The sequence below is a fragment of the Nocardia sp. NPDC001965 genome (assembly GCF_053594175.1).
This window is the reverse complement of sequence record NZ_JBSFDZ010000040.1, coordinates 1-41,068: the sequence shown is the minus strand read 5'-3', so window position 1 is coordinate 41,068 and position 41,068 is coordinate 1. Positions and strand designations below refer to the sequence as shown.

General features: G+C 66.9%; 34 protein-coding genes. 20 read left to right on the top strand and 14 right to left on the bottom strand.

Annotation, left to right across the window (positions count from 1 at the left end):
• Positions 1–176: 176 nt before the first annotated feature.
• Positions 177–821 carry a dihydrofolate reductase family protein gene (locus tag ACWCPQ_RS30640; protein ID WP_449905356.1) on the bottom strand — a complete coding sequence of 215 codons (645 nt, stop codon included), beginning with the start codon at positions 819–821 and terminating at the stop codon, positions 177–179.
• A 118-nt stretch (positions 822–939) separates the two neighbouring features.
• Complete coding sequence (locus tag ACWCPQ_RS30635) at positions 940–1,665, bottom strand: SDR family NAD(P)-dependent oxidoreductase (protein WP_449905354.1); 726 nt, start codon at positions 1,663–1,665, stop codon at positions 940–942.
• Positions 1,666–1,683: 18 nt separating this feature from the next.
• On the opposite strand from ACWCPQ_RS30635, the gene ACWCPQ_RS30630 reads away from it, so the two are divergent.
• The 4 genes from ACWCPQ_RS30630 to ACWCPQ_RS30615 all read left to right on the top strand — a co-directional run bounded on the left by ACWCPQ_RS30630 (position 1,684) and on the right by ACWCPQ_RS30615 (position 6,361).
• Positions 1,684–2,610: a LysR family transcriptional regulator gene (locus ACWCPQ_RS30630; RefSeq protein WP_449905352.1), complete on the top strand. Its 927-nt coding sequence runs from the start codon at positions 1,684–1,686 to the stop codon at positions 2,608–2,610.
• 572 nt (positions 2,611–3,182) lie between these two features.
• A complete protein-coding gene (locus tag ACWCPQ_RS30625; protein WP_449905350.1) occupies positions 3,183–3,998 on the top strand; it encodes an alpha/beta fold hydrolase in 816 nt (271 codons plus the stop codon).
• A 3-nt stretch (positions 3,999–4,001) separates the two neighbouring features.
• Positions 4,002–5,525, top strand: coding sequence for an MFS transporter (locus ACWCPQ_RS30620; RefSeq protein ID WP_449905348.1), 1,524 nt, complete (start codon positions 4,002–4,004; stop codon positions 5,523–5,525).
• 47 nt (positions 5,526–5,572) lie between these two features.
• Positions 5,573–6,361, top strand: a complete 789-nt coding sequence (locus tag ACWCPQ_RS30615; RefSeq protein WP_449905346.1) for a CPBP family intramembrane glutamic endopeptidase — start codon at positions 5,573–5,575, stop codon at positions 6,359–6,361.
• An 847-nt stretch (positions 6,362–7,208) separates the two neighbouring features.
• Here ACWCPQ_RS30615 and ACWCPQ_RS30610 read toward each other — a convergent pair.
• Complete coding sequence (locus ACWCPQ_RS30610) at positions 7,209–7,571, bottom strand: nucleotide pyrophosphohydrolase (protein ID WP_449905344.1); 363 nt, start codon at positions 7,569–7,571, stop codon at positions 7,209–7,211.
• 219 nt (positions 7,572–7,790) lie between these two features.
• Between ACWCPQ_RS30610 and ACWCPQ_RS30605 the strand changes: the two genes are divergently transcribed.
• A complete protein-coding gene (locus ACWCPQ_RS30605; RefSeq protein WP_449905342.1) occupies positions 7,791–9,659 on the top strand; it encodes a DNA/RNA helicase domain-containing protein in 1,869 nt (622 codons plus the stop codon).
• Between the two features lie 8 nt (positions 9,660–9,667).
• Here ACWCPQ_RS30605 and ACWCPQ_RS30600 read toward each other — a convergent pair whose 3' ends face one another.
• The 5 genes from ACWCPQ_RS30600 to ACWCPQ_RS30580 form a co-directional block, all read right to left on the bottom strand.
• Entirely contained in the window at positions 9,668–10,936 is a 1,269-nt protein-coding gene (locus ACWCPQ_RS30600) for a helix-turn-helix domain-containing protein (protein ID WP_449905340.1), read from the bottom strand.
• Positions 10,929–11,756, bottom strand: a complete 828-nt coding sequence (locus ACWCPQ_RS30595) for a hypothetical protein (protein ID WP_449905338.1) — start codon at positions 11,754–11,756, stop codon at positions 10,929–10,931. Before ACWCPQ_RS30595 ends, ACWCPQ_RS30600 begins: the two co-directional genes overlap by 8 nt.
• A 342-nt stretch (positions 11,757–12,098) precedes the next feature.
• Positions 12,099–13,325, bottom strand: coding sequence for a GTP pyrophosphokinase (locus ACWCPQ_RS30590; RefSeq protein WP_449905336.1), 1,227 nt, complete (start codon positions 13,323–13,325; stop codon positions 12,099–12,101).
• A 311-nt stretch (positions 13,326–13,636) separates the two neighbouring features.
• Positions 13,637–14,731, bottom strand: a complete 1,095-nt coding sequence (gene ychF / locus ACWCPQ_RS30585; protein ID WP_449905334.1) for a redox-regulated ATPase YchF — start codon at positions 14,729–14,731, stop codon at positions 13,637–13,639.
• A 12-nt stretch (positions 14,732–14,743) separates the two neighbouring features.
• Positions 14,744–15,502, bottom strand: coding sequence for an oxygenase MpaB family protein (locus tag ACWCPQ_RS30580; protein WP_449905332.1), 759 nt, complete (start codon positions 15,500–15,502; stop codon positions 14,744–14,746).
• A 251-nt stretch (positions 15,503–15,753) separates the two neighbouring features.
• Between ACWCPQ_RS30580 and ACWCPQ_RS30575 the strand changes: the two genes are divergently transcribed.
• The 4 genes from ACWCPQ_RS30575 (at position 15,754) to ACWCPQ_RS30560 (ending at position 18,891) form a co-directional block, all read left to right on the top strand.
• A complete protein-coding gene (locus ACWCPQ_RS30575; RefSeq protein ID WP_449905330.1) occupies positions 15,754–16,596 on the top strand; it encodes a helix-turn-helix domain-containing protein in 843 nt (280 codons plus the stop codon).
• Between the two features lie 4 nt (positions 16,597–16,600).
• Complete coding sequence (locus tag ACWCPQ_RS30570) at positions 16,601–17,029, top strand: VOC family protein (RefSeq protein ID WP_449905328.1); 429 nt, start codon at positions 16,601–16,603, stop codon at positions 17,027–17,029.
• Between the two features lie 264 nt (positions 17,030–17,293).
• On the top strand, positions 17,294–18,382 hold the full coding sequence (locus tag ACWCPQ_RS30565; RefSeq protein WP_449905326.1) for a DNA polymerase III subunit beta family protein: 1,089 nt from the start codon (positions 17,294–17,296) through the stop codon (positions 18,380–18,382).
• Complete coding sequence (locus ACWCPQ_RS30560) at positions 18,379–18,891, top strand: hypothetical protein (protein WP_449905324.1); 513 nt, start codon at positions 18,379–18,381, stop codon at positions 18,889–18,891. The genes ACWCPQ_RS30565 and ACWCPQ_RS30560 overlap by 4 nt, the downstream gene beginning before the upstream one ends.
• 60 nt (positions 18,892–18,951) lie before the next feature.
• Here ACWCPQ_RS30560 and ACWCPQ_RS30555 read toward each other — a convergent pair whose 3' ends face one another.
• Positions 18,952–19,473 carry a pyridoxamine 5'-phosphate oxidase family protein gene (locus ACWCPQ_RS30555; protein WP_449905322.1) on the bottom strand — a complete coding sequence of 174 codons (522 nt, stop codon included), beginning with the start codon at positions 19,471–19,473 and terminating at the stop codon, positions 18,952–18,954.
• A 257-nt stretch (positions 19,474–19,730) separates the two neighbouring features.
• On the opposite strand from ACWCPQ_RS30555, the gene ACWCPQ_RS30550 reads away from it, so the two are divergent.
• The 4 genes from ACWCPQ_RS30550 (at position 19,731) to ACWCPQ_RS30535 (ending at position 24,518) form a co-directional block, all read left to right on the top strand.
• The gene (locus ACWCPQ_RS30550; RefSeq protein WP_449905320.1) at positions 19,731–21,992 is read left to right on the top strand and encodes a carbon starvation CstA family protein; all 2,262 of its coding nucleotides are present in this window, start codon (positions 19,731–19,733) and stop codon (positions 21,990–21,992) included.
• Between the two features lie 104 nt (positions 21,993–22,096).
• Positions 22,097–22,258, top strand: a complete 162-nt coding sequence (locus ACWCPQ_RS30545; RefSeq protein ID WP_449905358.1) for a YbdD/YjiX family protein — start codon at positions 22,097–22,099, stop codon at positions 22,256–22,258.
• Between the two features lie 200 nt (positions 22,259–22,458).
• Positions 22,459–23,982, top strand: coding sequence for a DNA-3-methyladenine glycosylase 2 family protein (locus ACWCPQ_RS30540; protein WP_449905318.1), 1,524 nt, complete (start codon positions 22,459–22,461; stop codon positions 23,980–23,982).
• On the top strand, positions 23,982–24,518 hold the full coding sequence (locus ACWCPQ_RS30535; RefSeq protein ID WP_449905316.1) for a methylated-DNA--[protein]-cysteine S-methyltransferase: 537 nt from the start codon (positions 23,982–23,984) through the stop codon (positions 24,516–24,518). Before ACWCPQ_RS30540 ends, ACWCPQ_RS30535 begins: the two co-directional genes overlap by 1 nt.
• A gap of 7 nt (positions 24,519–24,525) precedes the next feature.
• Here the strand turns inward: ACWCPQ_RS30535 and ACWCPQ_RS30530 are convergent, their stop codons facing one another.
• Both ACWCPQ_RS30530 and ACWCPQ_RS30525 read right to left on the bottom strand, forming a co-directional pair.
• Positions 24,526–27,816, bottom strand: coding sequence for an AAA family ATPase (locus ACWCPQ_RS30530; RefSeq protein ID WP_449905314.1), 3,291 nt, complete (start codon positions 27,814–27,816; stop codon positions 24,526–24,528).
• Positions 27,813–29,009, bottom strand: a complete 1,197-nt coding sequence (locus ACWCPQ_RS30525) for an exonuclease SbcCD subunit D (protein WP_449905312.1) — start codon at positions 29,007–29,009, stop codon at positions 27,813–27,815. Before ACWCPQ_RS30525 ends, ACWCPQ_RS30530 begins: the two co-directional genes overlap by 4 nt.
• Positions 29,010–29,282: 273 nt before the next feature.
• Between ACWCPQ_RS30525 and ACWCPQ_RS30520 the strand changes: the two genes are divergently transcribed.
• The gene (locus ACWCPQ_RS30520) at positions 29,283–30,248 is read left to right on the top strand and encodes a DUF6542 domain-containing protein (protein WP_449905310.1); all 966 of its coding nucleotides are present in this window, start codon (positions 29,283–29,285) and stop codon (positions 30,246–30,248) included.
• 10 nt (positions 30,249–30,258) lie between these two features.
• Here the strand turns inward: ACWCPQ_RS30520 and ACWCPQ_RS30515 are convergent, their stop codons facing one another.
• Positions 30,259–31,266, bottom strand: a complete 1,008-nt coding sequence (locus ACWCPQ_RS30515) for a 4-hydroxy-3-methylbut-2-enyl diphosphate reductase (RefSeq protein ID WP_449905308.1) — start codon at positions 31,264–31,266, stop codon at positions 30,259–30,261.
• 866 nt (positions 31,267–32,132) lie between these two features.
• On the opposite strand from ACWCPQ_RS30515, the gene fdxA reads away from it, so the two are divergent.
• The 4 genes from fdxA (at position 32,133) to ACWCPQ_RS30495 (ending at position 36,360) form a co-directional block, all read left to right on the top strand.
• Entirely contained in the window at positions 32,133–32,456 is a 324-nt protein-coding gene (gene fdxA, locus ACWCPQ_RS30510) for a ferredoxin (protein ID WP_039826451.1), read from the top strand.
• 12 nt (positions 32,457–32,468) lie between these two features.
• The gene (dapC, locus tag ACWCPQ_RS30505; protein WP_449905305.1) at positions 32,469–33,587 is read left to right on the top strand and encodes a succinyldiaminopimelate transaminase; all 1,119 of its coding nucleotides are present in this window, start codon (positions 32,469–32,471) and stop codon (positions 33,585–33,587) included.
• Between the two features lie 123 nt (positions 33,588–33,710).
• Positions 33,711–35,348, top strand: a complete 1,638-nt coding sequence (pruA, locus tag ACWCPQ_RS30500; RefSeq protein ID WP_449905303.1) for an L-glutamate gamma-semialdehyde dehydrogenase — start codon at positions 33,711–33,713, stop codon at positions 35,346–35,348.
• Positions 35,349–35,409: 61 nt separating this feature from the next.
• Positions 35,410–36,360: a proline dehydrogenase family protein gene (locus tag ACWCPQ_RS30495; protein WP_449905301.1), complete on the top strand. Its 951-nt coding sequence runs from the start codon at positions 35,410–35,412 to the stop codon at positions 36,358–36,360.
• A gap of 311 nt (positions 36,361–36,671) precedes the next feature.
• On the opposite strand, the gene ACWCPQ_RS30490 is transcribed toward ACWCPQ_RS30495, so the two are convergent.
• On the bottom strand, positions 36,672–37,538 hold the full coding sequence (locus tag ACWCPQ_RS30490; protein WP_449905299.1) for an oxygenase MpaB family protein: 867 nt from the start codon (positions 37,536–37,538) through the stop codon (positions 36,672–36,674).
• 128 nt (positions 37,539–37,666) lie between these two features.
• Here ACWCPQ_RS30490 and ACWCPQ_RS30485 point away from each other — a divergent pair, with 128 nt between their 5' ends.
• The gene (locus ACWCPQ_RS30485) at positions 37,667–38,311 is read left to right on the top strand and encodes a TetR/AcrR family transcriptional regulator (RefSeq protein ID WP_449905297.1); all 645 of its coding nucleotides are present in this window, start codon (positions 37,667–37,669) and stop codon (positions 38,309–38,311) included.
• A gap of 38 nt (positions 38,312–38,349) precedes the next feature.
• Here ACWCPQ_RS30485 and ACWCPQ_RS30480 read toward each other — a convergent pair whose 3' ends face one another.
• The gene (locus tag ACWCPQ_RS30480; RefSeq protein ID WP_449905295.1) at positions 38,350–39,237 is read right to left on the bottom strand and encodes an oxygenase MpaB family protein; all 888 of its coding nucleotides are present in this window, start codon (positions 39,235–39,237) and stop codon (positions 38,350–38,352) included.
• A 264-nt stretch (positions 39,238–39,501) separates the two neighbouring features.
• Here ACWCPQ_RS30480 and ACWCPQ_RS30475 point away from each other — a divergent pair, with 264 nt between their 5' ends.
• Positions 39,502–40,917 (top strand): acyl-CoA synthetase, encoded by a 1,416-nt coding sequence (locus tag ACWCPQ_RS30475; protein ID WP_449905293.1) that lies wholly within the window; start codon positions 39,502–39,504, stop codon positions 40,915–40,917.
• Positions 40,918–41,068: the final 151 nt, after the last annotated feature.

Sequence of the window (41,068 nt, the reverse complement as noted above, 5' to 3'; positions counted from 1 at the left end):
GCGATCGCCACCCGTTACGACAAGACCGCCACGTCCTACCGCGGGATGCTCGACCTGGCCACCCTGCTCATCTGGCTTTGAGGACACTCTCTAGGACCGCCCGGCCGACAATGTCGAGGAATTCCACGGCCGAGACCGGGGTGAGGTGTGGGCGGGGCCGGCCACCCCACGCACTCTCACTCGCCGCGGTTCCTGTTCCACAGCTGATGCGTCAGACCGCTGGATGTGCTGATGGACTCGACACTGAATCGCTCTTCCAGGCCGGTGAGGTGATCCCAGATCCGAACACCGGCTCCGAGCACGATCGGGATGATCGACACGTGCAGGAAATCGATGAGATCGGCCTGGAGGAACTCGCTTACGGTGGACGGGCCGCCGCCGATCCGGACGTCCAACCCGCCGGCCGCGTCTTGCGCCAAGCGAAGCGCCTCCTGCGGCGAGGCATCCACGAAGTGAAAACTGGTGCCGTTGCCGAACTCGAGCGTTTCGCGCGGGTAATGGGTGAGCACGAAGACCGGTGTGAGGAACGGCGGCGCATCTCCCCACCAGCCCTGCCAACCGTCGTCGGGCCATTCGCCCGCCTGCGGGCCGAACTTGCGGCGGCCCATGATCTCCGCCCCGATGCCCTGGCCCCACATGCTGAACATGGCGCGGTCCACGGTCACCGGTTCGTCGATTCCGTGAATGCCGTGGATGACGCGTCCGTCGAACTTGCCGAAGAGCGCCCCGGCTCCGCCTATCGGCGCTTCCAGCGTCACGTGATCACCGGCGGCGTACCCGTCCGAGGAGACGAAGAGGTTGTGGACTCGCGTGCGGGACATAACGGCTCCAATGCATGTGATTGCAAAATGAAATCACTCACACCCTAGCGAAGGTGATCTTTATCTGCAATCACTTCGGCGATCAATCCGGTCAGCACTCCGGCCACCGGTGCGGCCGTCACCAGGGCACCGCTCCGGCATCGTCGAAGAATCCGCCGGTCGGACCGTCGTCGCGCAGGGTCGCGAGGCGAATCGCGATGGCCGCCCCCTGGTGTGGTGTACGCACGCCGCGAAAACCGTTGAGATCGGTGGCGGTGAAACCGGGACAGCCGGAGTTGATCAAGATGTCGGTATCACCCAGTTCCTTCACATACTGGACGGTGAGGGCGTTGAGGAAGGTCTTCGAGGCCGCGTAGACGGCGGGAACCGGGCCCATATCGATGCCGGGCGTGGTTTGCAGGGCGAGCGAGCCGACGCTGCTGGACATGTTGACGATTCGCGGTGCGGCCGAGGCGCGCAGCATCGGCAGCATCGCGTTCGTGACCCGGACGACCCCGATCACATTGGTTTCCACGACGATTCGCACGGTCGCGGGATCCACCGTGGTGGGTCTCTGCGGCAGACCGCCGGTGATCGCGGCATTGTTGACCAGAACATCGAGCCCGCCGACGCGGTCGGCGATCAATTCGGCGGCCGCGGCCACACTTGCGTCGTCGGCTACGTCGAGCGGCACACCGAACGCATCGATCCCGGCCGCGCGCAGTTTCTCCACCGCGGTGTCGCGGCGTTGCCGATCACGCGCGCCCACACCGATTCGCCAGCCGAGCGCGCCCAGGCCGGCGGCGATCTCGAATCCGATTCCCTTGTTCGCGCCGGTCACCAGCGCAATCGTCTGTTCACTCATATTGCCGATCCTGCTGCGGTGCCGGGCGCGGCGTCCAAGACCGATCGAGTGGTCGGCGATACCGCACGGGTATCGGCCGTGGTCATCGCTGGATACCATCACCTGGTGGAGACGCGGGAGATGCGATACTTCGTCGCCGTCGCCGAGGAGTTGCACTTCGGGCGGGCGGCACAACGGCTCGCGATCGCCCAACCACCACTGTCGCGAGCCATCCAGCAGCTCGAACGGCGACTCGGAGTCGTGTTGTTGCACCGCACCGCTCGCGCTATCACGTTGACCGAAGCCGGTTCGGTACTGCTGCGCGAGGCCCGGACCGCGCTCGACGCGGTGGAAGCCGCGGAGCGGCGAACCCGCCGTGCCGCAGCCGACCAGCCCCGGGTGGTGCTGGCCACCAAGGCCGGGGCGTCCAGTGAACTGTTGTCGAAGCTGCTGCACGCCTACGCCGCCGAACCGGGCGCCGTGGCAGTCGAGGTGATGCTGTGCGGGCCGGGCCGGGCGGAAAATCTGCTGCGCAACGGGCATGCCGACGTCGCTCTGCTCCACCGGCCCTACGACACGACGGCCGGATTCGACACCGAGGACCTGCACACCGAACAGCAGGTCGTGGTCCTGCCCGCAGGTCATCCGCTCGCCGGCCGGACGCATCTGACGTCGGCCGAGATCGACACCCTGACGAAGCTGCCCCGGCCGCGCTGGCCCGGACGGGACGGCAGCTATCCGGACGGCCCCGGCCCGCGGGTGCGCGACCACACCCAACTGTTCCAACTGATCGCCCTCGGACTGGCCTGCGCGGTCGTCCCCGAATCGCTGCGAACCCAGCTACGCGACGATCATGCCGTCGTGCCCGTGCCGGACGCCCCGGCCGTCACGACCGTCATCGCCTGGCCACCACACAGCAGATCCAAAGCCGTCGCCGACCTCGTCCACACCGCGACCCGCCTCTGACCGACACCACTGATCGCCGACCGTACCGAGCACCGGCCGAGGAACACCGCACCGATCGCAGACTCGGACTCGACTGCGTCGGCCCGACTCCGGGACCATCGCAATACATCCACGATGCGATCCCGGCGAACTGCCGCCGTGGCGGCGTTACCTCGCCATCACGAAAGTAGGCCCGTCCAGGCCCGGTGTCCGCGCCGAAACACACGCCCGCGCCGCGGAGCACACTGACCGAACCGGCCGGTATGCGCGGCGTCGGCAATACGAACGATCGGCCCCGTCCGAATTCCGGACAGTGCCGGTCGAGTCTCCACAGCCCCAGCCCGGAGCACCCGCGGCCACCGGCGACACGGCGGCACCGTCGGGCGGAGGGCATCCGATACGGACTACACCGGATCCTCATCCGGCCCAGCCACAGCACCGGTGAGTCCCGATCGAACCACGCCCCAGCCGTATCAGCGGCCATGTCAGGGCGGTGTCAGGGCCGTGACAGCCGACCCGGCGAAAGTAAACCGCACAACAGCACAGGCCGGGAAGACACCAACCTCCCCCGGCGCATCACCGAAAGGAACACAATGTCGGGCAACTTCACTCCGCACTCGGCCGACTCGACCTGGACCGGCATGGTGCCCATCGAGGACACCGCGCTGGCCGTGAGCGACACCGGCGGCTCCGGCCGCCCGATCGTCTACCTCAACGGCTCCTATGCCGGCCAGCGGCACTGGCAGCGGGTGATCGACGACCTCGGTCCCGGCTACCGGCACATCACCTTCGACGAACGCGCCCGCGGAAAGTCGAAGCGATCCGAGGACTATTCCTTCGAGGCGTGCCTGCGCGATATCGACGCGGTCCTCACGGCGCGGGGAGTGGATCAGCCGCTGCTGGTGGGCTGGTCCTACGGCGCGCTGCTAGGGGTGCACTGGGCCGACCGCCACCCGGACCGGGCCCTCGGTGTGGTCGGGGTGGACGGCCCGTACCCGTCCGGCTGGACCGACGAGGCCGGCCGGGAACGGCTCCGCAAGACGTTTCGCCGCATGCGGTTGCTGCTGCCGCTGGTCGCCCCGATGGGCCTTGCCGCGCGGATGAGCGCCGACCAGCATGCCGAGATCCAGATCGAGTCCCATGCGCTGCACGCCGCCCTCGGTCCCATCCTCGACACCATGAGCCGCCCGGTCCGCTATGTGGCCGCCTCGGCCGACACGGTCTACGACAAGGGCGGTGAGCTGGAGCAGATGCGCCGCACCCTCGACCCGTATCTGGAGCGGAACCCGAACCTGAAGGTCAGCGCGAGAGTCGCCAGTGACCACGGCAAGATCCTGCGTAAGGATTCCCCCGCTGTCGCCGACGCGGTCCGTGAGATCGTCGCCCTCCTCGAGCAGCAGGAGAGCTGAGCTGTGACGAATCCCGCCGGCACGCAACGGCATCCCCGGCGCCGACTGATCCTGGCAGTGCTGTGCCTGTGCACGATGGTGCTGGTGATCGACAACGGGGTGCTGGCGGTAGCGATCCCGTCGCTCACCACCGATCTCGGCGCGACCGCCCAGGACATCCAGTGGATCACCGCGTCCTACATCCTGGTCTTCGCGGGACTGCTGCTGACGGCCGGCAGCCTGTCGGACCGATACGGTCGCCGCCGCATCATGATCATCGGCTTGGTGGTCTTCGGAACGGCCTCGGGCCTGACCGCTTTCGCGGCGACTCCGTGGCTGCTCATCGTGGGCCGAATCCTGATGGGCATCGGCGGTGCGCTGGTGATGCCCAGCACACTGTCGATCCTGATCACCGTCTTCGACGACGACGAGGAGCGACGCCGGGCCACCGCAACCTGGAGCTCGGCGCTCATGATCGGCCTGATCGGCGGCCCGATCCTGGGCGGCGCGCTGATCACCCGGTTCTGGTGGGGTTCGGTATTTTTGATCAACATCCCGATCACCGTTATCGCGATCTACGCCGCCGCCCGCTGGATGCCCGAGTCCCGCGCCCCCTGGCGGCGGTCCGACCCGCTCGGTGTGGTCCTGTCCACGATCGGCATGGCCGCCCTGGTCTGGGCGATCATCGAACTGCCGCGCTACGGCGCGACCGATCCCGTGGTCCTGGCCGCCCTCGCTGTGGGCCTGAGTGCTCTGGCCGGTTTCGTCGTCTGGGAACTGCGCACGCCGTTCCCGATGGTACCGATGGGCCTGTTCCGCGATCGCAACTTCACCGGAGGCAGCCTGGCCCTGCTGCTGGTGCGGATCGGCTCGGCGGGGCTGCTGCTGGCGATCCCGCAGTTCCTGCAGTTCGTGCTGGACTACTCGCCGACCGCGGCCGGCATGGCCATCGCCCCGATGGCCGTCGCCGCCATCGTCGGCAACAGCATCGGCGGCGCACTCGGCGCCGAGATGGGCAACCGCACCCTGGTGTCCGTCGGAATTGCCGTCGTCGCGGCGGGATTCGGACTCCTGGCCACAATCTCACCCGGCGACGGCTACCCCACCCTGGCGACCGCGCTGGTCGCCCTGGGCCTCGGGGCGGGACTGGCGCAGCCCGCCGCCGTCGCCGCCCTGATGGGCACGGTCCCCCACGAACACGCAGGGGTCGGCTCGGCACTCAACGACACCGTCCAACAGACCGGCGCCGCACTCGGAATCGCCATCCTGGGCAGTGTGCTGGCCGGAGCATTCACCGGTGCTATGCCCGCGACGGTGTCCGAACAAGCCCGCAGTTCCGTCGCGGACGCCCTCGCGGAGGCCGCCCGCACCGCCGACGAAGGGCTGGCGGAGTCCGCACGCACCGCGTTCACGCACGCCATGTCCCTCACCTCCTTCGCTGGACTCGGCGTCTCACTGGTAGGAGCCGCGCTGGCCCTACTGCTCATCCGTGGCCGCACCGCCGACTCGGTCGCGAGCCGCAGCGCCGATATGGAGGTCACCACATGAACACCGTCTCACCCGGCCACTCACCAACCAGTACAGGGAGTCCGGCCGTGCCCACCTCGGTAGGCACGCGATCGAACCGAACAGCCGAACGGCTGCTGAACGACAGCCACCCCCTGCCGCTTTCGGTCCTGTTGCACCTCGTCCCCGGCGCGCTGATCGTCGCCGCCTATCTGCTCATCGGCGAACCACTCGCGAATGCCGTCGGATATCCGGCTTTCCTGGGCTGGGCAATCGCCCTCTGCCTGATCCTGATACCGACCCTGGCGGGACTGCTGTGGCTCGGGCACGCCCGTAACGGCCGGGTCTCGCTGCGCGGCGTACTGCATTACACCGATAAACCACTCCCGCGCGGGAAACTCGTGGCCATGATCATCCCACTGATCGTGTGGATGACACTGCTGAGCTTCGCGCTGGCACCGGTGAACACCTTTTTCAAGACCTTCTTCACCTGGCTCCCGTACGCGGGTACCAGCGATAACGGCAACAACTCGTACCTCGACGGATATCCACACTCGATCATGCTCACCACGATGCTGATCTGCCTGCCGCTCACCGGAATCGCCCTCCCGCTCATCGAGGAGCTGTACTTCCGCGGCTTCCTGCTGCCCCGCATCACCCACCTCGGCCGATGGGCGCCGGTGGTCAACACGGTCCTGTTCTCGCTGTATCACTTCTGGTCGCCCTGGGCGTTCCTGTCGAGGGTGGTCTTCACCTTCCCGGGGTACTGGTCCGCGTGGCGGCACAAGGACATCCGGCTGTCCATCGGAATGCACGTCGGTGTGACCTCGATCCTGGCGATATTCGGCACCCTCGGCCTCGCACTGAGCATCCTCTGATCGGTGGTCGTAACAATGAATCCACGGCGCCCCGCCGACCGATCGAGTCGAGTGGGCCACGCAACCCACTTCTTCGCACGCGCTGCACGTCGAAGCGGTACTCGCCCCCGTGACATCCACTATCTGCACTTCGAACGACCTGATCACGGCTCGGCTCCCATCCCGAAGCCGAATAGCCTCAGCGCACGACCTGCCCCTGACCGAACCGGCAGGGATGGGCACAGCCGACAGCGACCGACTGTGCACTGCGCCCCAGTACATCCCTTCCGCCGCGTTCAAGGGGCGAGTGCGGGAGTTCCTCACCGGCGCAGGGCGGTTGCCACCAGTCGGCGGCTACCCGGTCGCCCCGGAGACGCTGGGCCGGCAATTCGGGCTGCCGGACCGATCGCGTGGCCGAGCGGCTGGTTTCGGCAACGTCAAAGGCGGTGCGTGACATCGTCACCGGCCTGATCATCCCGGCCCTGTCATCGGCCGCCGACGCCGCGCCTTCGTCGTCGCCCAGTGACAATCGCTCTCGTTCCGGCCGGTGCCATGCTCACCATCCTGCTCCGCCGCGGATCCACCGTCACCGCAATCGGTGTCCACGGCCTGACCGCCGCTCCGGTTTCCGCCACCGGCGTGCTGCTGCTCCGTGAGGAACGCCCGTGCGACCGATCCTCACCAGGGTGGGATCCGGCTCGTAACCTACTTCTTTCCAGACGCTGAACCGCGGGAACTCGACTTACACGTTGAAGCGGAACTCGACCCTGTCGTCAGGCCAGGAGCAACGTCTTCAGACAACGTCGACCTGGCCCGATGGAGAGGTTACCTAGCATCGAGACACTTTCGCATACCGTAGCGGACCAACCTAGCCGTCGTGGTCAAGTTCCGAGTACTTGACCGCACGGCCGTAGGCCTGCTGGATCGGATAGCGCTCGGCGTTCGTCAACAGCTTCGCCTCGACCGCGGCAGCGAGGTCGATTTGTAGCACATCCGCAAGTCGTAACAGGTAGATGAGGACATCGGCGACCTCCTCCTCGACTCGAACGCGACGAGACGCATCGCCCATGAGCGCTCGGCTCTGGTCGTCGGTCAACCACTGGAAGAGTTCGGCCAGCTCTCCGATCTCACCGGTCAGCGCCATGATGAGGTTCTTGGGGGTATGAAAAACACCCCATCCTCTTTCCGACACGAAGTCGGCAACCATCCGCTGCAGTCTCTCGATCGCCATTCGCTGGTTGTAGCAGGTGGCGATCGTCGTCCACCGCGGAGGCCACATACGGACGAATTCCGCGAGGAGCGACGGTGGGACACCGATCTGGACAGAGCGCTGCTCAGCTCTTGCCGAGCCCCGATCGCGGCGCGCTAGCATCTTGATGATCTCAGCGCACGGCGGAGCTCGGGTCATGGGTGTCGCCGGCTTGCAGAAGGTTTGGGAAGTGGGGGCATTGTGAAGCTCAGATCGTTCCGGTCGACCGCGCGCGAAGTGCTGGCTCTGTCTCGGAAGGGGGAGCTCGCCGCAACAATCACCGAGAAAGCAGGGAAGAAGGGCAGCCCGCCGGAACGCCGGTCTTGGGAGGCCAGCCTTCCGGCCCTCGCCAAACTCCTTGTCCGAGCGGGACTGAACGAGATCGACATGCTCATCGAGTGCTCGCTCCCGGGCTCGAGCCAGCGTATCGATGTACTGCTCGCCGGCGTTCATCCCACGACCGGAGCCGACAGCTATGTCGTGGTGGAGCTGAAACAGTGGACCCACGCCGAACTAGGGTGGAGCAGTGACCGGGTCGTATGGACGCTACACACACGCGGGGACCAGCTCCATCCCATCGAGCAGGTACGCGGCTACTGCAAATATCTTCGCCGTGACGTCGTTGTTCTGCACGATCGCCCTGCAGCCCTGCACGGGGTGGCGTATCTGCACAACGCCGAGAAGCGATTCGTCGAACCGCTGTTCCAGCTCGATCCCGATCAGCTCGGAAGCTTGTACACAGGCGACCAACACGACGAGTTTGTGGACTACCTCCGTGCGCGGCTCGCGACAACCCCGGACAGCTCTCCCGGCGACCGGCTGCTCGACAGCGAGATCCGCACCAGAACAACACTCCTCAACTCGAAGACCGCAGACCTGCGCATTGCCGATGAGCAGCTGGTCAACAACCAGCGCCTGGCCTTCGAGGCCGTAATGAACCGGATAGCGCACTCACGCAAGGGAAAGCAGAAGAGCATCGTGCTCGTCACCGGCGGGCCCGGCAGTGGCAAAAGTCTGATAGGCATGGCGCTGTTGCAGCGACTCCGGGCAGACGGCCGGCGGGTTCGGTATGCCACAGGATCGGAAGCCATCACGAGGACGATGCGACGAATCTACGGCAAACAAGAGCCTGAACTAAAGAAACTGATCACCTACTACAGGAACCTGACAACAGAGCAGGACGAGTGGTTGGACGTGGTCATCTGCGATGAAGCGCACCGGATCCGGCGAGTATCCACTGACCGCTACACCCGTAGTGCACTGAGGACCAAGCGGCCCCAGGTAGATGAACTCATTGAAGCCGCACGGGTGCCGGTTTTCCTGTTGGACGAGAACCAAGTTGTCCGCCCGGACGAGGTCGGGACTATCGACCACATCCGAGATCACGCTGCCCGAGCTGGACTGCCAGTCTTTCAAATCAATCTCGACGGTCAATTCCGCTGTGGCGGTAGTGCGGCATACGACGAGTGGGTGCTGAACCTGCTGGGTCTGCGGGCATTCGGTCCGATGCCGTGGAAGGATGAAGAAGACTTCACAGTCCGCGTGGCAGACTCGCCGCAGCAAATGGAGGACTTCCTACGTTCGAAGATCACCTCGTCGGTCACGGCGAGGATCACCGCCGGCTACTGCTGGGATTGGACCCCCGAGCCGGAGAACGACGGATCGCTCGCACATGACATCAAGATCGACGGCTGGTCCAAGCCATGGAACTACGCAAGTGAGAATGTCGGTGGGCCGAACGATCCGCCTCCAAGTTGGTTATGGGCGCACGACCCCCGCGGATTCGAGCAGGTCGGGTGCATCTACACGGCTCAGGGCTTCGAGTTCGATTGGGCAGGTGTAATACTCGGGCCCGAAATCGGAGTAGAAGACCAAAACCTCGTAGTCCGCCGGGGCGCCAACAAGGACAAGAAGCTCCGGAGCAAACAGCTCTTCGACGAGGACTTCGACATCCTCATCCGCAATACGTACAAGGTCCTCCTGACCCGCGGTATGAGGGGGGTCGTTCTCTACGCTGTCGACCCTGCCACCCAAGAGTTCATCTCCGGCCTGGTCGAGTCTTTGCCATGAGCCGAGGACTACGCATTTGATTCCGCTGGCTTGCGCTTCGTCGCACCCAGTTCAGGTGAAGGCGGGGTCACCAGACGGAGGACAGGGCGCTGCTGTTGCATCCCGAGCATCTGTCTCACCGTAGCCATGTCCCACGCGAGCTCCCGTGCCAGCTCGGCGACGCTCAATCCGTGCTCGCTGGCCATTGAAAACGCTTTGGCGAGCAGGGCTGGTTGTTCGCCCGGGAAGCCCGACAATGATTCGGGCAGGCCAAATCCAGGAGTATCTGCGAGTTCGCGCAAGCGGATATAGGCCCGACTGGCCGAGGAGTCCGAGAGCAGTCCAAGCTCCCGGCACCGATACACCAAGGAATGCACCGATACGCCCCATACCTCTCTCAATGCCGACAACTTCTGGAGGTCGGCCCGGCTGGGTAGCTCAGCTGCGATCGAGTCCCGAGGAGTGAGGAATTCTGCGGCAAAAACATCTGCCTCGCGCTCCTCGGCTGTGTTGCCGGGCGTGGAGTCACCATGCAAAACCAAGTGTCCCAGTTCGTGGGCGGCAGTAAAACGATGACGGTAGACGTCGTCAGTCCGGTTTGGCGTCAGCACGATCACCGGGCGCGGCAGCCGCGAGGTCGAGAAGGCGTCAACCGCCCGGAGATCCTCGTCGCGAGACGGGGTAACTACGACGATCCCACGGACTTCCAGTTGCCGCACCAGATGGGTTACGGGCCCCGTTCCCAAACCCCATGCAATGCGGAGGGCTCTAGCTGCCGCCACGGGCTCGCGCGGCAGCGCATTTCCCGATTCTACTTCCCCGCCTGCGAAGCCGGGCAACTCGACCGCGGGAAGCTGGACGCGTTTCTCTAGCGCATATACCAGTTCCCACACCTGCTCAGTCAATGCCACCGCTTTGGCCCGTTGGTACGAGCGGGTACTGCGCAAGCTGCGAAAATGCGCTGCAGACGGATCCAAGCGACTGTGGGGGCGACCGGCCAGGAAGAAGTCGAGCGGAACATCAAGCGCCTCAGCCAGGCGTCGAAGCGCCTCGGGGCGAGGTTTGCTGGCACCTATCTCGTACTGGCTGACGGCGGCGGGAGTCACCCCTAACTCCTCGGCCAGCCGCTTCTTCGTTCGGCCGGCCAGGTGACGTGCCTGGGTTAGACGCAACGGGTCAAACGCCTGATTCACAGTAGCCGGAGTCGGTCGGATAGCCGCACCACCGGGGCGGCTGTCCTTTCCGTCACGACCTGCTGAAGTGGGAGAAGGCAGATACTCGTTCTCCTCGTTATTCATCGTCTTTAGCAACTACCTCGGGAGTATTGGGCTCTACCTCGGACGAGGGGGTTTCGTCCACGCGAGGCTTCGGGGTGATGTCGAGGTCGGGCTCCGGCCCGTGGGCAAAGCCCGGCACATCGTGTGTTGTACCCGCAATGCGCAGGCCCGCGGTCGTGGCCCCATCGCTGATGTCCTCGTTGTCAATACTCAGGTCCAGCGACTCAGGAAACCACACCATGGTGCCATCGTCTTCGAGCGAGACCGGAGTGCCCCACCAGGCAGCCTGGACATCCTCACTGTCGGCGTTAGCGACGTAACCAATGTAGACCACATGCAGGTCCAGGGCTCTTGCCTCCGCAGCCACCTCACGCACTGTCGGCGAACGGTCTCCTTCTTCGGCAACGATCGGCTGATCATCGAGCAGGTCGAAAAGCGTACGTTCAGGGAGCACGCCACTCTCGCGGGCCATCCGGCGCGGGATCAAACTACCGAGCTTAGCTTGGCGGATCGGCTTGGTCATAGACGTGGCGTGGCGAAAAGGAATCAGCACACGACCATTCACCACAGCAAGCCGATAGGAAGCACCTTTGGGCTTGATAACCTCATAGCCAGGCAATTCTGCTAGCCCGAACTCATCCACGACCTGTTGATAACGGGCGTTCCACATGCTTCCGTAGGCGTAGTTGTCGGTAGCCCCCTCTGCACGAGCTGCAGCCTGCACAGCCCGGGCACTCCGCTGGCCGTTCTTCAAACCCCGGACGACACACCTAGCGACTTCCGGCGCGGCCGAGCCGAACTGCTCAACTGCCCATCCCGACGGCTCGCCGTTGCTGAACATAGCCCCTCCACCCCGCAAACTTTTGTTGCCCCGGTTAAACTACCACACCAGCTTAATATTTCGTCCCACTTTGCCCACCTGAGCCGAGGCCGGAGCCCGCATCCACATCCGAATCCTGCCTGCGGCCACCGGCATCCCACTGCACCACAGGCGGACACGCGTGTTCGAGGCGCTCCAGTCGACGCAGATACATGCAGTAGACAGCCCTATGAACACCAGCAACGGCAAACCCCTCGCCGGTGATGCCCACAGCCTGAGCAACTATCGGCTATTCGACACCAAGCATCGTTTGCCAGCTTTCGAACAGACGCCATCTCTCTGGATCCTTCGCGGGGCGCTCCCCTATGCCAGCTGCGAGATAGTCAATGACACTTTCCCCAACCGATCTAGTTGGGTCGCCAATACCTGGGGATCAGGATCAGATGAAGCGTGCACTATGCTGTTTCTCATATTCCTGAGATGTCGTATCTCAGCAGCCAGCTCTGGACTTATCTTTCCGCTAGAGTCAAGTGCTTTAATCGCATAAGTTGGGTTTCTTGATCCTGGCGCAATATCGAGGAGCAATTGCTCTAGCTTGGTCCATTCCCTGACGAACTTGCCCAAGAGGTGGAGCCGTTCGCTGCCATTCTGACTCCGAAGTAGCGCATCTGCCTTCCTGAGCGGTTCTATCCGATTTTCCGGATCCTCATTCAAAATTTTACTGATAACCTGCGCAGCCAGGGGACCCTCATCGAAACGCTCGTGAACTTTCGCCAGATAAGGCTTGAGATCGTTAGGTGTAGCAATCCCCAAGATCTTGACGAATCGGAACAAGATATCAACGGGACCGAGTTCTGTCTCGCTAACCTCTCCCTTCCCGAGGTCTCGCGCATGATCGAGTAGGAAGCTAGCGAGTTCATAATGTATTGCGAACTCTCTCGCCCCCTCCTCAATCCGCTTACGCTCGGCCTTCTGCAACTGCTCCAAGGCAATCTCTCCCGCATGCACTAGCCCATTAAGCTGGTCCAAGAGAGCAATTTCCTCGTCCGATAGATCGCCATTGAGGGGTTTGTACACAAGATCGTGTTCCACCTCCGACCATCCGTGCATCAGAACCGATGCGACCTGAATTTCGACGCGAGCCAGCGCCAGCCTAATATCATCTCCATCCAGATCATCAGGTCTTATATTTACGCGATAATGCAGCGCCGAATAACCTGAGAAACGGTTACCCCGCTGAATCTTTGACTCTTCCGGAAACTCCTTACGGTCGCCAATTTGATTGAAAAGTCTGGCAATGATCCTGTCTACCTCGTCTCTTTCGCCTGGAAAGTACAAGGCAACTCGAACACCTGCCAGGTCAGCTATATCGGCCCGCAGAACATCGACGGAGGAATAGTCACGCTTCTTGCTTCTCTGCAGGCATTTATCTCTCAGGCGGTCGATGCTTTTTGCTCGGCTTGTCACAATGCATCTGATACCAGCGGAATGCAGTGCGTTCTTAAGGCGCCCTTCGACTATCTTCGCCACCTCAGCATAGTAGTCAAATTCCCTCGCGTACTGGTTGATAAACTGGTCGATTACATCCATACCATTAATTCCGATTCAATGGAGCGACTGGGCGCGTGACAGGCCAGACCTGATAGACATGGGCATCACCCTGCATCGGTGCAGATTACACCTTTGACATCACCCATACACCGCCGACGAATGGCGGAAACTAGTTCACCACACGGTCTTCGGGCAGCCAAAGCCCCCGCCATGCTGTACACGGCCGCGCCGGGTGTACACATGCACGCGCCTTACGTCGACGGCATCCTCGACCGCGATGTCGATACAACACTGAGCCCCACCTGATGCCCCAATAAGGGCTCGGTACCAGCAGCGATAGCTGCGCTGCTCTACTTCTTCGCAGACGCTAATCCGCTGCGGAACTCGACCACGTCGCCGTCTGCCATGACGTAGTCCTTGCCCTCCATCCGGACCTTGCCCGCCGCTTTCGCCGCGGCCATCGATCCCGCTTCGACCAGGTCGTCGAATGCCACCACTTCGGCCTTGATGAACCCGCGTTCGAAGTCGGTGTGGATGACACCGGCAGCCTTGGGTGCGGTGTCGCCCTGGTGGATCGTCCACGCCCGGGACTCTTTCGGGCCGGCGGTGAGGTAGGTCTGTAGGCCGAGCGTGTGGAAGCCCGCCCGGGCAAGCGCGTGCAGGCCGGGTTCGGTCTGGCCGATGGATTCCAGCAGTTCCGTCGCCGATTCCTCATCGAGTTCGAGGAGTTCGGATTCGACCTTGGCGTCCAGGAACACCGAATCGGCCGGGGCCACGGAAGCTTTCAGTTCGGCAACCTTGGCTTCGTCGCTGAGCACCGATTCGTCGGCGTTGAAAACGTAGAGGAACGGCTTCGTGGTGAGCAGCGAGAGTTCCTTCAGGAGTTCCCCGTCGATCTCTTTCGCGGCATGGAACAGAGTCCGGCCGCCGTTGAGGATCTCCTGGGCCTGTTTGGCGGCATCGGCGTAGGGCTTGCGCTCCTTCTTGACCTTGGCTTCCTTCTCCAGGCGGACGACCGCCTTCTCGAGGGTCTGCAGGTCGGCGAGGATCAGTTCGGTTTCGATGACCTCGATATCGGAGGCCGGGTTCACCTGGCCGTCCACGTGCACCACGTCGTCGTCGGCGAAGACGCGGACCACCTGGCAGATGGCGTCGGCTTCGCGGATGTTGGCGAGGAACTTGTTGCCCAGACCGGCACCCTCGGAGGCGCCCTTCACGATGCCGGCGATATCCACGAAGGAGACCGTGGCGGGGACGGTGCGGGCGGATTCGAAGATCTCGGCGAGCTTGTCCAGCCGCGGGTCGGGCAGCGGAACCACGCCGACGTTGGGCTCGATGGTCGCGAACGGGTAGTTCGCGGCGAGCACGTCGTTGCGGGTCAGCGCGTTGAACAGCGTCGATTTTCCGACGTTGGGCAGGCCGACGATTCCGAGGGTGAGACTCACGAGGACAGCAGTCTACGCGGGTGGCCGGGTGGGCCGGCGGTCGGCCGTACTGTGCGTGCGGGCGGTTGCGCGCAGGCTCGCGGCGAAGACAGTGAACTTCAGGCGGTCGCCCGGCCGCTCGGCGATCTCGAACAGTTCGGTGGCGCGTTCGTGCTGGACGGCGCGCACAGCGAAACCGGGCACGAAACCGAGGGCCCACCACGGCGGGTTCAGCGATTGGCCGGCGAGACGGTCGGCGGCTTCGGTGCGGTGGAGTTCGGTGGCGAGGGTGCGGGTGAAGTATTCGCTGAACTCGGGCCAGCTGCCGGGCAGCTGCCGGGTGGAGATGCCGTAGCTGCGGTACCAGTCGCAGCATTCCTGGTAGAGACATTCGCGGGTGCCGGGGGTGAGGGGGCGGACGTAGGTGTCGACGGCGGTGACGAGGGTGTCGACATAGGTGGCGTGCTGGAAGTGGAAAAGCTCCGGGGTCAGGGCGTGGTAGCGGTGGCCCGCATGGTCGCGGCCCTTGACGTGTTCGTGGGCGTAGCGGATGACGCGGGCGGGGTCGGGGTGGTCACGACAGGCCAGCCCGATCATGCGGTCGACGGTGCGCTGTTTGTGCGCCCACAGGCCGGTGTGCACATGGTCGGTGAACGAGGCGGCGATGGCGGGATGCAGGATCTGGAGGGTGACCGCCCGGGGCAGGGTGAGCAGGAAGCGGCGGTCGGGGAGGTATCTGCGCAGGAGCGATACATGCGTCGGCCGGTGTGCGGCCTGCGTCGGATTGTTCATTCCGTGGTCCCCTCGACGAAGTCCCGGCACCGGAACTCGTGAGAGTAATAGAGCATTTTTCTCTCATCATGTCAATGTCGGCCTGCTCTGATGTCGGCCCGGTCTATGGAGGTTCTGTGGAAAGGCCGGGACGGTCGCCGACTTCCGGTGCCGCCACCGGCCTCACATTCCGAGGTCGGCGCACGGATTCCCCGATGCATTGCCGCCCCGCTCGGAGCCCCGGACGGACAGTCCGGCGTAGCGTGGCACGAATGGAGCCGACCTCACAGGTGGTGACGGCCCACCCGGCGCCCGCACTGGCCGCCTTCATCGACCGGTACATCGGCTATCGCATGACCGGGTACGAGGCAGGTCTGCATCGCGGGCTGCCCTCACGGCATATGACGTTCATCGTCGCCATCGGGCCCGTCATCGATGTGATCAGCCAGACCGACGCCCGCCAATCGCCGGACGACTACCGCTGCGTACTCAGCGGTCTCCAGGACAGCCCGGCGATGATCGCGCACAACGGCACCCAGGAAGGGGTGGCCATAAAGCTCACCCCGCTCGGCAGCCGGGCCCTGTTCGGGCTGCCCGCGGCGGAGTTGTGGAGTACCTCGATCGAGTTCGCCGACCTCATCGGCGCGCCGGGACGGCAACTGTGGGAGGAACTCCAGGAGCAGCCGGACTGGCCGCAACGATTCGCGGCGTGCGACCGGGTGCTCACCCGGTTGCTGGTACCCGAACGGTCGGTGGGACCGGAACTGAGCTGGGCGTGGCGGGCGGTGGCGGGATCACACGGGACGCTGGGCGTCGAACCGCTCGCCGAACGTATCGGATGGAGCCGCCAGTACCTCACCAAACGTTTCACCGCGGAATTCGGGCTGAGCCCGAAGGTCGCGGGGCGGGTGGCACGGTTCGAGCGGGCCAAGCAGATGCTGCTGCACACCCCCTCGTTCGTCTCGATCGCCCAGGTAGCCGCCGCCTGCGGCTACTACGACCAACCGCATCTCAACCGAGAGTTCGTCCGGCTGGCGGGATGCAGCCCCACCCAGTGGCTGGCCGAGGAGATTCCATCCGTCCAAGACCCGGAGATGGCCGGCGGGCCAGGCTGAAACCATGACCGCAACAGAGAACACCACCACGACCACCACCCCCGCGCCGGCCGTCTGGCCGTGCCTGGCCTTCACCGACGCTCGCGGCACCGCGGAATTCCTGGTCCGGGCATTCGGCTTCGAACTGACGGCGCTGTACGCCCGCGAAAGCGACCCGTCGATCGTCGAACACGCCGAAATGCGCTGGCCGGAAGGCGGCGGGATCATGTTCGGCACCGCGAACAAGGGGGGTGGGCTGCCGGAGCGGCGCACACCGGGCACCGAATCGATCTATGTCGTATGCGCCGACCCGGACGCGCTGTACGCGCGAGCCACCGCGGCCGGTGCGGAAACAATCGCCGGGCTGAAAGACGAGGACTACGGGTCGCGCGGGTTCACCGTGGCCGACCCGGAGGGCAACTACTGGAGCTTCGGCACCTATCAGGGGCAGTGAACCGCGTCGCTACGGAGAATCAGGGTCTGCCCATGGTTCGCTGGTCCCGGTCGCCGCGGCGGTGTCGAGCCCTGCCGCGGCGCCTCACCGAACCACTCCGCCGGCCGGGACGGATCTGTTCCGCGTCGCGAACGACCGGCTCGCCGAATATCGGGCGCACAGTGCCGACCTCGGCCTGTGGGTCAGCTCGACGCGCTGGGCCGATGGCCGCGAAACAATGCGTGGCCTTGACCTTCAGGTCGCTCGAAGCCCGATGATGGGCCCGTGCCCGAATCCGACCTGATCACCATCGGCGCGTTCGCCCGTTCATGCGGTATCACGGCCAGCGCGCTGCGCTTCTACGACGACTCCGGTCTGCTGTCACCGGCCGGAGTGGACGCGGCCACCGGCTACCGCTACTACGCTCCCGCCCAGCTCGAACGCGCGGTGACGATCCGCCGCCTGCGCGCCGTCGATATGCCGCTCGACGATATCGCCCGTGTCCTCGCGACCGATCCGCATACCGCGGCCGGGATCATCGACGCCCATGTGGCGGGCCTGCTCCAGCGGACCCGGGAAGCACGGCGGACCGCCGAAGTGGTCAAGGCCGCTCTCGGCGAACCTGCCGGCTGGCGGGTGGCGACCGTCCGCGGCCCGGTGCTGGCGGCGGCGGTCGAGCAGATACTCGCCGCCACCGGCACCGACCCCGAACTGCCGGTGCTGGCCGGAGTGCGGGTCGAGGCGACACCCGAATCGCTCACGCTCACTGCCACCGACCGCTACCGGCTGTCCACCCGCACGCTGGTTCCCGAACAGCTCGGACCTTCCGGGTGGGCGGCCACGGTCGACGGGGCCGACCTGAGCGCGGCGCTGCCGGAGATCCGGAGCGCCCATTCGATCGATATCGAAGCCGGCGAACACAGCATCCGGTTCCGGACCGCCGACGGTGTCGTACGCACCTGCCGGACGCTGGCCGAACCGTTCCCCGACCACCGCGGGCTGCTGGCCGCGCTACCCGCGGCGCCCACGCACGCCGTGGTCGCCAAACACGACCTGATACGCGCACTGGAGCAGCAGCGGGACCGGTATCTGCGCGTCACGGTCGAGGCGGGCGCCCTTACGGTCGCGGGCACCGGAGGTGAACCGCCGACCACACTGTCCGCGCAGGTGACCGGCCCCGACAGCGCGCTCGTCTTCGGGTTCACCATCCTGCACCCGGCCGTCGCCACCGCCATCGGACCCGACGTCCGCCTGGATATCGGCGGGCGGGCCGACCCCGTGGTCGTCCGGTCCGCGGACAACGGCGACCTCACCACCCTGGCCATGCCGGCCGACCCCGCAGTAGTCGACGACGAGAACGGATCCCGCAGATGACCGCTGCCGAACAGCGCTCCTCCGACACCACCATGAACGCGATCACCGCGGCCGTCACACTCGGCCGGTCCGGGGATATCGTCGCCGCCCGCGAACGCCTCCTCGAGATCTGGCGCGGGATCGGCGTCATCGGCGACCCGCTGCACCGCTGCACTCTCGCGCACTACCTGGCCGATCTCTACGACGATCCCGCCCAGGCGCTGGCCTGGGATATCCGCGCGCTCGACGCGGCCGATGCCCTCACCGACGATCGCGCGCAGCGGCATCACGCGAACCTTCAGGTGGCGGGGTTCTACCCGTCGCTGCACCTGAACCTGGCAGACAACTATCGGCGCCTGGGGTCGTGGGACGCCGCCACGGAACGGCTCGCCGCCGCACGGGAACGGCTGGACGCTCTCCCCGACGACACCTACGGCGCGATGATCCGCACCGCGCTCGACGAAGTGGCCGAGGCGGTCGCTGCGCGGTCCACCGCACGGCGGCCGAGCGCACCGGGCCCGCAGACCTGACACCGGCACCCGGGCGGCTACCGCATCACCCGGCCGGCACCGATCGGCCGGGGCCCGCGATCACTGTGCGGTGAGCTCGGCGAAATCGGGAGCGTAGACGGTCGTCCAGTGCGGGCGCAGGCGGAAGAACACCACATCGTTGTCCCAGTCGAACGCGTCGTCGCCGTAGAAATCCCGGAAGTACGCGAGCAGTTCCGGCCACTCGGCATCCGGGTCACCGATCACCGGGTTCAAGGTCTCGGCGGTGCCGTGCGTGAACACACCCAATCCCTCACCGCGCATATGCGCGACACTCGCGGCCGGGCGGGCGGCCAGATGGCGGGCCTTGGCGGCGCTGCGCGCGGTACCGAAGTACCACCTGCCGTGGAGGAAATGCCCGTCGACACCGCTCACCCGCGGCTCGCCCTTGGCGGTCACGGTGGACAGAGTGAGCAGGCACATACCGGTGAGCACCGAGGTGAGCTGCTCGGCGGTCAAGGTGCGGTCGGTGGCGATGATCGAGCGCAGATGACCCGTGGCACCCGCGAGCGAGGTGTCGAGCAGGGTCTGCAGTGCGGCCATTTCTTCAGGGGTTTCGCGCATTACTTCACCGTAAGTGCGCCGGACCGGGATCCGGTTGACCGGAATTGCTCTGTATCCGGTGCTGCGAGCAGCCGCCGTCGAGCGCGGTAGGACTACTCGAGGTCGTCGGGCAACAGCCGGAACCAGGTGGTCGCAGCCGGACCGAAATCCCGTTCGGCGCGCCGGATCGACCGTTCATCGCAATCATCGCGGCGCCGAGTGGCCATCGGTTACGTTCATGTGACCGGCATGTCCGCTCGCTGTACAGGAGTTGCCCGATGGGGACTATCGAATACCTCAAGACCGACCCAGGCCTACCACCAGTGGGTGTGGTCGACCGGTCCCCGATCACGCCCGTGAAGAAAGCGATCTTCGCGGCCATCGGCGTGCTCGGCGCCGTGGCCTGGACGATTCTCGCGATCGCGCGTGGTGAATCGGTGAACGCCGTCTGGATCGTGATCGCGGCGGTGTGTACCTACATCATCGCGTACCGGTTCTACGCGCGACTCATCGAATACAAGGTCGTGAAACCCCGCGACGACCTGGCGACTCCGGCCGAGATCCTGGACAACGGCAAAGACTTCATGCCGATGGACCGGCGGGTGCTGTTCGGGCACCATTTCGCGGCCATCGCGGGTGCGGGCCCGCTGGTCGGGCCGGTGCTGGCCGCCCAGATGGGGTACCTGCCGGGCACGATCTGGATCATCGTCGGTGTCGTGTTCGCCGGCGCGGTCCAGGACTACCTGGTGCTGTGGGTGTCGATGAAACGGCGCGGGCGCAGCCTCGGGCAGATGGCCCGCGACGAACTCGGTGTGATCGGCGGCGTGGCCGCGATCGTCGGCGTGCTGGTGATCATGATGATCCTGCTCGCGGTCCTCGCGCTGGTCGTGGTGAATGCGCTGGCGCACAGCCCCTGGGGTGTCTTCTCCATCGCGATGACCATCCCGATCGCCCTCTTCATGGGCGTGTACCTGCGGTATCTGCGTCCGGGCGCGGTCGGCGAGATCTCGGCCATCGGTTTCGTACTGCTGATCCTGGCGATCATCGCGGGCGGCTGGGTGTCGCACAACGACACCTGGGCCGGATGGTTCACCTTCCATCCGGTCACCATCTCCTGGATGCTGATCGGCTACGGCTTCGTGGCCTCGGTGCTACCGGTCTGGCTGCTTCTGGCGCCGCGCGACTATCTGTCGACATTCATGAAGATCGGCACCATCGGCCTGCTCGCGGTCGGCATCCTGGTGACCCTGCCGGTGCTGAAGGCGCCCGCGGTCTCGGAGTTCGCGACCTCCGGTACCGGCCCGGCCTTCGCCGGCAGTCTGTTCCCGTTCCTGTTCATCACCATCGCCTGCGGTGCGCTGTCCGGTTTCCACGCGCTGGTGTCGTCGGGTACGACACCGAAACTGCTGGAGAAGGAATCGCATGCCAAGATGATCGGCTACGGCGGCATGCTGATGGAGTCGTTCGTCGCGGTGATGGCGATCATCACGGCCTCCATCATCGATCAGCACCTGTACTTCGCCATGAACGCCCCAGCGGGCGCGACCGGCGGCACCGCGGAAACCGCCGCCGCCTATACGAACAGCCTGGGGCTCTCCGGTCCCCCGGCGACCGGTGCGCAACTGAGCCAGGCCGCGGCCGATGTCGGTGAGGAATCGGTGATCTCACGCACCGGTGGCGCTCCGACGCTGGCCATCGGGATATCCGAAGTGTTCTCCGGGTTCCTGGGCGGCGCCGGGATGAAGTCGTTCTGGTATCACTTCGCGATCATGTTCGAGGCGCTGTTCATCCTCACCACCATCGACGCGGGCACCCGCGTGGCGCGGTTCATGCTCTCCGATTCCCTGGGCAACCTGCGGGGTCCGGCGCGGAAGTTCGCCGATCCGTCGTGGCGGGTGGGCGCCTGGCTGTGCTCGGCGGTCGTGGTGGCGGCCTGGGGATCGATCCTGCTGATGGGCGTGACGGATCCGCTGGGTGGTATCAACGCGCTGTTCCCGCTGTTCGGTATCGCCAACCAGCTGCTGGCCGCGATCGCACTGGTGGTCGTGCTGACCATCCTGGTGAAGAAGGGCCTGACGAAATGGGCCTGGATCCCCGGAATCGCGCTGGCCTGGGACCTCATCGTCACCATGACCGCCTCCTGGCAGAAGATCTTCTCCGCCGATCCGAAGGTGGGGTACTGGAAGCAGAACAGCATCTGCCGGGCCGCCCGGGACGCGGGCCAACTGTGCCTGACGGCGAAAACGCCCGATGACGTGGACGCGGTGATCCGCAATACGTTCATCCAGGGTGTGCTGTCGATCGTCTTCGCGGTGCTGGTGCTCATCGTGGTGCTGGCGGCGGCATGGGTCTGCTACCGGACCTGGAAGTCCGGTGACACCTCGACCACCGAATCGCCGGAGGAACCGTCGAAGATCTTCGCGCCCAGCGGTTTCGTGACCACCACGGCGGAGAAGGACGTGCAGCGGCAGTGGGACGAGCGGATCGCGACGGGTGAGGTTACGGTGCCCGGGGCCGCCCACGCGGAGGTGCGGAGTTGACCGGGCGGATCGCGGTCGATCCGGTGGCGGCCGCAAGTGCGGTGGCCACCGGCCGACCGGGTCTGCGCAGAGCTCGCACCGCGCTGACGCGCGGGGTACGGGCGGTGTTGTGGTACCTGGATTCCGTCGTGGGCGGACAGGACTACCAGCGCTACGTCGCCCATATGCGCCGGGCGCATCCCGGCCGCCCGGTCGCCGGCAAGAGTGAGTACTGGCGCGAGCGGTACGCCGACGCCGAACGCAACCCGGGCGCACGCTGCTGCTGAAACCCGGTGCGTGAAGACGGCGGGGCCGGTCGAACCGGCCCCGCCGTCGCGTTTTCGCGGCCGTCCGGCCCGTAAACCCCGGGCTGTGTCGCGACGATCGGACGTACACGCCGCTCGATGCCGCGGCGCGTAGGCGACGTTCGGCGGTGATGTCTGTTTTCCGCTAGCTCAAGGCTTCGTGAGCTGACATCGTGTGTGGGGTGAGCATCACGGCCCTGGATTTCGAACGCTGCTATCGCGCGGTCTCGGCCCGCGACCCCCGTTTCGACGGACAGTTCTACACCGCCGTGCGCACCACCGGAATCTATTGCCGGCCGTCCTGCCCGGCGATCACTCCGAAGCGCACCAATGTGACCTTCCTGCCGACCGCGGCGGCGGCCCAGCAGGCCGGTTACCGCGCCTGCCGCCGCTGCCTACCCGATGCCGCACCGGGGTCCCCCCTGTGGAACACCCGCGCGGACCTCGCCGCCCGCGCCATGCGGCTGATCGGTGACGGTGTGGTGGAACGCGGCGGTGTACCCGCGCTGGCGTCCGCGCTGGGCTATTCACAGCGCCAGCTCACCCGGGTGCTGACCACCGAACTGGGCGCCGGACCATTGGCCCTGGCCCGCGCCCACCGGGCACACACCGCGCGACTGCTGATCCAGACCACGGCCATGCCGATGTCGGATATCGCCTTCGCCGCGGGTTTCGCGAGTATCCGGCAGTTCAACGACACCGTCCGTGAGGTGTTCGCGGTCAGCCCCAGCACCATGCGCACCGAAGCGCAGCGCACCGGCGACCGCGCCGCCGCGACCAACGGCACCCTGACCCTGCGCCTGCCCTACCGGGCGCCGCTGGACCGTGACTGGCTGGACTGGTTCCTGTCCGCCCATGTGGCGCCCGGCCTCGAACTCTGGCAGACCGCGTCCGGGCAGAACCACTATCTGCGCAATATCCGCACCCCGCACGGTCACGCCGGCGTACGGCTGGCGGTGCGGCCCGGATACGTTCACGCGGAACTGACCCTGCGCGATATGCGCGATCTCGCGCCCGCGGTCGCCCGGGTCCGGCATCTGCTCGATCTCGACGCCGACCCGGTGGCGATCGACGAGGCGCTCGCCCGGGGCGGCGAGACCGCCGGTCCATCACGCGGTCCCCGTTTCGACCCCGGGATCCGGGTACCGGGGTGTGTGGACGGGCCGGAGTTGCTGCTGCGCACCATGATCGGTCAGCAGATCTCGGTAGCGGCGGCCAATACCCATACCGCCCGGCTGGTCGCCGCGCTCGGCGAACCGGTGGACGGGCCGGTGAGCCGGCTCTTCCCCACCCCCGCTGTGATCGCCGAACGCGGCGCCGAAGTACTGACCGGCCCCACCCAGCGGATCAGGTCCATCACCGCCGCCGCCGCGGCACTGGCCGCCGGTGATCTGGTCCTGCACCAGGGCCGGACCGCAGCCGAACTGCGGCGTGATCTGCTCGCCCTGGACGGGATCGGACCGTGGACCGCGGACTACGTCACGATGCGACTGCTCGCCGACCCCGACATCATGTTGCACACCGACCTGGTCATCCGCCGCGGCGCGGCCCGGCAGGGTGTCGATCTCACCGATACGGCCCGCTGGTCACCCTGGCGTTCCTACCTCTGTATGCACCTGTGGCGGACCGAACTGCGCAGCCGGGCCGAATCCCGGGACACCACCGCGCCCGCCACCGATTCCGATACGAAAGCGAGTACCGACTGATGTCCGCAACCACCGCCACTCTGCCCGCACCGGCCGCCGTCGGCACCGCCGATTTCGCGACCGTCGACACCCCGCTCGGCCCGTTCACCGCGGTCGTGACGTCCGACGGGGCGGTCCTGGCATCCGGCTGGACCGCCGATCCCGAGATGCTCCGCACGCTGATCCATCCCGGACTGCGGCCGGACGATCTACGCGGCCGGCGAGAACTGGGTGCCGTCACCGAGGCGGTGACCGCCTACCATCGCGGCGAACCGACGGCGATCGATCCGATACCGGTGCGTCAGCGGTCGGGCGAATTCCTCCAGCACGCGTGGGATGTGCTGCGCACCGTTGCGGCGGGCGAACCGATCACCTACACCGCGTTCGCCGCACGGTCCGGTCGCCCGGCGGCCACCCGCGCCGCGGCGAGCGCCTGCGCCCGCAACGCGGCGGCGCTGTTCGTGCCGTGCCACCGGATCGTACGCACCGACGGCACCCTGGGTGGTTTCCGCTGGGGCCTGGACATCAAACGACAGTTGCTCGACCTCGAAGCCTGAGCCGCGGTCAGGCGATGGTGGCGTGCAGCCGGGAACCGTTGCGACCGCGCACGACGTGCAGGCGACTGGGAATCCGCTGGCGCATCTCGTCGACATGGCTGACCAGGCCGACCACCCGGCCCCCGGCGCGGAGTTCGTCGAGTACACCCATCACCGCGTCGAGGGTGTCGGCGTCCAGGCTCCCGAATCCTTCGTCGATGAACAGGGTGTCGAGGATGATGCCACCGGCCTCGGCCGCGACCGTATCGGCCAGCCCCAGCGCGAGCGCGAGCGAGGCCATGAAGGTCTCACCGCCGGAGAGGGTCCGGGCGGGCCGGATGGCACCGGTGTAATCGTCGCGGATATCCAGGCCGAGGCCTCCGCGCCGGCCGTGGGTACCGGCCCGGTCGGTGTGGACGAATTCGTACCGGCCGCCCGACATCCGGCGCAACCGGGCCGAACCCGCCACCGCGACCTCTTCGAGCCGGGCGGCGAGCACATAGGAGCGCAGTGACATCCGCCGGTTGTTCTCGCCCCGACCGGCCACGACTTCGGCCAGGTCCGCCAGTTCGCGGTGGGCCCGCTGGGCCGGGGCGATCAGATCGACCGCCGCCCACAACTGCCCGCACAGGGTTTCCAGCTGGGTGACCCGGTGCACGGCAGCCGAGTGGGCGGCGACCGCCTCGTGCAGCGCGGTACGCGCTGCCCGTACGGCCGCGGCCAGCGCTTCCGGATCACCGGGCGCGGCGGCCGCGGCCGCCCGGATCTCCGGCTCGTCCAGTACGGCGCGGGCGGCGGCCCGGATCTCGTCGGCCGCGGCGAGCGCCGCGCTCAGCGTCTCCTGGCGCTGAGCGGTGCGGGTCGCGGCACCGACGAGTGGGGAGTACACACGCAGGGTGGCGAGTGTTTCCGCCGAGGTGGAATCGGGTTCGCGCCCTTGCCCGCTCGGATCGTCGGGTCCGGTCGTGGCGGCCGAACTCGTCGGCGGAACCAATCCCGCCGATATCGCCAGCCGTTCGACCCGCACGGCACAGGCGGCCGCTCGCTCCCATGCCGTCCGCACCGCGGCACAGGTCTCCCGGCGGTCGCCGGCGGCGGCGATGAGCGCGTGCAGGCGTTCCCGGCGCCGCCCGATGGTCCCGTCCCGTCCGGCGGCGGTACGCAGTTTGTCCTCGATCTCGGCGAGCCGGGCACCGGCGGCCCGGCTCGCGGCCGCCGCGGATACGGCGCGGGTCTCGGTGTCCCGCAGCATGTCGTGCAGGCGGGTCTCCTCGGTGCGCAGCCGCGCGAGCGCCTCGGTACAGGCCCCGGCCGATTCGGCCAACTCCTCGGCATCCCCGCATTTTTCGGCGGCTTCCCGTAAGGCCGCGGCGAGTTCGACCCGGTCGGTATCGCCGCCGCGCGCGAGCAGCACCTCGATCTCCCGCTCCACTTCGGCCAGCGCCGTCCGGGCACGATCCCACGCCGCCTCGGCCTTCCGTTCCGCGGCGACCGCCGCCGCTTCGTCCGCTTTCGATACGGCACCCGCCGCCTGCTCTGCCGGACGGGGATGTTCGGCCGATCCGCAGACCGCACACGCCCGGCCCGGCACCAGATTCCCGGCCAGCTCCGCCGCCATTCCGGCCAGCCGTCGCTCCCGCAGGTCCAGAACGTGTTCGCGGGCCGTCAGGTGCCGGGCGCGCGCGGTATCCAGATCCACCCGTGCCCGGTCGAGCGTGGTCCGCGCTCGGGCCAGGTCCACAGCCGCCGTCGCGGCCTCCTGCAACCTCTTACGTTCGGCACGCAGCCCGGGTAGCGCCGCTTTCGCGTCATCGGCCTCCCGCGCCCGGGCCTGCGCATCCGCGATGGCCTCGGGCAGCCGGGTCCGGCGGTCGGTGAGCTCGGACGTGCGTCCGTCGAGTTCTTTCGTGGTGGTGTGCAGGGCCGCCAGTTCGGCACGCAACGTGTCGGCTGTCGCCGCGTCGGTACGGATCTCGTCGAGTTTTCCCAGGACGGCACTCCACCCACGGATCGCGGTGTCCAGGCCGAGATCCTCGTCGTAGCCGGCGTGGTCGTCGGCCCGGCCCGGTTCGCCGGGCGCCGTATCGGGATGCTCCCGCGGCGGGCCTTCGACGGCTACGTCGAACAGCGCGAACTCGTCCCCGACGGTGTTGCCGGACCGCGTATCCCGGGCTCCCTCGTCTCCGGCCCCCGCCGCCGGAAGGTCGACCCGATCGCCCGGCTCCCCCTCGGCGGGGCCGCGCAGCAGATGGATCCCGGGGATATCGGCGCTGTCGGGTTCGGCGGCCAGCCGGGCCAGCCGTCCGGACGCGGCCACCGATTCCGATTCACAGCCCTGAGCGGCGCGAACCGCCGTCTCGGCCTCACGTAGCGCGGCGGCCACCGGTTCGGCCCGCCGAGCGCGATCCAGTTCAACCCGGTCCGCGGCCCGCGCCTCGGCTGCCGCGGTGTACTGCGCGAGCTGCTGCCGCGCCGACTCCAGGCGGCGCCGTTGCTCGGCAACCCGTCGTTCCCGTTCCGCCCCCTCGTCGGCGCGTGCCGACTCTTCGCGGCGCCGATCCAGTTCGCACTGCGTGGTCTCCAGCTCGCCGCGGGCACCGGTCAGCAGATCCTGCGACCATTCGACCGCGTCGAGGATATCGATCCGCTCGGTGCGGTCGATCCCGGCCGTCACCGCGACCCGGGTGATCAGATCCTCCACATTGCGCTGTTGGGAACCGATCCGCTCCGCCGATACCTTGCGCTGGGCGGTCAGCCACTGTTCGGCCGAACCGAAGCGACCCGTATCGAACAGTTTCTCGAGCAGACGTTCGCGGTCCTCGTTCTCCGCGCGCAGGAACTTCGCGAAATCGCCCTGCGGCAGCAGCACCACCTGGAAGAACTGATCGGCGCTCATTCCCAGCAGCCGGACGATCTCGTCGCCGATCTCGTTGATCCGCGACAGGTTGGTGCCCTGCCCGTCCAGCCAGGCCAGCGTCGCTTTGGCGTTCTCCACCCGTGTTCCGCTACCGCGCATTTTCGGCCGCTCGAATTCCGGCTGCCGGGTGAGCCGGAGCCGCCGTCCGCCCAATGTCGCTTCGAGTACCACCTCGGGGCGGGTTTGCGCGGCCGCGTGATCGGAATGCAGCCGTTTGTCGCCTCGTGCCCCCGGCACCCGCCCGTAGAGCGCATAGGCGATGGCGTCGAGCACCGTGGTCTTCCCGGCTCCGGTCTGCCCGTGCAGGAGGAAGAGTCCGTCCGCGCCGAGTTCGTCGAAATCGACCGAGGCCGTCTCGGCGAACGGGCCGAAGGCCGTCATCTCCAGCCGGTGCAACCTCATGCGGTGAGTTCCGAATCGGCGGTCGCCGACGCGCCGATATCGGCACCGACCACCTCGGTTTCCCGCACAGCCGCCGCCATCGCCCGCGTCAGCCAGTCCATCTCGGACGAGTTCGGTTCACCACGCACATCGGTGAGGAAGGTGCGGGCGATATCGGTATCGTCGCGGCCACGCACCCGCTCCCGGTATCGCAGCGCCGGGTCCCCCTGCGGGCGCTCCCATTCCACGTGCACCGCGTAGGGAAAGCGCTCGCGGAGTTTGCGCATGGCGTCCACCGGCCGGGCGTAATCGGTGAGCGATACCGACACATAGTGCTCTGCGGCGCTCTCCCACGCGGGATCGGCCAGGAGTTCTTCGAGTGTCCCGGTGAGCCGGCTCAGACCGCGGATCAGCGGCAGTTCACGGCCGGCCACCCGGGCGGGGCCGGTGGCGTCCAGATCCACCAGCCAGGCTTGTTTGCGATGGCTGCTCTCCCCGAACGAATACGGCAGTGGTGAACCCGAATACCGCACCGAATCGGCGAGGGTCTGCGGCGAATGCAGATGCCCGAGCGCCACATAGTCGAATCCCGGCTCGGTGAACATGGCCAGTGGCACCGTCTCCACCCCGCCCACCGAGATGGACCGCTCCGACCCGGCCGCCGCGCCGCCCACCACGAACGCGTGCGCGAGCAGTACCGTCCGCGTGCCCGGCCGCTGCCGGCTGTCGGCCCGGATCCGGTCCAGCACCGCCTCGAGCACCTCGGTATGCGAACGGGCCTGCGGCACCCCGAGCTCACCCCGGCATATCTCCGGCTCCAGATATGGAATGCCGTAGAAGGCGACCTCACCGTGCTCGTCGGACAACAGCACCGGGCGGCCCGAATCGGCCACCGTGGTCCGTAGATACAGCCCGCCGGCCGCCGCGAAACTCGCGCCCGCCCCGAGCCGCGTCGGCGAATCGTGGTTACCGGAGGTGGCCACGATCCGCGCTCCCGCCGCCCGGATCGCCTCGAACCCCCTGTTGCACACCGCGATCGCATCCGCGCTGGGGATCGATCGGTCGTAGACGTCGCCGGGAAGTACGACGGTGTCCACGGCTTCGGCGGCAACGAGCTCGGCGATCGCTTCGAGTACCCGCGACTGGTCGGCCAGCAGGTCCACGCCGTGAAAGGTGCGACCGATATGCCAGTCCGACGTATGCAGGATTCGCATGACCGCGAATTTAGGGCAACTCACCGACAGCTTCAACGCCGGTGCCGATACCGGGGACGCCACACCGGCAACACGCCGAGAGTGCCCTGCTCCCTGGCGGTACCGGACCGGTACCCGGCGCCGCGCATGTCTCTAATGCGCCACAGTGTTGCGCGCCACCCATATCCCTTGACGGTATGGATTCCGCCGCCGACCACGCATTCCGGACAATCGCGGGACCGGACCGGCCGTGCCGTAACACGGTCGACCCTTCCGGACGATAGTGTTTCCTACGTGGCTGCTTCCCAACGAGTGAATTCCCGGGTGCCCGCGCCGCAACGTTCGTTATTGCCGACGGTGCCGGGTGTCCCGGCGTATGCCGCGGTTCTCATCGCTGCGGCCTGCACCTTCCTGGGTTTCCTCATCGATGCCCTCGGCGACGTCACGGACCTCACCGGCACCTTCAGCGCGTTCTACATCCTCGGATGTCTGGCCGCGGTGGCGGCGGTGCGGTTCCGCGGCCTGTTCACCACCATGGTGTTACCGCCGCTACTGCTGTTCGTGGCCGTACCGATCGCCTATCGCCAGCTGACGGGGACCAGCACCGCCTCGCTCAAGGACATCCTGCTGAACCTGGCGATCCCGCTGGTACACCGCTTCCCGCCGATGATGCTGGCCACGGTGCTGGTGCTCGTCGTGGCCGGTATCCGGATCGCCCAGTTCCGCTCGGAGAACGCGGCCCAGGAGACGGCCGCCGCCCGGCGCGGCACCAGCTGGGGCCGCAGCGAGCGGCGGACGACCCGCGGCGAATCGAAGGAGCGGGCGGAGAGCAGGTCCCGGCGCGATACCGCGAAGCGGCCGAACCGCGGACAGACGAAACGTGCCGCGGGCGGCGAGGGCAAACCAGCGCGGGCGAACAAGCTGTCGCGCGCCGAGACCCTGGCGGCCCGGTCGAAGTCGAACGGCAAGACGAAGACGAAAGCGCGCCCGCAGCGGCCGGAGCACCCCGAGCCCGATTACACCCACGAATCGATCGACGAACCCCCACGCCGAGGTGGCCGCGGCCGTCCGCCCGCCGAACCGGCCGCGCGGGGCGCCGCACCGCGCACTCGTGAGATGCGCCAGCACCGGCCCGCCCGCCCGCCGGCGCCGGAGGAACCGGTGCGCGCCAACCCGCGCCGGGGAGAGCCGGCCCGGGCACCGCAGGCCGCCCGCGTCCGGGAACCGATTCCGGAGCGGCGGCGGCCCGAACGCAGGTGAACGCGGCGGGTCAGCGCCGCGCGGCCCGCAGTTCCCGAGGCAGCGCGAAGACGAGGGTCTCGTTCGCGGTCGTCACCGACTGGACCTCGCCGAACCCGTGTTCGGCGAGCATGTCCAGCACCCCACGCACCAGGATCTCGGGGACCGACGCCCCAGAGGTGATCCCGACCGTGCGCACGCCGTCGAGCCACGCCGGATCCACTTCGCGCGCGTAGTCCACCAGATACGACGCCCGGGCGCCCGCCCCCAGCGCGACCTCCACCAGGCGTACCGAGTTCGACGAGTTGCGTGAGCCCACGACGATCACCAGATCGCATTCCGGCGCCATCGCCTTCACCGCGACCTGGCGGTTCTGGGTGGCATAGCAGATATCGTCGCTGGGCGGATCCTGCAGCGCCGGGAACTTCTCCCGCAGCCGCGACACCGTCTCCATGGTCTCGTCCACGCTGAGCGTGGTCTGCGACAACCAGATCACCTTGGACTCGTCGCGCACGGTCACCTTCTCGACCGCGTCGGGCCCGTCGACCAGTTGTACGTGCTCGGGGGCCTCACCGGCGGTCCCCTCGACCTCCTCGTGGCCCTCGTGGCCGATCAGCAGGATGTCGTAGTCGTCGCGGGCGAAGCGTTTGGCTTCCTGGTGGACCTTGGTCACCAGCGGACATGTGGCGTCGATGGTGCGCAGTTTGCGTTCGGCGGCGGTCGCGTGCACCGCGGGCGAGACACCGTGTGCCGAGAACACCACGAGTTCCCCTTCGGGCACCTCGTCGGTGGTGTCGACGAAAATCACCCCGCGCTCGCGCAGCGTCTCCACCACATGGCGGTTGTGCACGATCTCCTTGCGGACATAGATCGGCGCGCCGTGTTTCTCCAGCGCCTTCTCCACGGTTTCCACCGCACGGTCCACACCCGCGCAGTATCCGCGCGGTTCGGCGAGCAGCACTCGTTTTTCTTGCGGGTCGGCGGTCGCGGCGCCGGCCGAGCGAGTGATTCCGACATTCAACGGTATTGCCGAGGACATGCCCCACAGAATACGTGCGTACCTCTGCGGCCGCTCCGGGCATGCAATCCCCCGCCCCCACCCTCGCCCGGCCACATCCGCGCCGGTCATCCGCCCGCCCACACCACCCCGCAGAACGCGGAAGCACCGCCGCCCTTCACGCGAAGGTGGGCGGACTCACCCACCGGGAACACAACACCGCTCGACACCTGGTCACCCAGTAAACCTGGCACCTGGCACCCGGCACCCCGCACCCCGCACCCCGCACCCCGCACCCCGCACCCCGCACCCCGCACCCCGCACCCAGAGGGTCACCTCCATGGTCGGGGCCCGCCCCGGTTCTGGAGCGACGGAGCACACCGACCGAACGCCGGAGCGAAGAACCAGGGCCTAGAGGGCCCCGACAGGCCCCCCGCCGAAGGCGGGGCCATGAACGAGTCGGGGGCGACCCAGTTGGAGCGACAGAACCTAAGTAGCGCAGCGACCGAACGCCGGAGCAGAGCCCAGGGTCACGAGGACCCCGCCCACCCCATCAAAAGCAGAGCCCACCACATAGGCGGGGCCCGCCCCGGTTCTGGAGCGACGGAGCGGGGGAGCGGAGCGGAGGAGCGCAGGAGTGAAGAACCGGGGTCACGAGGACCCGACCACCCCGCCAAAAGCAGAGCCCACCACATAGGCGGGGCCCGCCCCGGTTCTGGAGCGACGGAGCGGGGGAGCGAAGCGGAGGAGCGCAGGAGTGAAGAACCGGGGTCACGAGGGCCCCGCCCGCGGCGCCGCAGGCGGCGCCGATATTAGGGCAGGCTCACCGGGGGTAGCCTGTGGGGCGCCAGGAATACTTGTGCGCGGGCGCAGTTACCCGGAGTAGAAGGAAGACTAGGAGTGCGGGAGTGACGTACATCATCGCCGAACCGTGCGTTGACGTGAAGGACAAGGCGTGCATCGAGGAATGCCCGGTGGATTGCATCTACGAGGGTGGCCGCATGCTCTACATCCATCCCGACGAATGCGTCGACTGTGGCGCGTGTGAGCCGGTCTGCCCGGTCGAGGCGATCTTCTACGAGGACGACACCCCCGATCAGTGGAGCGGTTACGTCAACGCCAATGTCGACTTCTTCGACGAGTTGGGTTCGCCCGGCGGTGCCACCAAGCTGGGCAAGGTCGATTCCGATCCGGCGTTCATCAAAGAGCTGCCGCCGATGGCCGATGAGTAGAGCGTTCTTCCGATGAGCGCCGAGGTTTCCACTCGCCGGCGGGTGAGTGCGGCGCTACCCGATTTCCCGTGGGACACCATCGCCGAGACGAAGGCGCGAGCCGCGGCCCATCCGGGTGGACTCGTCGATCTGTCGGTGGGGACCCCGGTCGATCCGGTGGATCCGCTGATCCGTGCGGCACTGAACTCGGTTTCCGGGGTGCCCGGGTATCCGACCACGCACGGCACGCCGGAGTTGCGGGGCGCGGCGGTGGCCGCGCTGGCCCGGCGTTTCGGTATCACCGGGGTGGACGAGGCGGCGGTTCTGCCGGTGATCGGCACCAAGGAGCTGATCGCCGGGTTGCCGCGGCTGCTCGGCCTGGGTGCCGCGGACCTGCTGGTGATCCCCGAGGTCGCGTATCCGACCTACGAGGTGGGCGGGCTGCTCGCCGGGACGCGGATTCTGCGTGCCGACGGACTCACCCGGTCGGGTCCGGAGAGTCCGGCGCTCATCTTCCTCAACTCGCCGTCGAATCCGACCGGCAAGGTGCTGGGGGTCGAACACCTGCGGAAAGTGGTGGCCTTCGCGCGTGAACGCGGCGCGGTCGTCGCTTCCGACGAGTGTTACCTGGGGTTGGCCTGGGACGAGTCGGCGGTGTCGATTCTGGATCCGCGGGTCTGCGACGGCGACCATACCGGTCTGTTGGCGGTGCATTCGCTGTCCAAGACATCGAATCTGGCGAGCTACCGGGCGGGGTTCGTGACCGGTGATCCGGTGCTGGTGGCCGAATTGCTGGAGGTGCGAAAGCATTCCGGCATGATGGTGCCCTTCCCGATCCAGGCGGCCATGGCGGCGGCGCTCGGTGACGACACGCACGAATCGGCGCAGCGGGAACGTTACCGGGCCCGTCGCGAGATCCTGCGATCCGCGCTGCTGGACGCCGGTTTCCGGATAGATCATTCCGAGGCCGGGTTGTATCTCTGGTCGACGCGTGACGAGCCGTGCCGGGTCACCCTCGACTGGCTGGCCGACCGGGGCATTCTGGCGGCTCCGGGTGAGTTCTACGGACCCGCGGGTGCCCGGCACGTGCGTATCGCATTGACCGCCACCGACGAACGGATCGCTACGGCGGCGCAGCGGCTGCGCGGATAGGCGGGTCGCTGCCGCAGCCGCGCGGCAGTGCAATAACGACTCCGCGCGGCAGTGCGATAACGACTCCGCGCAGTGGGCGCGTCGAGTTCGAGCGGGGCCGCTCGCGCGGAGCTAGCCTGGGGTATGGACGCTGTCACAGTTGTCCCCACCCCCGGTAACGAGCCGGTGCACACGTACGCGCCGGGCAGCCCTGAGCGGGAACGGTTGCTCGGTGAGCTCGCCGATATCTCCGACAGCACGGCCGAGATCCCACTGGTCATCGGCGGTAAGCATCGTCCGGGAATCGGTGAGCGTCGCGAGATCGTCGCACCGCATCGGCACCGGCAGGTACTCGGGACCTATACCGACACCACGCACACCGAAGCCGCCGCCGCCATCGATGCCGCGATCGCGGCGGCCCCGGATTGGCGGGCGCTACCGTTCGACGAACGCGCCGCGGTGCTGTTGCGGGCCGCGGATCTGCTGGCCGGACCGTGGCGGGAGACTCTCGCCGCGGCGACCATGCTGGGTCAGTCGAAATCGGTGGCGCAGGCCGAGATCGACGCACCGTGCGAGCTCGTCGACTTCTGGCGGTTCAATGTCTCCTTCGCCCGCGGCATCATGGCGCAGCAGCCGCAATCGAGCACCGGGGTGTGGAACCGGCTCGACTACCGGCCCCTCGAGGGTTTCGTCTACGCCATCACGCCGTTCAATTTCACGGCGATCGCCGGGAATCTGCCGACCGCGCCCGCGCTCATGGGCAATACCGTGGTGTGGAAACCTTCGCCCACGCAGACGCTGGCCGCCTATTACACGATGAAACTGCTGGAGGCGGCCGGTCTGCCACCCGGCGTGATCAATATGGTCACCGGCGACGGGCGGGAACTCTCCGAGGTCGCACTCGCCGATCCGCGTCTGGCCGGTATCCATTTCACCGGCTCCGGCGCGACCTTCCGATATCTGTGGAGTCAGGTGGGGGCCGGTATCGGTCGCTATCACGGTTATCCGCGGATCGTCGGGGAGACCGGCGGTAAGGATTTCATTGTCGCGCACCCCTCCGCCGACCCGGCCGCGTTGTGTACGGCCCTGATCCGCGGTGCCTATGAGTATCAGGGCCAGAAATGTTCGGCCGCGTCGCGCGCCTATCTGCCGAGATCGCTGTGGCGGGAGATGGGCGAGGATTTCCTCGGGGTCACCGAGAGCTTGAGCTACGGCGATATCGCGGATCTGTCGAACTTCGGCGGCGCGGTGATCGATCGCCGGGCTTACGACAAGTGTGTGCGCGCGATCGAACGGGCGCGGGATGCGGGCGTGGAGATACCGGTCGGCGGCACCTACGACGACAGCGAGGGCTGGTTCGTGCGGCCGACCGTACTGCTCGCCGACGATCCGCGCGACGAATCGTTCGCCACCGAGTACTTCGGCCCGATCCTGTCGGTGCACGTGTACGACGATTCTCAGCCCGACGCCTATCGGACCATCCTGACCGAGGTGGAGTCGGCCGCCCCCTACGCGCTGACCGGCGCGGTTTTCGCGCAGGACCGGAAGGCGGTGGAGGAGGCGGCCGCGGTGCTGCGCTTCGCGGCCGGCAATTTCTATGTGAACGACAAGCCCACCGGAGCGGTGGTTGGGCAGCAGCCGTTCGGCGGGGCCCGTGCCTCGGGTACCGACGACAAAGCGGGTTCGCCGTTGAACCTGTTGCGCTGGGTGGCACCGCGCACCCTCAAGGAAACCTTCGTTCCGCACACCGATCACCGCTATCCACATATGGAGCAGGGATGACCGGCCCGCAGCGGCCCGGCGAGCGCGCGGTGCCCGTGCGCGGCTGTCGCTGGGAGCTACGGTGAATCCGCTACGGCCGGCCATCCTCGCCGCGGCCGGGTCGGACCGAGTGAAACGCACCCTGACCACGAGTCCGGCCACCGCCGCGATGGTGCATCGCTTCGTACCCGGGGAAGCCCGATCGGATCTGGTCGCGGCAGCGGGCCGGCTGCTCATGAGCGGACGTGCGGTCAGTGTCGATTTCCTCGGTGAGAACACCACGGATCGGGCGCAGGCCGAGTCCGCGGTCGCCGAATATCTGGCCTTGATCAACGACCTCGCGGCATTGCCCACCGCCGAGGTGCCCGCGGGTGCGGCACCGCTCGAGGTCTCGGTCAAACTGTCTGCCCTGGGGCAGGCGCTCGGGTCCGACGGCCCGGCGATCGCGACCGAGAATCTGCGCACCCTGTGCACCAAGGCCGCCGAGGCCCGGGTGTGGGTCACCGTGGATGCCGAGGACCACACCACCACCGCCGCCACTCTTGCCGCGACCCGGGAGGTCCGCGCCGATTTCCCCTGGCTGGGCACCGTGATCCAGGCGTACCTCCACCGCAGCGCGGACGATTGCCGCGATCTCGCCGACGCGGGCGCCCGGGTGCGCCTGTGCAAGGGCGCCTACCGGGAACCGGAAACGGTCGCCTGCCAACGCCGAGTCGACGTCGACCGCGCCTACCTGCGCTGTCTGCGGATCCTGATGCACGGCTCGGGCAGCCCCCTGGTGGCCTCCCATGATCCGGTGATGCTCGCGGCCGCGGCCGATCTCGCGACGATCACCGGCCGCCGTCCCGGCGATGTGGAGTACCAGATGCTCTACGGAATTCGCACCGACGAACAACTCCGCCTCGCCGACCGCGGCGATTTCGTCCGGGTGTACCTGCCATACGGCCGTCAGTGGTACGGGTACCTGATGCGCAGGTTGGCAGAGAGACCCGCCAATCTGGCGTTCTTCCTACGTGCCCTGGCCGGGCGCTGAGCGAACCCCGGACGAGCGAATTCTGCGCCGACCGCCCAACTCCGGTTCTCCCCCGACGAACCGAACGAAGCTGCCCGCCCGATCGATCGAGGCCCCGGCGCGCCGAGCATGCCCGAGCCCACCCCTCGAATTGCCTTCGCATATCTCGCACAGGGTGCTCAGCATCCGTGATCGCGAGAGCCCTGACCATCTCGCCGGAGGTGGAGCCGTCGACACAGCCGGGGTCGATAGGCCCTCGACCACGCCCGCCGGAGTGAAGAATCGGGGTCACAAGGGCCCCGACACGCGACGCCGGAGGCGGCGCAGACAACTCAGACCAGGGGTTTGCCCTTGCGCATGCGGCGGCGCATATCCCACAGGTAGTAGTTCATCGGGAACTGGCGGAGGATACGGGGCTGGAGCGCGAGTCCGAAGCCGATGATCCGCATGGTCCGGTCGAACCAGCGTTGGTTTCCTTCGGTCCAGGTGAGCAGCATTTTTTCGCGGATCTGCGGGGGGAGGCACCCGGTGACGACGAAGCGGTGGAATTTCGCCGAGACCCATTGGATCGGCGGCGCCACCATCTTCAGGTCGATGAGGTCGTTGAAGTAGGCGCGGGTCGTGTCGTCGATTTCCAGCGCGTCGAGGTTTTCTTCCCAGAACTGCCAGAATGCGGCCCGGTCGCGCGGCCACATCTCCGGCCGGACCTGGAGGGTGGTGCCGAGTCGGATGCTGTGGGCGTAGAAGGTGTCGGCGGTGGCTTCGTCCATCGGGCCCTGGACTTTTTCCAGGAGGTCGACGAAGCCGAAGTACAGGCAGGCCGCGACCCATAGTTGGAGTTTCGGGTCGAAGGCGTTGTATTTGACCGGGCTGGTGGGTTTGGTGCGGATATGGCGGTGGGAGGTGTTGACCGCGAGCCGGTAGGCGTTGCGTTCTTCTTCGGTGCCGAGCATGGCGACGGCGAGGTAGGTGAGCGTGGTGCGGAGCCGTTTGAAGGGGTGCTCCATCACATTGCCGCTCTTGACGTCGCTCTCCATCACGCCGTAGGCGACCGGCCGCAGCCCCAGTTGCATGATGACGTTCGCGGTCCCGCCGAGGAAGGCGGTGATTCCGACGATGTGGTCGTTCACATCGAAGTTCGGCGCGTACAGCCGCTGAGGTTCGGGATCGTTCATCGGAGCGGGTTGGGGAGCGGTCATCGGTGACCTCTTTCCTTTGAGAAGATTATATGATAACCATCTCATTCTCTCGATCTTGCGTCAACCGCACGTGAAGTTGTGCGATGCTTATTACGTCATTGCATCGCCGAGCGCGGGAAGGTGCCGAGATGGGTGCGCTGGCTCAACTGTTGCCCCTGGTGCGATCGCCGCGCCGAGATCAGGATCAATCCGTGCTGGCCGCGGCCTTGCAGGCGTTCCTCGATTTCGGGATCAAACGCACGAGTATGGTCGAGGTCGCCCGGCGCGGCGGCCTCTCGCTGGCCACACTGTACCGGCGGTTCTCCAGCAAATCGGATCTGATCCAGGCGGTCGGTCTGGCGCAGACCCGCGATTTCATCGAGGGTGTCGATGCCGCGGTCCAGCAGCAGATCGAGCGCGACGCCGGTGCCGAAGATCAGATCGTGGAACTGTTCGTCGCATTCCTGGCCGGTCTGCGGGGTAACGAACTGCTGGACCGGCTGCTCGACACCGAACCGGAGATCGTGCTGCCCTACCTGACCACCAAGGGTGCCCCGGTCATCGAATTGGGGCGCGATTACGTCGCCGAATTCATCACTCGCCTGCAGGGTGAAGGCAAATTGCCGGCCTACGATCCGCTGCCGTTGGCCGAGATGATCGCGCGGACCGCGCTCTCGCTGGCGTTGACTCCGCAGACGGTCATCCCGCTGAGCGACGATATCGCCGTGCGGAGATACGCGCGCGATCATGTGGCCGTCTCGTTCCGGGTGCCGGGACAGGTGGCCGATTCCTGAAATTCGAACAGAGCCGTTTTCATATTTGCGAATTCGGCTCAGACGAGTTTCTTTCCGAACCGGCGGCGGATCCGGAAATCGAACAGATACGCGTTGATCGGAAAACTCCGCAGCGGTACCGGTAGCGCCGCCGATACGCGGCCCAGACCGCGCAGGAGCCGATCGAACCGGCGTTCGTCGTCCGCCGACCAGGCCATCCCCATTTCCGCGCGTAGATGCGGCGGCAGCAGGCCCGCGGTGACCCACCGGTTGAAACGGCCGCCGAGAAGCTGGACCGGGCGGGGGAACATCTTCAAGTCCACGATCTCGTTCAGCATGTCCCGGACCGGCGGGTCGATCCTTGTCGTGGCGAGGTTCTCGGTCCAGTATCGATCGAAGGCTGCCTGGTTCGCGGGCCACGATTCCGGTGGTACCTGCAGGGTTGTCCCCAACCGCGCGGAATGGCGGTAGATCGTCTCCTCGAGTTCGGCATCGGGCCGGCCGCGCATCCGTTCCCGGATATCGCGGGCGCCCCAGTACAGGCAGGCGGCCACCCACAGCTGTAGATCCTGGTCGAAGGCGTTGTACCGCACCGGACTCCGGTCGTTCGAGCGCACTCGGCGATGCGAGGTGTCGACGGCTTTCCGGTAGGCGGTTCGTTCCGCGGGGCTGCCGAGGAGGGCGACCGCCAGATAGGTGAGGGTGGTGCGCGTGCGCTTGACGGGGTGCATTGTCAGTTTGCCGCTGTCGACCGGGCTTTCCAGCACTCCGTAGCCCACGCCGGGTGCGGCGAGTTGCATGATGACATTGGCGGCGGCGCCGAGTATCGCGGCTCCGTCGATATAGGGGCGGAAATCGAATTCCTCGTCCCGCGCCACTCCTGCGGAGTCGGCCGGTTCGTCGGCGGAACCGGGTGCGGGTGGCTCCGCGGAGGGAGAGCTGGTCATGGAAACAACCGTTTCGAGTGCTCGAGAAAGCTGACGCTTCACTTTCTCGCCGTAGCGTATATGTGTCAAGTAGCGCCGAAAATACTTCGGTTTCGTGCTGATTTCCGGATCTTCGTGATGCGGATAATTTGAATCGATCGAATTTCACTGACGGGTGTGGAATCGGTGTGAAATGAAAAGGCGCCGGTCCGGCCCGGTGTATTTCCGAACCGGTCCGGGCAGGTGCCGGATCCCGGTACCTGCCCGGGGCAGTAGTTTGGGCGCATGTCCTATGGCCACCGTCTGCTCAGCTCGCTCGACCCCCTCGCCGTCGCCGCGGGCGCCGATATCCCGGACGCCGTGACCATCGACGGTGTGACGCTGTCCCGCAGTGACCTACTCGGTGCCGCCACCTCGGTGGCCGAACGGGTCGCGCGGGCCGAACGGGTGGCCGTCCTGGCCCGGCCGACCGCGGCGACGGTGCTCGCCGTGGTCGGATGCCTCATCGCGGGTGTGACCGTGGTGCCGGTGCCACCCGACTCCGGAACGGCCGAACTCGACCATCTGCTCGCCGATTCCGGGGCTCAGGCCTGGTTGGGCGAAGCGCCGGAAGGCACCTTGCTACCGGTGGTCCCGGTCCGGCTGCACGCCCGCTCCTGGCATACCTACCCCGAACCCGATCCGGGTGCCCCGGCCTTCGTGCTCTATACCTCCGGAACCACCGGTGCCCCCAAAGGGGTGGTACTGAGTCGCCGCGCCATCGCCGCCGGACTCGACGCGCTGGCCGGCGCGTGGGCCTGGACCGCGGACGATGTGCTGGTCCACGGCCTGCCGCTGTTCCATGTACACGGGCTGATCCTGGGTCTGCTCGGACCGTTGCGGGTCGGCAGCCCGCTCGTGCACACCGGAAAGCCGACCCCCGCGAACTACGCGGCGGCCCCGGGCACCATGTACTTCGGCGTGCCGACCGTCTGGACGCGGATCGCCGAGGACCCCGCCGCCGCGAAAGAACTGGCCGCCGCCCGTCTGCTGATCTCCGGCAGCGCCCCGCTGCCGGTACCGGTCTTCGAACGTCTCGCCGAACTCACCGGGCATCGGCCGGTCGAACGGTACGGCATGAGCGAAACCATGATCACCCTGTCGGCCCGGGCGGACGGTGAACGGCGGCCGGGATGGGTCGGCGTGCCGGTCCACGGTGTCGAGACCCGGCTCCGCGATGAAGCGGGCCGGCCGGTGCCCCACGACGGCTCCGCTATCGGTGGCCTCCAGGTGCGCGGGCCGATGCTCTTCGACGGCTACTACGGCCGTCCCGAGGCCACCGCCGAATGCTGGACCGAAGACGGCTGGTTCCGCACCGGAGATGTCGCCGCCATCGACTCGGACGGCTTCCATCGGATCGTCGGACGCGAATCGGTCGACCTCATCAAATCCGGCGGCTACCGGATCGGGGCGGGGGAAGTGGAAACCTCGCTGCTGGGTCACCCGGCGGTCGCCGAAGTGGCCGTCGTGGGACACGCCGACGCCGACCTCGGGCAGCGGATAGTCGCCTTCGTGGTCCCGCGTGATCAGGCGCCGACCGCACAGGAACTCATCGACCACGTGGCAGGTGAGCTCTCGGTCCACAAGCGCCCCCGGGAGATCCGCTTCGTGGACTCCCTCCCGCGAAACGCCATGGGCAAGGTCCAGAAGAAGTCGCTGTAATTTCGGCGCCGCCTGCGGCGGGCGGGGCTGTGTTTATTTGCCCCGCCTTCGGCGGGGCGGGGCGGGGCCCTCGTGACCCCGGTTCTTCACTCCTGCGCTCCTCCGCTTCGCTCCCCCGCTCCGTCGCTCCAGAACCGGGGCGGGCCCCGCC

What these genes read in the sequence shown, in the direction of transcription:
- ACWCPQ_RS30640 (WP_449905356.1), bottom strand. Translation starts at nt 821, where the DNA reads ATGTCCCGCACGCGAGTCCACAACCTCTTCGTCTCCTCGGACGGGTAC.
- ACWCPQ_RS30635 (WP_449905354.1), bottom strand. Translation starts at nt 1,665, where the DNA reads ATGAGTGAACAGACGATTGCGCTGGTGACCGGCGCGAACAAGGGAATC.
- ACWCPQ_RS30625 (WP_449905350.1), top strand. Translation starts at nt 3,183, where the DNA reads ATGTCGGGCAACTTCACTCCGCACTCGGCCGACTCGACCTGGACCGGC.
- ACWCPQ_RS30610 (WP_449905344.1), bottom strand. Translation starts at nt 7,571, where the DNA reads ATGGCGATCGAGAGACTGCAGCGGATGGTTGCCGACTTCGTGTCGGAA.
- ACWCPQ_RS30600 (WP_449905340.1), bottom strand. Translation starts at nt 10,936, where the DNA reads ATGAATAACGAGGAGAACGAGTATCTGCCTTCTCCCACTTCAGCAGGT.
- ACWCPQ_RS30595 (WP_449905338.1), bottom strand. Translation starts at nt 11,756, where the DNA reads ATGTTCAGCAACGGCGAGCCGTCGGGATGGGCAGTTGAGCAGTTCGGC.
- ACWCPQ_RS30590 (WP_449905336.1), bottom strand. Translation starts at nt 13,325, where the DNA reads ATGGATGTAATCGACCAGTTTATCAACCAGTACGCGAGGGAATTTGAC.
- ACWCPQ_RS30580 (WP_449905332.1), bottom strand. Translation starts at nt 15,502, where the DNA reads ATGAACAATCCGACGCAGGCCGCACACCGGCCGACGCATGTATCGCTC.
- ACWCPQ_RS30575 (WP_449905330.1), top strand. Translation starts at nt 15,754, where the DNA reads ATGGAGCCGACCTCACAGGTGGTGACGGCCCACCCGGCGCCCGCACTG.
- ACWCPQ_RS30570 (WP_449905328.1), top strand. Translation starts at nt 16,601, where the DNA reads ATGACCGCAACAGAGAACACCACCACGACCACCACCCCCGCGCCGGCC.
- ACWCPQ_RS30560 (WP_449905324.1), top strand. Translation starts at nt 18,379, where the DNA reads ATGACCGCTGCCGAACAGCGCTCCTCCGACACCACCATGAACGCGATC.
- ACWCPQ_RS30555 (WP_449905322.1), bottom strand. Translation starts at nt 19,473, where the DNA reads ATGCGCGAAACCCCTGAAGAAATGGCCGCACTGCAGACCCTGCTCGAC.
- ACWCPQ_RS30550 (WP_449905320.1), top strand. Translation starts at nt 19,731, where the DNA reads ATGGGGACTATCGAATACCTCAAGACCGACCCAGGCCTACCACCAGTG.
- ACWCPQ_RS30535 (WP_449905316.1), top strand. Translation starts at nt 23,982, where the DNA reads ATGTCCGCAACCACCGCCACTCTGCCCGCACCGGCCGCCGTCGGCACC.
- ACWCPQ_RS30530 (WP_449905314.1), bottom strand. Translation starts at nt 27,816, where the DNA reads ATGAGGTTGCACCGGCTGGAGATGACGGCCTTCGGCCCGTTCGCCGAG.
- ACWCPQ_RS30525 (WP_449905312.1), bottom strand. Translation starts at nt 29,009, where the DNA reads ATGCGAATCCTGCATACGTCGGACTGGCATATCGGTCGCACCTTTCAC.
- ACWCPQ_RS30515 (WP_449905308.1), bottom strand. Translation starts at nt 31,266, where the DNA reads ATGTCCTCGGCAATACCGTTGAATGTCGGAATCACTCGCTCGGCCGGC.
- dapC (WP_449905305.1), top strand. Translation starts at nt 32,469, where the DNA reads ATGAGCGCCGAGGTTTCCACTCGCCGGCGGGTGAGTGCGGCGCTACCC.
- pruA (WP_449905303.1), top strand. Translation starts at nt 33,711, where the DNA reads ATGGACGCTGTCACAGTTGTCCCCACCCCCGGTAACGAGCCGGTGCAC.
- ACWCPQ_RS30490 (WP_449905299.1), bottom strand. Translation starts at nt 37,538, where the DNA reads ATGACCGCTCCCCAACCCGCTCCGATGAACGATCCCGAACCTCAGCGG.
- ACWCPQ_RS30485 (WP_449905297.1), top strand. Translation starts at nt 37,667, where the DNA reads ATGGGTGCGCTGGCTCAACTGTTGCCCCTGGTGCGATCGCCGCGCCGA.
- ACWCPQ_RS30480 (WP_449905295.1), bottom strand. Translation starts at nt 39,237, where the DNA reads ATGACCAGCTCTCCCTCCGCGGAGCCACCCGCACCCGGTTCCGCCGAC.
- ACWCPQ_RS30475 (WP_449905293.1), top strand. Translation starts at nt 39,502, where the DNA reads ATGTCCTATGGCCACCGTCTGCTCAGCTCGCTCGACCCCCTCGCCGTC.